Origin of the sequence: Marinibactrum halimedae (assembly GCF_021234875.1) — a bacterium.
In the GTDB taxonomy this organism is placed as follows: Bacteria; Pseudomonadota; Gammaproteobacteria; order Pseudomonadales; family Cellvibrionaceae; genus Marinibactrum; species Marinibactrum halimedae.
Genome location: NZ_JAJQVM010000006.1, coordinates 57,672 through 115,342 on the forward strand (window position 1 = coordinate 57,672; position 57,671 = coordinate 115,342).

General features: G+C 44.6%; 52 protein-coding genes (2 of these 52 cut by a window edge). 17 read left to right on the forward strand and 35 right to left on the reverse strand.

All coding sequences use genetic code 11. The annotated features are described in order from the left end of the window. Positions 1-98 carry the 5' end (the start) of a hypothetical protein gene (locus tag LU351_RS05070; RefSeq protein WP_232592974.1) on the reverse strand. The gene continues 127 nt to the left of window position 1, outside the view, so the window shows 98 of its 225 coding nt (coding positions 1-98); the start codon lies at positions 96-98; its stop codon lies off the left edge, out of view. Between the two features lie 267 nt (positions 99-365). Between LU351_RS05070 and LU351_RS05075 the strand changes: the two genes are divergently transcribed. After that, positions 366-635, forward strand: coding sequence for a hypothetical protein (locus tag LU351_RS05075; protein WP_232592975.1), 270 nt, complete (start codon positions 366-368; stop codon positions 633-635). A 123-nt stretch (positions 636-758) separates the two neighbouring features. Here the strand turns inward: LU351_RS05075 and LU351_RS05080 are convergent, their stop codons facing one another. Next, positions 759-1,850: a GGDEF domain-containing protein gene (locus tag LU351_RS05080; protein ID WP_232592976.1), complete on the reverse strand. Its 1,092-nt coding sequence runs from the start codon at positions 1,848-1,850 to the stop codon at positions 759-761. 298 nt (positions 1,851-2,148) lie between these two features. Next, entirely contained in the window at positions 2,149-2,463 is a 315-nt protein-coding gene (locus LU351_RS05085; protein WP_232592977.1) for a hypothetical protein, read from the reverse strand. A gap of 548 nt (positions 2,464-3,011) precedes the next feature. On the opposite strand from LU351_RS05085, the gene LU351_RS05090 reads away from it, so the two are divergent. Next, positions 3,012-3,671 (forward strand): YceI family protein, encoded by a 660-nt coding sequence (locus LU351_RS05090; protein WP_232592978.1) that lies wholly within the window; start codon positions 3,012-3,014, stop codon positions 3,669-3,671. Between the two features lie 195 nt (positions 3,672-3,866). Here LU351_RS05090 and LU351_RS05095 read toward each other — a convergent pair whose 3' ends face one another. From LU351_RS05095 to LU351_RS05190, 20 genes are all read right to left on the reverse strand, one after another. Further along, positions 3,867-5,015, reverse strand: coding sequence for a hypothetical protein (locus LU351_RS05095; RefSeq protein WP_232592979.1), 1,149 nt, complete (start codon positions 5,013-5,015; stop codon positions 3,867-3,869). A 266-nt stretch (positions 5,016-5,281) separates the two neighbouring features. Continuing rightward, on the reverse strand, positions 5,282-5,959 hold the full coding sequence (locus tag LU351_RS05100; RefSeq protein ID WP_232592980.1) for a glycosyltransferase family A protein: 678 nt from the start codon (positions 5,957-5,959) through the stop codon (positions 5,282-5,284). Between the two features lie 96 nt (positions 5,960-6,055). Continuing rightward, positions 6,056-7,426 carry a flagellar hook-associated protein FlgL gene (gene flgL, locus LU351_RS05105; protein WP_232592981.1) on the reverse strand — a complete coding sequence of 457 codons (1,371 nt, stop codon included), beginning with the start codon at positions 7,424-7,426 and terminating at the stop codon, positions 6,056-6,058. A gap of 74 nt (positions 7,427-7,500) precedes the next feature. Beyond that, positions 7,501-9,498: a flagellar hook-associated protein FlgK gene (gene flgK, locus LU351_RS05110; protein WP_232592982.1), complete on the reverse strand. Its 1,998-nt coding sequence runs from the start codon at positions 9,496-9,498 to the stop codon at positions 7,501-7,503. Between the two features lie 2 nt (positions 9,499-9,500). Continuing rightward, positions 9,501-10,574: a flagellar assembly peptidoglycan hydrolase FlgJ gene (gene flgJ / locus LU351_RS05115; protein WP_232592983.1), complete on the reverse strand. Its 1,074-nt coding sequence runs from the start codon at positions 10,572-10,574 to the stop codon at positions 9,501-9,503. 13 nt (positions 10,575-10,587) lie between these two features. Further along, positions 10,588-11,751, reverse strand: coding sequence for a flagellar basal body P-ring protein FlgI (locus LU351_RS05120; protein WP_232592984.1), 1,164 nt, complete (start codon positions 11,749-11,751; stop codon positions 10,588-10,590). A gap of 33 nt (positions 11,752-11,784) precedes the next feature. Then, positions 11,785-12,486 (reverse strand): flagellar basal body L-ring protein FlgH, encoded by a 702-nt coding sequence (flgH, locus tag LU351_RS05125; protein WP_232592985.1) that lies wholly within the window; start codon positions 12,484-12,486, stop codon positions 11,785-11,787. A gap of 43 nt (positions 12,487-12,529) precedes the next feature. Then, on the reverse strand, positions 12,530-13,315 hold the full coding sequence (flgG, locus tag LU351_RS05130; protein WP_232592986.1) for a flagellar basal-body rod protein FlgG: 786 nt from the start codon (positions 13,313-13,315) through the stop codon (positions 12,530-12,532). A gap of 54 nt (positions 13,316-13,369) precedes the next feature. Further along, positions 13,370-14,113: a flagellar basal-body rod protein FlgF gene (flgF, locus tag LU351_RS05135; protein WP_232592987.1), complete on the reverse strand. Its 744-nt coding sequence runs from the start codon at positions 14,111-14,113 to the stop codon at positions 13,370-13,372. Positions 14,114-14,415: 302 nt separating this feature from the next. Further along, complete coding sequence (gene flgE / locus LU351_RS05140; protein ID WP_232592988.1) at positions 14,416-15,675, reverse strand: flagellar hook protein FlgE; 1,260 nt, start codon at positions 15,673-15,675, stop codon at positions 14,416-14,418. 113 nt (positions 15,676-15,788) lie between these two features. Further along, on the reverse strand, positions 15,789-16,496 hold the full coding sequence (locus tag LU351_RS05145; RefSeq protein WP_232592989.1) for a flagellar hook assembly protein FlgD: 708 nt from the start codon (positions 16,494-16,496) through the stop codon (positions 15,789-15,791). Between the two features lie 121 nt (positions 16,497-16,617). Then, positions 16,618-17,058: a flagellar basal body rod protein FlgC gene (gene flgC, locus LU351_RS05150; protein ID WP_232592990.1), complete on the reverse strand. Its 441-nt coding sequence runs from the start codon at positions 17,056-17,058 to the stop codon at positions 16,618-16,620. A gap of 4 nt (positions 17,059-17,062) precedes the next feature. Beyond that, the gene (gene flgB / locus LU351_RS05155) at positions 17,063-17,467 is read right to left on the reverse strand and encodes a flagellar basal body rod protein FlgB (RefSeq protein ID WP_232592991.1); all 405 of its coding nucleotides are present in this window, start codon (positions 17,465-17,467) and stop codon (positions 17,063-17,065) included. 258 nt (positions 17,468-17,725) lie between these two features. Continuing rightward, positions 17,726-18,883, reverse strand: coding sequence for a lipase family protein (locus LU351_RS05160; protein ID WP_232592992.1), 1,158 nt, complete (start codon positions 18,881-18,883; stop codon positions 17,726-17,728). Between the two features lie 8 nt (positions 18,884-18,891). Continuing rightward, entirely contained in the window at positions 18,892-19,407 is a 516-nt protein-coding gene (locus tag LU351_RS05165) for a DUF6795 domain-containing protein (RefSeq protein ID WP_232592993.1), read from the reverse strand. A gap of 354 nt (positions 19,408-19,761) precedes the next feature. Continuing rightward, on the reverse strand, positions 19,762-20,055 hold the full coding sequence (locus LU351_RS05170) for a PAAR domain-containing protein (RefSeq protein WP_232592994.1): 294 nt from the start codon (positions 20,053-20,055) through the stop codon (positions 19,762-19,764). Positions 20,056-20,122: 67 nt separating this feature from the next. After that, positions 20,123-20,695 carry a DUF6931 family protein gene (locus tag LU351_RS05175; RefSeq protein ID WP_232592995.1) on the reverse strand — a complete coding sequence of 191 codons (573 nt, stop codon included), beginning with the start codon at positions 20,693-20,695 and terminating at the stop codon, positions 20,123-20,125. Positions 20,696-20,822: 127 nt separating this feature from the next. Beyond that, entirely contained in the window at positions 20,823-22,709 is a 1,887-nt protein-coding gene (locus tag LU351_RS05180; protein WP_232592996.1) for a type VI secretion system Vgr family protein, read from the reverse strand. A 316-nt stretch (positions 22,710-23,025) separates the two neighbouring features. Continuing rightward, entirely contained in the window at positions 23,026-23,514 is a 489-nt protein-coding gene (locus LU351_RS05185) for an Hcp family type VI secretion system effector (protein WP_232592997.1), read from the reverse strand. A gap of 770 nt (positions 23,515-24,284) precedes the next feature. Next, entirely contained in the window at positions 24,285-24,989 is a 705-nt protein-coding gene (locus tag LU351_RS05190) for a transposase (protein WP_232592998.1), read from the reverse strand. Positions 24,990-25,409: 420 nt separating this feature from the next. On the opposite strand from LU351_RS05190, the gene LU351_RS05195 reads away from it, so the two are divergent. Further along, positions 25,410-26,273 carry a Stp1/IreP family PP2C-type Ser/Thr phosphatase gene (locus tag LU351_RS05195; RefSeq protein ID WP_232592999.1) on the forward strand — a complete coding sequence of 288 codons (864 nt, stop codon included), beginning with the start codon at positions 25,410-25,412 and terminating at the stop codon, positions 26,271-26,273. Between the two features lie 161 nt (positions 26,274-26,434). Here the strand turns inward: LU351_RS05195 and LU351_RS05200 are convergent, their stop codons facing one another. Both LU351_RS05200 and LU351_RS05205 read right to left on the reverse strand, forming a co-directional pair. Further along, positions 26,435-27,124: a sensor histidine kinase gene (locus LU351_RS05200; protein ID WP_232593000.1), complete on the reverse strand. Its 690-nt coding sequence runs from the start codon at positions 27,122-27,124 to the stop codon at positions 26,435-26,437. 127 nt (positions 27,125-27,251) lie between these two features. Continuing rightward, entirely contained in the window at positions 27,252-28,883 is a 1,632-nt protein-coding gene (locus LU351_RS05205; RefSeq protein ID WP_232593001.1) for a tetratricopeptide repeat-containing response regulator, read from the reverse strand. 281 nt (positions 28,884-29,164) lie between these two features. Between LU351_RS05205 and cmoA the strand changes: the two genes are divergently transcribed. Together cmoA and cmoB are read left to right on the forward strand one after the other, a co-directional pair. Next, positions 29,165-29,977, forward strand: a complete 813-nt coding sequence (gene cmoA, locus LU351_RS05210) for a carboxy-S-adenosyl-L-methionine synthase CmoA (RefSeq protein WP_232593002.1) — start codon at positions 29,165-29,167, stop codon at positions 29,975-29,977. A 100-nt stretch (positions 29,978-30,077) separates the two neighbouring features. Then, positions 30,078-31,055, forward strand: a complete 978-nt coding sequence (gene cmoB, locus LU351_RS05215) for a tRNA 5-methoxyuridine(34)/uridine 5-oxyacetic acid(34) synthase CmoB (RefSeq protein ID WP_232593003.1) — start codon at positions 30,078-30,080, stop codon at positions 31,053-31,055. Positions 31,056-31,273: 218 nt separating this feature from the next. Here the strand turns inward: cmoB and LU351_RS05220 are convergent, their stop codons facing one another. Next, complete coding sequence (locus LU351_RS05220) at positions 31,274-31,819, reverse strand: flavodoxin (RefSeq protein WP_232593004.1); 546 nt, start codon at positions 31,817-31,819, stop codon at positions 31,274-31,276. Positions 31,820-32,424: 605 nt separating this feature from the next. Here LU351_RS05220 and LU351_RS05225 point away from each other — a divergent pair. Both LU351_RS05225 and LU351_RS05230 read left to right on the forward strand, forming a co-directional pair. After that, positions 32,425-33,120: a response regulator transcription factor gene (locus tag LU351_RS05225; RefSeq protein WP_232593005.1), complete on the forward strand. Its 696-nt coding sequence runs from the start codon at positions 32,425-32,427 to the stop codon at positions 33,118-33,120. Beyond that, positions 33,121-34,524, forward strand: a complete 1,404-nt coding sequence (locus LU351_RS05230; protein ID WP_232593006.1) for an ATP-binding protein — start codon at positions 33,121-33,123, stop codon at positions 34,522-34,524. A 26-nt stretch (positions 34,525-34,550) separates the two neighbouring features. Here LU351_RS05230 and LU351_RS05235 read toward each other — a convergent pair whose 3' ends face one another. Continuing rightward, positions 34,551-35,222 carry an energy-coupling factor ABC transporter permease gene (locus LU351_RS05235; RefSeq protein ID WP_232593007.1) on the reverse strand — a complete coding sequence of 224 codons (672 nt, stop codon included), beginning with the start codon at positions 35,220-35,222 and terminating at the stop codon, positions 34,551-34,553. Between the two features lie 253 nt (positions 35,223-35,475). Between LU351_RS05235 and LU351_RS05240 the strand changes: the two genes are divergently transcribed. After that, positions 35,476-36,399: a GGDEF domain-containing protein gene (locus LU351_RS05240; RefSeq protein ID WP_232593008.1), complete on the forward strand. Its 924-nt coding sequence runs from the start codon at positions 35,476-35,478 to the stop codon at positions 36,397-36,399. Between the two features lie 82 nt (positions 36,400-36,481). Here the strand turns inward: LU351_RS05240 and rluB are convergent, their stop codons facing one another. From rluB to LU351_RS05265, 5 genes are all read right to left on the reverse strand, one after another. Further along, complete coding sequence (gene rluB / locus LU351_RS05245; RefSeq protein ID WP_232593009.1) at positions 36,482-37,309, reverse strand: 23S rRNA pseudouridine(2605) synthase RluB; 828 nt, start codon at positions 37,307-37,309, stop codon at positions 36,482-36,484. Between the two features lie 118 nt (positions 37,310-37,427). Continuing rightward, positions 37,428-38,648, reverse strand: coding sequence for an SMC-Scp complex subunit ScpB (gene scpB, locus LU351_RS05250; protein WP_232593010.1), 1,221 nt, complete (start codon positions 38,646-38,648; stop codon positions 37,428-37,430). A gap of 15 nt (positions 38,649-38,663) precedes the next feature. Beyond that, positions 38,664-39,578 (reverse strand): segregation and condensation protein A, encoded by a 915-nt coding sequence (locus LU351_RS05255; protein ID WP_269783307.1) that lies wholly within the window; start codon positions 39,576-39,578, stop codon positions 38,664-38,666. 137 nt (positions 39,579-39,715) lie between these two features. Further along, positions 39,716-40,345: an L-threonylcarbamoyladenylate synthase gene (locus tag LU351_RS05260; RefSeq protein ID WP_232593012.1), complete on the reverse strand. Its 630-nt coding sequence runs from the start codon at positions 40,343-40,345 to the stop codon at positions 39,716-39,718. Between the two features lie 171 nt (positions 40,346-40,516). Then, positions 40,517-41,416 (reverse strand): PHP domain-containing protein, encoded by a 900-nt coding sequence (locus tag LU351_RS05265; RefSeq protein ID WP_232593013.1) that lies wholly within the window; start codon positions 41,414-41,416, stop codon positions 40,517-40,519. A 258-nt stretch (positions 41,417-41,674) separates the two neighbouring features. On the opposite strand from LU351_RS05265, the gene LU351_RS05270 reads away from it, so the two are divergent. The 6 genes from LU351_RS05270 to LU351_RS05295 all read left to right on the forward strand — a co-directional run bounded on the left by LU351_RS05270 (position 41,675) and on the right by LU351_RS05295 (position 46,471). Further along, positions 41,675-42,376: a VC0807 family protein gene (locus tag LU351_RS05270; protein WP_232593014.1), complete on the forward strand. Its 702-nt coding sequence runs from the start codon at positions 41,675-41,677 to the stop codon at positions 42,374-42,376. A 159-nt stretch (positions 42,377-42,535) separates the two neighbouring features. Next, complete coding sequence (locus tag LU351_RS05275) at positions 42,536-42,835, forward strand: YciI family protein (protein WP_232593015.1); 300 nt, start codon at positions 42,536-42,538, stop codon at positions 42,833-42,835. Positions 42,836-43,024: 189 nt separating this feature from the next. After that, the gene (locus LU351_RS05280) at positions 43,025-43,699 is read left to right on the forward strand and encodes a TIGR04211 family SH3 domain-containing protein (protein WP_232593016.1); all 675 of its coding nucleotides are present in this window, start codon (positions 43,025-43,027) and stop codon (positions 43,697-43,699) included. Between the two features lie 75 nt (positions 43,700-43,774). After that, positions 43,775-44,383, forward strand: a complete 609-nt coding sequence (locus LU351_RS05285) for a peptidylprolyl isomerase (RefSeq protein ID WP_232593017.1) — start codon at positions 43,775-43,777, stop codon at positions 44,381-44,383. A 28-nt stretch (positions 44,384-44,411) separates the two neighbouring features. Further along, complete coding sequence (locus LU351_RS05290) at positions 44,412-45,257, forward strand: pyridoxine 5'-phosphate synthase (protein ID WP_232593018.1); 846 nt, start codon at positions 44,412-44,414, stop codon at positions 45,255-45,257. 122 nt (positions 45,258-45,379) lie between these two features. Further along, positions 45,380-46,471 (forward strand): XdhC family protein, encoded by a 1,092-nt coding sequence (locus LU351_RS05295; RefSeq protein ID WP_232593019.1) that lies wholly within the window; start codon positions 45,380-45,382, stop codon positions 46,469-46,471. Positions 46,472-46,584: 113 nt separating this feature from the next. Here the strand turns inward: LU351_RS05295 and guaA are convergent, their stop codons facing one another. Beyond that, the gene (gene guaA / locus LU351_RS05300) at positions 46,585-48,162 is read right to left on the reverse strand and encodes a glutamine-hydrolyzing GMP synthase (RefSeq protein WP_232593020.1); all 1,578 of its coding nucleotides are present in this window, start codon (positions 48,160-48,162) and stop codon (positions 46,585-46,587) included. Positions 48,163-48,352: 190 nt separating this feature from the next. Further along, positions 48,353-49,825: an IMP dehydrogenase gene (gene guaB, locus LU351_RS05305; protein ID WP_232593021.1), complete on the reverse strand. Its 1,473-nt coding sequence runs from the start codon at positions 49,823-49,825 to the stop codon at positions 48,353-48,355. A 377-nt stretch (positions 49,826-50,202) separates the two neighbouring features. Between guaB and xseA the strand changes: the two genes are divergently transcribed. The 3 genes from xseA (at position 50,203) to LU351_RS05320 (ending at position 57,186) form a co-directional block, all read left to right on the forward strand. Next, the gene (gene xseA, locus LU351_RS05310) at positions 50,203-51,594 is read left to right on the forward strand and encodes an exodeoxyribonuclease VII large subunit (protein ID WP_416053932.1); all 1,392 of its coding nucleotides are present in this window, start codon (positions 50,203-50,205) and stop codon (positions 51,592-51,594) included. 613 nt (positions 51,595-52,207) lie between these two features. After that, positions 52,208-54,127 carry a methyl-accepting chemotaxis protein gene (locus LU351_RS05315; protein WP_232593023.1) on the forward strand — a complete coding sequence of 640 codons (1,920 nt, stop codon included), beginning with the start codon at positions 52,208-52,210 and terminating at the stop codon, positions 54,125-54,127. Between the two features lie 578 nt (positions 54,128-54,705). Further along, the gene (locus LU351_RS05320; RefSeq protein ID WP_232593024.1) at positions 54,706-57,186 is read left to right on the forward strand and encodes a TonB-dependent receptor; all 2,481 of its coding nucleotides are present in this window, start codon (positions 54,706-54,708) and stop codon (positions 57,184-57,186) included. Positions 57,187-57,306: 120 nt separating this feature from the next. Here LU351_RS05320 and der read toward each other — a convergent pair whose 3' ends face one another. Then, positions 57,307-57,671: the 3' end of a ribosome biogenesis GTPase Der gene (gene der, locus LU351_RS05325; protein WP_232593025.1), read on the reverse strand. Its footprint extends 1,081 nt past the window's final position; only the last 365 of its 1,446 coding nucleotides appear in the window; its start codon lies beyond the right edge, outside the window; it ends in the stop codon at positions 57,307-57,309.

The following is a 57,671-nucleotide window of genomic DNA, read 5'->3' on the forward strand; positions in this document are numbered from 1 at the left end:
TCGTCATCACACTCTTCTTCTGATACAGAGGTTAATGTTCCCTCATACGCTTGAATAGCTGCACGAATATAAGTTAGATCTTTATATGAAAATGGCATTCTAGAACCTCTGCTTCATGTACTTTTTCAAACACTCTAATTTCTCTATAAAACAGCCACCCTAAAATAAAAAAGGCAACTCTAAGATCCATCACACACCACTCTTATACTGATTAAAAAATAAACTAAAACACCATTTAAAAACGATTTGACACTCTATTCATTATATTGCAACTCAACGATAAACAGAGTACTTTCAAACCCACAAAACTCTCCATCAAGAGTATAAACATCATATAGATTATTTTGCATACAAAAGGAAGAGACATGGGACTTCTCGACAAAGCCAAAGAGCTCGGAGACAAAGTCAACGAATCCGTAACCTCATTCAGTAGTGACGAAGTCATTGCCAATACGATTATCAGAGCAGTAGAAAAACAAGAAAAGGTAAATGCATTATTAAAAGCGAAAGGGTGTAATTATCGGGTATCTGATATTGACTTAGGCATGGGAATACCACCTACCGTTACGTTTGGTGTGAGACGAGTGGGTGAAGGTGAAGACGACACAAAAGATGAGTCAAACAACATGCCATAACAAAGGCTATCGCTTATAAAACCTGTACTCGAAACGCGAATACAGGTTTCAAGCACTCTAGCCTTTAAAATAACTGAACTTTTTAATTCGCTAACAGCTCCAAATAATTAGCTATTAAAATACTCAGTTATACATGGCAATGGGCGCCACAGCACTAGATTGAATGGCAGCTCGACTCACACACACACGGTTACGGCCTAGGTGTTTTGCTCGGTAAAGAGACTGGTCGGCACTGAGCATTAAATCTTCCAACGAGTCATCTTCATTATTTACATCCAATAAAGAGACACCAATACTGGTTGAGATTTTCAACTCAACATCTACAGCAGAGATCTTCATCGTTTCAATGACCTGGCGAAGCTTTTCAGCAAACCCCACGCCTTCGGTTAAATCGGTATCTGGAGCGATAAGCAAAAACTCTTCACCGCCGATACGACCAAACACATCACTACTACGGATATTTTTTGATAAAGTTGCCGCAAAGGTTTGTAGCACAACATCACCCACAGCATGGCCATACTGATCGTTAATAGACTTAAAATTATCAATATCCAACATCAGACACACAATAGAAGAACCACTCACTTTGGAGTGCTCCACACATCGATGAGCCAATGACATAATTTTTTGACGAGAGAAGACATTAGTCAGAGGGTCGTAATCTGCCGCTTGCTGAAGTACTCGCTCTTTATGTTTTTGAGCGGTAATGTCGTGCCAAATAATCAAATTGGCAATCACTGAACCATCTTCGCCGTACATCGGAGATGCACTGAGTGCTCCCCACTTATAACAAGATGCGCCCAGGTTGATAACCGCTTCCACACTGCCAATCTGAGCCCCAGAGACCATTTGCTCACCCAGTGAAAAATGTTCAGCTAACAATGTTGAACCAAACTGAGCGGGAGACAAAGTGACTCCACTGGAAGGAGACGGCATTTGCCCACCTTCTAATGCCGTTTGCCAAGCAAACAGATATTCGGTGATTTCCGCATCCGTCAGTTCGTTTGGCACAGAATCAAAAGCCGAATTAGCCACTTTATTAGTAAGACTGGAACAATCTACTTTTCTCTGATCAGAATAAAACTGAAGCGCCGCATCGTTCCGATAGAGAACATCACCCGTAGGCACCCCTATCACCATAACGCAAGCAGAAGACGCATCCATTGCGCGTGCAAGCTGTGTTAATACTTGATTGTCCAATTTGTCGCTGTGCATGTTGATTTCCCTATTTTCGTCGAATCTCTCAACGTTAAGCCGCCAACGTTCTAGTCTATTGTGACTAGGAAGTAGTTATTCACTCTAACCGCCACTCTGTGGCTGAGCATACTGATATACTACTTGGCGATTTAGCATCCATGTCCGAATAAAGTCGCAAACATTGTTCAAACGAACCATTAACTGATCAAACTGCAACCACATTAATAAACGGTATCTTTATTCGGAGACTTGCCATATATTGTGGTCAGTTTAATGACCAAAAGCGATTACACCTTATTACAAGTATCTGAATAGGTTACACCATTTCACCTTGTGAGAGGTGGTAATCTGCGCCGTTATTTGCCCCAGAAACCGCCCGTATGCCCCTGTAAACTGGGCGACTCGCGCAATCCAGTACTTTAGTGTCTTTTGAGTAAAGCCGCTTCGTCACCACCTTTTCATCAATGGCACCTTCATTAACGACACCTTCATTAGCAACACTCTCAATAACAACACCCTCATTAACAAAGCTCTCATTAACAACATTTTGGCAGCGGTTTGGCTGGCACTTTTCTGATTGATATTGGTTTGATTGATAATAGTTTGTGTCTAAAAATAGAGTCAAAATCACGTGAGTCTCTTTATGCATCGAATAAGTTTGTTACACACCGGATTTGTACACGGTGCACCATGTATCAATAGGAGGTTTTTTCAAGTTGAATGAAAGCCAAGCAACATACGAATCAGACTGATGCTAAAGAAACTCGCTCTAGCCGTCATAATCGTTTCGGTCATGTTTACCAAGTGGCTAAGGGCAGCTTTTGAGGTGCCGCCGGAATGTTTTTATGTTTATCACGCTATTTTGATGGGTTCTAGAATAAGTCATAAAGATGTCACTCTCATGACACACAGCACTACTCACACGCGCTACCCAGAAACGTACTACTCACAAACGTACTGCCCAGCAACGCATTCGTCATAGAAAACGACTCATGGTAAAGGCATATTCATTAAAGCACGAATAATTCTCTATTTTCGAAGAACCTAGACATAAAATAGACCGGTATTCCAGTATTTACAAAAAGCAGGTACTCACAATACATTCTATGAGGCGGTGCGTTATTGCCATTGAGTACTCTGATTACCACTCAACCTATATTTATATCGGAGAATTTCAGTATGCATGAAAGGAACGTCGCCCACCGAAAATTAAAGCGTATGGCTTATCTGTTAACACTGCTCGTTGTGGGCTTTTCAATTAGTGCATGCACCAACACCCTCTCTCGACTGCTCACCCCCACCGTTGCCGTAGACGTAGCCAGCTTTAAACCCGGTAGCTACTCCTTAGATACCGCCCATCAATCGGTCTTGTTTAAAGTCAAACACATGGGGTTATCCAATTATGTTGGACGATTTAATACTGTGGAAGCAGAATTGGATTTCGACCCTACCACTCCCTATAACAGCCGGCTGCAAGCAAAAGTCGTCACCAATAGCGTAGATACCGGTGATAATGACATTGACCAAATGCTACGGAGCTCGTCATGGTTCAACAGCCAAACCTATCCAGAAGCGATACTGGAAACTCAATCTTTAGAGACCATAGAAGGGAATCGGTATAACTACCTTGCCAATTTGACCATTAAGAATATAAAAAAAACCATCCCATTAACCGTTGAATTCCACGGCGGAGCTTACAACCAGTTAACACAGCGTTACACCATTGGCTTTACTGCCACAATGGAAATAGATCGACATGCTTTTGATCTCACGGATTACCCTGGGTTGGTAGGAGACAAAGTGACGATAGTGGTTGATGCTGAATTTCAAAAACAATAGCAACCAAGCCGTTAGGCAAAGCAATACCACTACATTGTTTTTATTTTTTGGTGACAATACTAAAGAAGGCGGATTCAACACGAAGCGCATGATTAATCACCCCCTCCAATTTCAGATTAATCATGCACAAGGGTAAACTGCCGATTATAAAACCTTACAAGTTAAACGCACATATTATTCCCATGTCACTTCAATTTATTCCCATGTCACTTCAATCGCGTAAGTGGCGTCTTTCTGTACTTCAATTTCAAACTGACGCTGTGGGCCTATACCGTCAAAATACACATCCCGATCCTCAGAGATAAAAGTATATGTGGTTGGCTGAGCATTATTGCTGGTTGCACGTGTTCCGCCAGACGCAAATAACCAAATTTTACGCGCCCTTCTCTGTTTATACACGGTTGCCACAGTCCAATTTGGACGATCCTCTACATAAGCCAACTGCCTTCCTGTCTTACTAACGCGAGACCAATCCCCTTTATCTGCGCTAGTGCGCCACCACAACCCTCCGATACAGTCGGCATAATTGGCACAAATAATCATCTCCGCCAAACTGTGGTTTTCACTGGCAAAGTAAGGCTTACCTTCTTGTTTGGACTGTTTTAAAAATCGTATGTAATTTTTCATGGTGCCGTTAATGACGTGGGTTGCTGCCCAATCTGTGTTATTTTGAACATAGGGCCACCAGTTATGAACCGCCCCCGCACTCAACGTTGAAGGCCCCACAATAGGGTAATTTGACAGCGTATCATCTTCGTTAAAAACACGATGTATTTTTCTCCAATTCTCTTTGTTTTTATATTTATCACCAAAATCCGTTTCATTACCTGGCTCAATGAACCTTACTGTTAAATTATGGACATCCTCCACATAACGAACATAAGCCTTAAACATATTTCGCCAGCGACCTGTATTGATATTATTGCCATTGGCAGATACATAATAAGGATGCACCTTATCTTTCGCACTGGACGCCATTAACGTAACCGTACGAATCTCTTTATAGTTATCTGGATCATTTTGAAAGTTCAAGCGATTCAATTGATCCAGTTTCTCTACATAGCCATCAATTTCGGCTTTCGCTTCATCAGAAAGCGTTCCATCTGCCTGTAAAGCATATTCTTGTACTGCTCCAAAACGCATTGCATCAATCGTATTACCGACATACTCACTTGACTCTCTAACATTAGACGTCCCCACCGTCCACATCTCACTCTGTTTTACCACGCCTGCATCTCTTGTATTAAAACGGACATCAATCGCTGCAACCTGTGAACTTAACATACTGATTAAAGACGCTACCGCAACTCGCTTCCCGTATTGAACAGAGAATAAACTTTTCACATTGGCACCTTTTCATTATTAATTTTGTTAAAATGGAATACTGTATGAAAAATTAATACTTATATGAATATTGAGCGAACGAATAGAAGACCCAAACACATCGTTCGTCTTTACTCTAACACGTCATCAAAAGGGAAATAGAGAATATAAAAAAGCAACAAACGAAAAAGGCGCCAAAAAAACAGCACCTACAGAGTTACTTAAAAAAACGAAAAAAGAAAGGTGGTAAGCTCAGCATAAATACCGAAACAAAAAAGAGTGCAACATTAAGACAAGGGTATATTAATACCCTCCTTACCGTGTCGATGGTAATGTTGAATAATATGACTGACAGCCCTATTCCACTGCTCCCCGGTTGCAGAACGCGGGCCAGTAGAATGCATTCCTCTGCGGTTAATGAATAAAGGAAGCGGTTGCTTCACAGCCCTATATTGAGCCCACACTTTCAAGTAATAATCAAAATCTTCACCGGTGTCCATGCTCTCATCAAAGGGGTTATCTTTTGCAATTGATGCTTTGACAAAGTGCCCCATTTGTAACGATAGAAACGGATTAATACGAATTAATTGTTCAAACGATTGAATTTCCATTTCTTGCTTAGGTCTCAGTTGCGCAGTTTCACCAGACAATTCAGCAATGGCGCCCCAAATGGCATCGTACTCCTCAATAAGGCCAGTTACCGACTCAAAAGCACTAGCCACCATAAAATCATCCGCATCCAGAAAAAAAATCCAATCAAATCCCTCATTTATTGCCATCTCTACTCCCAAATTTCGAGCATGAGAACGGCCCAACTTGCCTTCAATATCTTCAACTGGGAATGCTTTTATTTCACTAAAAGGGCCTTTACTGTATTCATGAGCGCTTAGAATTGAGGTTAGGCATTCTTCCCAACGCTGTTCATGGCCGGGGCCTATTGGAGTAATAACTGCGCAATTTGTCATGAAAATAGGGTCTCTTTAAAGCAAGTACTATTTAATAACGGGTACTTTTATTCAACATTATCACTCATTGATTCAATGCCTGAGAAGGATGACTCATTACAATAAATCAAATAAACTAATATTAGTTACGGTAACAAAACTGCTTTGGGCAGCTTGTAACACCGTTTCTTGCAATCGTAGTTCACTAAGTGCGGCAACATAATCCAAATCTTCAATATCCGATAATGCCTCAGCATTAAAGAGTTTAGCATCTTCATGCAAAGCGTCTGTCGCTTCCAGTAAATTCATTCGAGCGCCAACATTCGCAGTCACCCTGTCAATACTTTCACCGGCTGCATCAAGTTGATCCAAAATAACACCCAATTGGTCACTCAAATACTGACCATCCGTTGGGGTGTCTGCTGGCTCCGATAACAATTGAGTTAAGGCATAAGCCGTTTCAATCACACCAGATCGCTCTTGCCGATCGATCTGAAAATTCATTTGTTCACCCACGCCTGGCCCAGCGCCATCCGCATCTCCGGCCCCCACTGGAAAACCATCTGTATCGACCGGAACGTAGATATTAAATACCTGCCCCATTTCAGCGGTCATGTCCACTTCGAGTGTAAGAAATCCATCGGCTGAGGCCGTATCTTCATTCAGTACATTAACCGGTGCCGTCACCGCAAACGGGCCAGAACCATCTGGTGCAAGATAGGTCGCGGTGTAATTCACCGGCACATCAGGGAAGTCAGGGTCTGTAGCGTCTCGATTATCCGTCAGCGTAATCGTTGTAGTTTGAGGCTGAGGCACCGCCGTATAAAGATCAAAGTAATTATCAAACGTCAACTCGTCGGCAAGAGCGCCTCCTCCAATACGCGCGTTATTAATGTTCGTTGTACGAGTGTCCACTCGACGCGGGTTATCGGTGTCCATATACACTTCCCACCCACTATCTCGAATATTCACATAACTGCCGCCGGCAATTTCAACTTCTCGCTCAGCCTGATCCCCCACATAAATAAATGTGCCATCCGGTTGAACTTGAAAGGGCTGAATACTCGATTGACTGCCCGCAAAAATATATTCTCCACGAGCATTTTGGCTGTTTGCCAGCCCCAATAATTGTTCATAAATCTCTTGCGACTCTAATGCTAACGCTTCGCGGTCGGCATTGCTTAACACACCATCACCGGCTTGAATAGCCAATTCTTCCAATCGCTGAACACCGACTAATACACCATCCAGAATGGTTTCCTGCTCAGACAGGCTATTCTCCGCAAGCGTAATGTTATCCAGATAACGGTCTAAAATAGCATTATCTTCGTTAATATTTAAAATCCGGCTGGCCGCCACCGGGTCATCAGAAGGCACCAGTACTTCCTGACCGGTGCTGATCTGTTCTTGTTTACGAAGAAGACGGCTGTATACGTCTTGGATATTATTAATACCGCCAGTAAAGGCTTGGTTCGTTGATACTCTCATCACTCACCTACTCAATGATACTCACTTATTATCAATGCTATTCTGCAACGCTTCTCTCAATATCCACAGCACGTTTAAATCTCCAAGATACGATTAAATAAATCGCGTGCTACAGAAATTACTTGCGCAGAAGCATTGTAAGCTTGTTCATATAAAATCAGGTTTGACGCCTCTTCATCCAAATTAACACCGGAAATTTGTTCTCGATTGACAAACGCCTGATCATAAATTTCCTGATTGGCCGCTGCTTCAATTTGTTTTTGTGCCGTCACCACCCCCACGGTTTCGACCAGCTGCCCATACGTATCCACCAAACTTTGATTGGGTCCAGCTACTGCTGATGAACTTCGAATTAAATCGGCAGTTTGCAACTCTACCATGGTCAATACGTTGCGGTTATCTGCAACCCCATTCGTATTAAAACTTACTGAGAATTCATCACCGTTTTCTGGTCGACCTGAAACACTCATTTCTATATCAATGGTATTTCCAGCACCGTCATCTAAAGTAAAAGCGATGGTATTTGTCACTCCGGGGTTAAACGCAATATTGGCGGGCGTCACCGTATACCCAGCAGGTAAATTTGCCACATCCCAGGTACTGGCACCTTCGTTATACACTAAATCAAAAGGGACACCCGGTGTTGCTCCACTGAGCATATTTTGCGTAGCAGCCTGCAAATCTGAGGCAAGCACAGGTTGTGTTATCGACATTTCACCACGATTAAACGTCGCCGTTTCTGCACGCAATGGAGAAGCAAATGCCAACTGCGTCGGCTCATTTAATACCAATTGGATTTCATCTGCACCATTACGCACAGGTGCAATAAAAAAATCATCCCCATTAGCCACAGCCCCAGAAGCCACGTTAATATCAAACCCTTCAGCAGGAAAACTCAGGGTTGCCGGCAGTGGTATGGCACCAGAGGCAATAATGGCTCTGTCGGCTAAACGCACTATTTCATAATTACCACTGTCAACACGCAAAGTGTAATCGCTGGCAGACAATAATGAACTATCGGTAATTTCTATCTCAAATACAGCAGAACCGGTATTGTCCACGTCATAGCTAACTCGATTTTGCATCGCATTGGTGGTATTCACTTCAGTGAAGATATTGACACCAAAATTACCGGCACTGTCTATACCCTGTGCTTGTTGTTGATTAAAAGAATCGGACATCACAATCGCCAAACGCCCTAATTCATTCAACGCAGGAATCACTAAGTCATCCTGATAAGACAACAGACCACCCAATTGACCACCACTGATCACATCGTTTAAAACCACACCGGTATCGGATAGGGCCACGTCCAATTGAAAGCCACTGTCTAAAGAAGGCTCAACTCTTAAAACATTCACATCACTGCTCACTACCAATGGCTGCCCAGTGCCCAAATTAATATTAATGGTGCCATCGTCTTGCTCAACAGGTAATATACCCACCAGCTCACTTAGCTCTCGTATCGCCTGATCTCGCTCATCCAATAAATCATTGGGAGCCCGATTGTTGGCAAATGACAGAGCAACCGCGTCATTTAACGCAGCAATGTTCGCAGCGTATTGATTAATCTCCGCGACTAAAGCTTCTGTTTGGTTATTGATAAAATTATTTTGCTGGCTGATTTCACCATAAAGCAAATTAAATCGATCAGCCAACCCCCCCGCCTCACTGAGCGATAGCTGCCTCCCCGCTACCGAAGCAGGGTCTTCTGATGCCGAAGACAATGAGGCAAAAACACGCTCAAGAGATAAGGTTAAACTGGTGTTTTCAGCCGCCAGCAAGCGATCTAATTGACTGGCCTGATCCAGATAAGACTCAGAAGCAGATAAATTTTGTCCTGCAATACGCAATTCTTCATTAATAAACCGGTTTACCAATCGATCAATATTATCAACCGTAACGCCATTACCTACAAAACCAGAACCTGTAAAATTTGGCTGCTGTGTCGATTGCTCTGTACGTTGACGCGAATACCCTTCCGTCGTTGCGTTAGTAATATTATGACCGGTAGTGGATAACGAAGTTTGAGAGGCTCGCAACCCTGACAGGGCAATACCAATTAATGACATACTTACCCCTCACCAGAATGCAGTAACAATGAAGACCGTGAAAATTCAGGCCGTTCTAAAATGGCAATAATTTTTTCCGCATATTTTGGATCAGTGGCGTAACCCGAACTCTGCAATTGCTTCACATATTGCTCAGGGTCATCACCCTGCTGAAGGGCCATTTGATAACGAGGATTATCTTGTAAAAACTGTGCGTAATCATTAAAACTTTCCTCTACCGTTGTATAAGCACGAAATGCTGCAGAAGTTTTTTTGGCAACACCATCTTGAAACTCGAGTGTATTTACCGTCACACGATCTCCACTCCAACGAGCATCTGCTTTAATATTGAAAAGATTAAAGCTAGATTGCCCATCCCTCTCAATAATATGCTTACCCCAACCGGTTTCTAATGCAGCTTGAGCAACAATAGCGCGACTATCAACACCAATTTGTTTACCCAATTTTTCTGCCAAAGGAAGCAAAGATCGAACAAACGCTTCAGGCGATGATGTGTCCACCTTCCAACCAGAAGGCATATTATTGTTAATTGATTCTGCATCAACATCGAGTATTTCAATTGGTTTTTTTTCTACACTCATCGACCCTGCAAAAATTGATGAAGACGGCTGACGTTTTTGAAACGTCAAGCTTTCTCGAGAAGAATTTATCGCTAGTCCTTCTTTATTTTTCTCTGCATCTTCTGCCCAATCCACGTCAAAGTTCTGCATTAATTGTTTTGCTAGGGTATCCGCAAGTCCCAACCCTTTACCACTAGACAACGACAAAGCCATTTGCTGATCAAACATTTGCTGGTGAAACTGCATTTCACTGCTGTTGAGCGGATTATCCTTCGCCAACACATCCACACTAGCACGCATGGTTTTCATCATTTCCTGCATAAAATACGATTCAAATTGTTGCGCAATACGCTTAAAGGCTTCTGGATTTTTCTCTCGTCCCAACGACTTAATATCTTGCAAAGACGATAAATCCGTAAATGTATCAGCACTATTGGGTTGTGTCGTTTTTCCAGTAGCCCCAATACCTTGTGGCTCTGGCATAGCAAGTTTTTGTGTCGCAACGGTCGATAACATAAAAACTCCTGCATTAGATCACAATCAATTCTGCTTTAAGTGCGCCGGCTTGTTTAAGGGCTTCTAAAATGGCCATCAAATCTCCTGGTGCGGCACCTACAGCATTAACAGCACGTACGATGTCATCCAAGGTAGAACCTGGCGCAAACTTAAACATTGGGTTCTGCTCTTCATCAACAGTAATGTCAGTTTGGGGTACCACTACCGTCTCACCACCACCAAGGGCGTTGGGCTGACTTACCTCCGGCGCCTCTTGAATGGCGACGGTAAGACTGCCATGTGTGATCGCAACCGGATCAACCGTAACATGCTGCCCCACTACAATTGTTCCTGTACGGGAATTAATAACCACACGTGCTGGCGCTTCACCAGGGTCGACTTCTATATTTTCCAACAGAGAAATAAAGTTTACTTTATGCTCTGGTTTCAAAGGTGCTCTTACACGAATAGAAGTAGAATCTTGTGCGGCAGCAGTATCTGGCCCCAACATAAAATTAATGGCATCTGCGATACGCTTTGCTGTTGTAAAATCAGGATGGTGCAAATTTAAAACAACAGGCTCTCCGCCTGCGAATTGTGTCGGCACTTCACGCTCTACCATCGCGCCATCAGGAATACGACCAACACTGGGGACATTAACGGTAACCCTAGAACCATCAGCACCTTCAACACCCAGCCCACCCACGACAAGATTACCTTGGGCAATGGCATACACTTGGCCATCCACACCTTTAAGCGGAGTCATAATTAAACTGCCACCACGAAGACTCTGTGCATTCCCCAAAGACGAAACCGTAATATCAATTTTCTGCCCTGGCTTGGAGAACGCGGGCAGCTCTGCATGAACAGCTACAGCGGCAACATTGTTTAACTGTAAACGCGTGTCTTGTGGTAAAACGATATCAAATCGTTGCAACATAGATAAAAACGTTTGCCCAGTAAATGGTGCTTGGTTAGTTTGATCTCCCGTTCCACTCAATCCGACAACCAGTCCATACCCCACCAACTGATTACTACGCACCCCTTGAATGCTGGTAATATCTTTAATTCGTTCACCATAAGCAACTGAAACGTTACCGAAAAAAAAGCAGGAAAAAGATAATGCAAACAAACCTATCGCAACTGACAAAGAGCGATTAGTTTTATTAAACTGAAAATTATTTCTGTATTTATTCATGGGATCATTTACCACATTTAAAGCCCATACAGTCTAAAACGGCCACACGGGACTATTAAAAAACTTCGACAGCCACCCCATCTCCTGAGAATCCGCTAACTCACCTGTACCACTGTAAGAAATTTTGGCGTTAGCAATACGTGTCGACACAACTGTATTAGTGGTACTCACATCTTCTGGTCGAACAATGCCACTGATGCGTATAAATTCATCACCTCGATTTAAGGTAATCCACTTTTCCCCACGCACAATTAAATTGCCATTTTGTAAAACATCCGCAACCGTTACACTGATTTCCCCCTGCAAACTATTACTTTGGTCTGCATCCGCTTCACCAGAAAAATCTCGGTTTGCATTAATGTCAGTCAATAAACTTAAATTTGATGCACTAAGGCCTGTCCCTAAAATTGGCGCTTCATTAAGTTGAACTTCACTGTCTTTGACAACCGACACTTGCGAAGACTTCGTCGAGACAGTCCGCTCTTGCAATAACACAGTAATCACATCTCCCACACGCCGAGCCCTGGCATCACCATAAAGCATCATGGAGGTATTGGCTGAGAAAAGTGAACCATTCGCCGTCGGTAATGGCATACCCGAGGGTGCCATTATGGGGGCATAAAAAGGGTCTTCGCCTGGGCGCGGTATAGGTTGAGAAGCACAACCAACCAACCAAAGACAGCTCCAGAGAAACGCATGTCGACCCACATCATAGTGTAATTTTGATAACCACATAAGCGCTCTTCTCACAGTGAAAAAGACGTTCTTCATTAAGTCATTACAAATTTTGCGAAATATACTGAAGCATTTGATCTGCGGTAGAAACGACTTTTGAATTCATCTCATAAACTCGTTGAGTTGTGATCATATTAACCATCTCTTCCACAATATCGACATTGGAATTCTCCAATGTACCTTGCAGTAAATCCCCTAATCCGGCTTCACCTGGAGTACCGGCAATAGGGTTGCCACTGGCGACGGTTTCATAAAATAAATTGCCACCAATGGATTGAAGTCCTGCAGGGTTAATAAAATCCACCGTTTGAATTTGCCCAATTTCCTGGAGATTGGGATCACCTAATACGGATGCAGAGACAACACCATCAGATCCAATAGTGAGTACATTCGTGTCTTCCGGTACAGTAATGACGGGTTCAAGCAATAAGCCATTGGCATTGACTAACTGGCCTTGTGAATCCAAATGAAATTCACCGTTACGGGTATAAGAGGTAGTTCCATCTGGCATAGAAATTTGAAAAAAACCACGCCCACTGATCGCCACATCCAATGCTTGATCTGTCACTTGCAAACTGCCTTCGGTAAACTGCTTTTGCGTGCTGACAACTCTTACCCCTGTACCTAACTGTAAACCAGAAGGCAGTACGGTATCTTGTGTCGACTGAGCACCCGGCTGTCTGGTTACTTGATATAATAAATCTTCAAATACCGCTCTATCGCGTTTAAAACCCACGGTTGAGGCATTCGCCAGGTTATTGGAAATTGTAGTTAATTGGGTATCTTGCGCACTTAAACCGGTTTTACTGACATATAACGCTGAATGCATACTGCCACCTCTTGTCTTTCAACCTAAAATTCAGAAAATAAAAATCAAAAAAAGTTATGAAATTTGCAATAAACGTCCGGAGGATTCACTCATTTCATCCACCTTACTCATCATTTTCACTTGCATTTCATATTGACGTGACTGACTTAAAATTTTGGTAAATTCATCAATCACATTGACATTACTGCCTTCTAAGAAACCAGAAATTAATTCAACATCTGGGTCTGGTAGAATAGGATCTTCATTTTTTAATCGGAACAAACCATCCGTTCCTTTTTCTAAGTTTTCACTATCTGGGTTTGCCAATTGAATTCGGTTAATAACGGCTAGGGCCTCAGGGCCTTGCCCCTGAATCGCCACGGTAATGGTTCCATCTGCAGCAATTTCTATACTTTCTTGTGGAGGTACGGCAATAATACCGCCGTTACCTAATACCGGTAATCCATTGCCGGTACGTAAAATACCAGCGGCATCCAATTGCATGTTCCCCGCACGAGTTAATGCTTCGGTGCCATCCGGGGCTTGTACAACAATAAAGCCTTCACCACGTATGGCTACATCCAGACTTCGGCCAGTCTCATTCAATGGGCCCTGTTCAAAATTCGTTGCAGGTCGCTCGGTTAATGCATAAGCACGGGTTGGATGCCCTTCACCATAATAAATAGGCATACTGCGGCTTTGTTCGAAGTCTGCTCTAAACCCTGTGGTATTGGCGTTCGCCAAATTATTGGCTCGCGCAGTTTGAGCCATCATATTGTTCTTCGCGCCTGTCATGGAAATATATAATGCTCTGTCCATCGTAAACCTTTTACTTACTGTCAAGTTTTTGCCATTTCAGCCGAAAACGCTGCTCTATTTATAAAAGAGCAAAAACAGTGCCAGAACATCAAATAAATTAAACAGCAACAAAAAACAGTAGAAATTTAAAGACATCAACAAAAAGGAAGGAGGGAGAGAAAAAAGAAAAGACAGACGAACGAAAATCACGTAAAGAAAGAAATAAAAAAGGCGACTCTCGCCGCCCAAAACACAGTCAATTCTATCTACGAATCCAATAACAATAGTGGCTAAACCACACCAATGACAATAAAATTAAACGTTTATCGAATATTAATAATCGTCTGCGTAGTTTGATCTGCTGTTTCAATGGTTTTTGAATTTGCCTGGAAATTACGCTGAGCAATAATAAGCTGCACTAACTGCTCTGTAAGGTCCGTATTGGATTCTTCCAATGCGCCAGAATTGATTAACCCAAGAGATGCCGTACCCGGTGCCCCTACATTCGGTTCACCAGAAGCAAACGTTTCAGCCCAAGAGTTATCACCCACCGGCTCCAAACCCTGATTACTATTAAAAGAAGCCAAAGCAACTTGACCAATGACTTGAGATTGTCCATTGGTAAAACGCGCAAAAATAGTCCCACTCTGGCTGATTTCCAAACCCGATAGCCGTCCTGTGGCATAACCATTTTGACTCACATCGGTAACACCAAATTCTGAACCAAATTGCGTTGTGCCACGATAATCGACGGTAATATCCGGTGTTAAGGGGTCTTCTGCATTATCCGGTGCCCAATCAAGAATAGAAACTTCTGTTGCACCTGCCACACCATCCACGGCAATCAATTGCCCGGAAGAATCAAACGTCATCGTATTAGGAATCGAAACACCGCCACCCGTATCCGTTGGCTGCCCGTCAATAAAAGAATATACCAACCAATCTGTCGTGTTACCCGCTGATGGGGTTTGAACAAAATATTGCGTGAGTGTGTGATTTACCCCTAAGCCATCATAAACAGTAACGGATGTAGCACTGTTGTAAGAGCTGGCATCAGTGGGATCAAAAACGGCCGTTAATGGAATATCATCGGAGGAATCCAAATTTAATTCCCAATCTACCCCGAAGGTTTGCCTGGGAGGAATATTATCGGCATTAATTTGCAATTCCGATAACACCCCGACAATATTACCGTCTTCATCGGCATCATACCCCTGCACAACACCACCATTATTACTGATAATGCGACCATCTTGATCCAACGTAAACGTACCATCTCGAGTGTATTGGGGCTCACCTGCAACACTTAAAATAAAAAAACCTTCGCCACTGATGGCCAAATCTAATTCATTTTCGGTATACAATAAATTACCCTGATCAAACGATTGCGAAATTTCCGTAACGCGCACGCCATCACCTACTTCAAAAGAACCAGACCCAAATAATGAATTAGCATAAATATCACCAAACTCAGCTCGACTTTCTTTAAATCCGATGGTTGACGCATTAGCGATATTATTACCTGTCACTTCAAGGTCTATATTGGCGGCTCGAATGCCACTTAGCGCTACGTTAAAAGTCATAATTCTACTCCAACACTCGTTCTGTACACACTCACTCTCGACACACCCATCTTTTAAAAATGGGATTTATGCACCCTCACCCAAAACTTAGACTTCAAAATCATTCAACTTAATTAATTAAACTGAACCACGTCATTGACGTTGTAGGCACCAATACCGGCAAGGTTTAAAGTTAATTCTCCATCTCCATTAATGGTTACGCTATTAACATTGGCACTTAAGGCAGTATCCAACTGAGAGGCTTCTCCATCAATGGTCGCCGTAACAACAAAGTGATATTCCCCATGAGGGACTTGCTCATTACTCGACTGCCAATCCAATAATTCCCCATTCACTTCTGCAAATTGCCCGTCCCAACGGAAAACCAATTCACCTTGTGATTGTTCACCGGCTGGAATCGTGTCAATTAATGATCCATTCGTGTCATAAACATTAATGGCCAACTCTGACGTTGACGCGGGCAATGTCACACTGCCTGAAATAATGCCATCAGGTGGTAGTAATGTATGGCTCGCCGGTACCGTTACCGATGTGCCCACTAATGAAGACGCTTCCAACGCCTGACTTGACATAAATGCAGAAGTAAAATCATCAAAACTTCCACTCAATTGAGCGAGGCTTTCTACTTGTGTAAATTGCGCCAACTGCGCAACAAATTCGGTATTATCCTGTGGGCTTAATGGATCTTGATTCTGCATTTGCACCGTCAGTAATTCTAAAAAAACATCCCGCCCCATTTCATTGTTTTCTTCGACAGCAGGTTGGCGGTTCGTTTGATATAAATGACCGATCGAAGATTCAACACCCGTTACGTCAGACATAACTTTCCCCTATCAACGGTTCTCTCTGTTGATACCTGTTTCTTTGTTGACCTATATTTCTGTATGAACAAGCCATTTTGTAAATTCACCATAATCAGACTACTGACAAACAAACATAAGATTATTGTCCCAACGTCAGCACTCTTTGCATCATTGTTTTGGCTGAATTCATTACCTCAACGTTCATTTGGTATGCACGCGAGGCAGAAATCATATTCGCCATCTCTTCCACCGGATTTACATTCGGGTAAAAAACATAACCTTCTTCATTCGCCAATGGATGATCGGGCTCATAACGCTGTTGTAATGGCGCCCCCGATTCCACAATACCCAGCACCTGCACACCGGCCACAGGGCCTTTGTCTTCTCCTACCGTATCAAAATTAATCGCCATAGCCTGCTGCGTTGCCGCTGCAAACACAGGGTGACGAGCACGATAAGTTTGATCACTACTGGAGGCCGCCGCTTCTGCATTGGCTAAATTACTGGCCGTTGTATTTAAACGAATACTATTCGCACTCATTGCCGATGCGGCGGTATCAAACACATTACCTAATGCCATGTCATTAATCTCCGCGAAGTGCTGTGATTAAGCCTTTAAAACGGCTATTCAAAAACGTAAATGTCGACTGAAAATCCAATGCATTTTCCATGTACGCCACATGCTCCACATGCTCATCCACCGTATTACCATCAATAGAGGGTTGCAAAGGATTGCGATACAGTAATTCTTCCGTATTGGCCATTTGCGCTCCACCGGGATAATGACGGGTATTGGTATTATTCATATCCAAACCCGTTGACGCGGGCTTCATGGCCTGCTGCATCGCCTTGCCAAAATCAATATCGCGAGCTTTAAACCCAGGTGTTTCGGCATTGGCGATATTATTCGCTAACACATCCGCACGCTGTGCCCGCACTGCAAACGCCCTCTCATGAACACCGAGTGCTTTGTCAAAGCTGATACCCATATTGTGAAACCTCGTACTAATAAGTTGTTGTCGGGAGACTTCGAGATATCACTCACCGACGAGCAATACACAAGACAAAGCACAGTACATGCCAACTTGATTTAGGCAATAAAAACAATGACTTATAGGGAAAGGGAGGAAATAAATAGAAAGGAAAACTCAAAAAACCTACGACAGCGGCAATAAACCGTTAAGATGCGGGAAGCTTATTGCCGCCTATAACTCTACAACTTTCATAAACAATACAGTAATGAACCTCTAAATACTTTTTAACGCTTTCTTTGCATATGAATACGCTTTCTGTGTAATCATCACTAAAATTCGATGTATAAATGATCGGGTCAGATCTTTCTTATCTTCTTTCGGCTCCATGCCCAAAGCCTGCATTAATTTTCGCATCAAACGCTGCACCCAGATACTGATATTCTTTGAAAGATCAATACCCTTAGCCAACATATAAGCAATCTTATCCAGGATGGTATGTGAACCTGAAACCGCACCTTGAATTGAGATAAGAACTGACATTGCTACCTTTTTAAGTACGTAAATTAAAGCAGAATCAATCCACCTCCAGAATGCATGACTATTTGCATCCACTGGCGATTTAGACTTCAGCCACCTTTCAATTTCGGACTCTATTGTGTATGGCTCTTCAGGTACATTTCCCAGTTCTTCCCACGATTTAGACTCCACATTATCAACATACTTCTGCATTGAATGCGCCTCTGCAGTCGCAAGCGGCTCAGATGACGAGATGAAATAACCTTTTCCCGGCGACGGAGCATGTGCATAGGGGTATAACGGAATCATAGGAACAGGGTCCGTTCGATGGTAAATTCTGTGCATATTCTCAGCGTATATTCGAGAGGTTGTTTTTTTAGTAAAAAATCCCAACCCCACCCTAGGCGCACCAAAGGTATACAACTGCACAGTATTCACATAATTTGCACTGATCCAGTCAGCAGCGAGAGACGCAACGGCTCCTCCTAAGCTGTGGCCAACACAATGGATGGTGCCTTTGATTTTCCCTGCATTAATAAAGGTTTCTATGTTTTTTTGCATACTGTTAAAAGTATGGTTAAAACCGATATGCACCGGAGAGCCCGTCTTCGAATAAGTGATACCTATACGAGCATCGGTAACAAAATCTGCTTTATTGTTCGCCGTAGTGGTGCCTCTAAAAATTAAAAACAAGTCGTCTTTATAAATTCCTTCCCCCATAACACACACCCCAAAACCATCAATTGCTGAACGAATAATATGCCCACCAACTGCTGCTTTCAGTACTTTCTGCCTTTCCCCTTGAGCAAAAATTGCCCTACCTAAAAAAATACGAAAAGGAATTTCATTATCGTCATTCACACCATAAATATCTCGAGCCAAAACTGCCGCAGTGTGAGCATCTAGTAAAGCCATATATCCTCCTATTTATTTTCTGGCATATTTTCCCACCTACAAACAGTTACAACAGTAGAACTTTTTAATTCATACCTCTTTTCTTCATTATTAATATCACACACAACTTGACCCACTGATTCACCACCAAATTCTGAGAAAAGCTCAGATTCAAATTTCGTGTTGTACCAAATCATATGCGACTCACCATCAATTTCGACTTCCACAATCGTATTACTGACAAATTGTGCAATTTTAGACATTGAGAGAACTTCTTCATGAATAGGAAGAGAAAAAAATCCTTTTTCATCCGTATAAAAATACTGCTCCTGAAAATCATCAACACCCGTCCACCTCAGGCGCCGAGTTATTTTCATATTCACTAAAGGCTCACCACCTTGATACAAAAAACCTTCCATACCGGAGGTGACAACATAAGTTTTTTCTTCTTTTTTAAACACCATTACCTCATCCTCCACACCACCATCAGACCGAAAACCACAAGCCACGAAAATAAAAGGCAAGAAAACTACAAAAAACTTCATACGCCACACCAAACTCAAAACCAAATACAATAGATACCTACCCCCGATAAAAAACTAAATAAAAAACCTGCTGAATACTCGGCCAATGAATGATAAATATGCGTTTTAGGGTGCGCTTTTAACAACCCCATAAAAAAAGCGATCATTAGAAACAACGTCAATAAACTTTTCGCCAAAATCATTAAATAACCCTTCTATTTGAGCTATTTTTATCACAGAGCTGAAAACAAAGAACGTAAGGCCAAATCGATACAACCCCTGCATATAAAATGCAAAGACACATCTCAACCTAAATTAACCATCAAAGAAAAAACAGAGACAAAAAAGCCCCATGATAATCATGAGGCTTTTTCGCTAACCGCCAACTAATACGGTAGGACATCCGACGACAATCTTGCCGCCGTGAGCTGTAGAATCGCCCATTCGGGCAGCAGGCTTTTTACAAATCATGACAGTGGTACTGCCCATAACGACACTATCCGGTGGACCAACACAAGTACACATGCTTCCTACAGTAGCAGAAGGCATTCCACCAATGATAACAGTAGGCCCCCCGGGACTCACAATTGGTCCACCCACATGGGGAACCGTTCCCGTCACCATAGGGCACACATGCATATCGCCAACTCTTGAGGCTGGTTTTCCCATTCACATCCCTCCTCTTTATGTCAAATTATGCGCTAATCTCATTTCTAGAACCTTCTTACCAAAAGGGCTAAATGAGTCCATTCCCACCTTCTGCAATATTAAATCCACGCATAAGCGCTTCTTCCATTTGCCCCTCTGGATCTTCAGGGTTAACCAAAGATGCCGCCAAAGACACACATCCTGCCACAGCGTGAGCATACAGATATTCAGGAGGCTGAATTTCCGGCTCATCGGGTGCGGCTAAACTACCACTGCACCAGCTCGCCGCCGTCGCCGCCCAGCTGGCAGGCGAATTGTGTTTTGTAACTTCGCCTAGACTACGGCAAACCTCACGATTCTCCTCAGTGGGTTTTTTTGCCCAAGTTTCCGCTGCGATCAACGCTTTCACGTTATTTTCGTCAGTTTGCGGTGTTTGAGCTTGCCTAGCCGCTATACACGACCACCATACCGCTTCCCGCTTAGGAAGCCCATGCGCCAAAAGCTTGATGGCGTCATGGTGACAGCCCGCTTTTATTAACGCCTCTATATTGGCTTTCGTCGTAGCCTCCGGCACGACTACGGCTTCCGCTTCATCGCTGAGCTCAAAATGTTTTAGCAATGGCCCAGCGCTGATGGCTTGAACACGAACCCAATCGCCCATAACGTCCCCTCTCAATTTCTTCTGTCGTATCCATGAAAAAATTTTTCAGCAATAAAGTATTTAATAAATAAACGCTTGGTAAGTTAGTGTGATATTCACAAACCCGTTACCATTACTTGCTTATTCATCAGTTAATCATCGTTATGCCGCCTTTCAACGTTAGCATTCCGCCACCTTTTACTTCCGCCATTGCACTACCATTAATTTTAACCGTCACCGCTTTGATCTCTACCCCTGTTGGAGTCACTTTAATGGAGCTACCGCCAACTTTAAGCTCAATAGACGCTTTAGAGGTGATTTTAATCGCTCCCATAGCATCGGTTGTTTGCTTGCCTTTACTGATTTTAAGCGTGTGGTTACCTTTACTGACGGTAGTGGTCTGATTCCCTTTTCCAATGGTGATACTTTCGTTGCCATCGGTCACTTTTAACGTGCGATTATTTTTAACTTCAATGGTTTGATCGTTTTCCACTTTACCGGATTGATCATTGTGAACCACATAGTTGTGATCTTTACCGGCCTCCATGTAAATTTCTTCCTCTCCACCTTTATCGTCGAATCGAAGCTCATTAAACGCACTGGATTCGTATTGTGTCTTCCAGCCACTTTGAGTTGCCGTATAATTTGGCCCCTCATTGGTTCCGTTATACACAGCACCGGTGACGATAGGGCGATCAATATCCCCATTTACATAATTAATCACAACTTCCTGGCCCACTCGAGGAACAAAGTTCGCCCCCCAACTCCCCCCAGCAAAAGATTGTGCAACACGCACCCAACAGGAGTTCTGAGCCGTATTCCAAGGAAAAACGACTTTGACTTGTGCATAGGGGTCTTTGGAGCTGTCGGAAGTGGTGGCCTTCACTTCTTTTACCGTTGCTAATTGGGGATAATAGATTTTTAGGCGTGACGCCGGAGGGGCAGGCCTTGGGTTGACACCTTTGGGCACGCATTTAAACGAATTTTGATACAGAGAGGAATCGGCATTCGAATCTTTGGCTAACAATTGCAATTCTGTAATGAGGTAAGTGCCTTTTTCAGTCTCAATACCATGATCTAATGGAAATCTTCCGCCAGCAGCAAACTCGACGCAATCACTGGTGCCAAATGCATTATCAAAAGCACCTTCTTCAGACTCCATCATGCGCTGTACTAGCGCCTTGTTATGAGATTCTTGCAGCTTATGCTTATTATCTTGATCTTGTTCAAATTTGAACAAACCGAAATGTCTACGAGTAAACGAGGACACATCATTCAGGCTAGAGCCTGTTGCCAAGTTCGATTTATTGTCTTTTGTTGTAGTAAATTCGTTGTAATCTTTCAGCTCAACATTACCAGTATGATAGGCTGTGCGACGCTCCCAAGAATGGACACTGTTTTCTTTAACGTAACTTGCCCCACCGGTGTAAAGCACATCTTGGGTAGTACTGTCGAAATAATCATTAGCATTATCGATCAGCACCATTTCGAGGGCACCATCAGAATGCTTGAAATAATAACTAATCCCCTCTTCACCCATGATCCGCTCTGCAAAAGCCAAATCAGATTCTTCGTACTGCACGCAGTATTCGCGGGTAATATAATTGCCTGTTAGTTTGAGGCTAAATTTCAGTACTTTCGAGTACTCTCCCAAAACTTCCTGCAAAATATCTTTGGCGCTTTTATTGTGAAAAACTCGGTTATTAGAGCCTAATCCCAAAAACCACAACCCAGGCACGATGCGTACCCTGTAGTTTCTTAGACCGCTATCATCTAAATCATAACCCGTAAATTCATTGACGTAGCCATGAATATAACGCGGCTTTTTAGAGCCAGAGTAATTTATGGTAAAAGTCATTGCCTTACCGACAATATCACTTTGTTTAAGGCCTTGATTATCAGACTGAAGATTAGCCGTGTATTCAAATAAGCGTGAAATCGACTCCGAGCCTTCAAGGTGGGTTGCAATAACCGCATCTTTACCAAAAGGCGTGTTCGCATGTATTAAGCGCCGATCCTGATTAAGTTCGCCCATAACAATCCCTTCATCGAATCATTTAGAATGTCTATACGAATATTATTGTAATCGTCATGTTATTCTTTTTGCGATGTGTTCACAATGCATAAAAACGTACTTGTCATCGAGTACGTCCTCATAAATTCAACAAGCTAAAAAATTAAAAATCGGCCCAATTAGGCAGAATCTAAAACTTACCTTAAATTAGCGTATTGGCTCATAAGAGTGATTCATTAATGAGTCATGAAAAGAAAAACACAGCGCCCAAAACAAAACAAGCCGGAAACAGCGATTCGCATCGCCGCAACCAGCTTGTCTTCCAACACTGAGAAACTTATAAAGGCTTCGCAGTTTCCAAGTCGTAACCGACTTTCATGTTGGCAGTATTTTTGTTTGTCTTATCAGCATGAGTAAGATCCGCTTCAATCTTAGCGAAGCTCAAGCAAAGATTCTCCTGCGGAGCACCGCCAGCGCTGGCACTGATTGAGTAAGAAGAAATCATGCATTGCTCTAACTTGTAAACGGCGTATTTTTCAACTGCTTTGGCGCCAGTTTGAACAACGTGAATCTCAACAGTAACACCTTCGTCACCTGTTACAGAGGCCTTGAACAAACCGCCAGAAGCAGCATCAAGTGCTTTAGTAACAGTCACTTCGCTCAAGCTTGGGCGAGTGGCTTCACGGTTAGACATTGCACCAGCTTCCATGGTAATGCCACGACCAACACCAAAGCTGAAAGAGGCCACTTCAATCCAGTCTTTGTAACCTTCAGCAGTTACGTTACCTTTTGGAGAAAGAGAGTTGAAGTTTAAGTAAACAGCCATAATAGAATTCCTTTTGGTAAAAAAATGTTGACACTGTTTATGATCTGCCGAAGCACAAGACATTAATCAGGGTTTGATTCACCTACATGTTAATGTCGACATCGCTTCCGCAAACCGTGATTTAAAATTGCGACCTGCGATCAGGTGGTTGTATTAAAACACCCCCATTTCCCTTTTAAAACCGGTTTTCAGAAGTTTTTAATTCACTCTGACACCATTAATTTTAGTGGTGTGATAACTCCGTCACACTACCCCCATACAGCATAGGCTCGACAAAAAAACCTAAAAGGTTCATTTTTCATACAAAACATTAAAAACCCTTATTTTATGGGTTAATCGCATCATAGCCCCAAAATCCATGAACAAATTGACTCTGACACCTTTTTTGACTCTGACACGATTTTTTTCTTAGCTAATTCATGCACTTACACAAATTTTGCGAATTTCTAACGTAAAGTTTACACAAGCTCATTTAACCACAGAGAAACACAGTAAGAATGTATAACCTACCATTGCTTTATCTCATGGATTCAAAATAGAAAATTGGTTTCGAAGGAGATTACTTATGTTCATTTCTTATCGCTTTGACCAAACATAATTGCATATTCGGAAAACGGTAAATAAAGAACAGAGGAAAATAAATAGTGAAAAAATGAGAGTATCAATAATGTACAAAAAAAATGTACAATAACTAAAAGAGAAAGAACCGGCCAATACAAACCAGCATCTGATGTAATAGATTCAAAAGCAGAGAATTAAAAAGAAAGAGATTAGGTCGGCTCTTCAATGGTCTTTTTTTTGGGTCGGCCACGTTTGAGTGGTCGAACTCGTTGTTTAGCAATACGCTCAATGCGCTCCTTAAACTGATCTCCACCCAGCACCTGCCCCAGTTTTATCGTCTCAGCAATATACTCTAGAAGGCGAGGGTCAAATTCGTATCGAAACGATGAACGATATGCAGTGGCCCGTTCTTGCGGCGTTTCTCCCATTTCCAAATACAACCGATGATCACGAATAAGTTGGTTTGTTTGCAAACTGGAGTGGTGATCAAAGCTCGACCAAGGGTAGTCACCCGGCTCATCAACAACACCTTCAAACATGGGTTTACATTCAACGTAACGATAACAGCTCAAGAGATAGGCGTCTGAATCTACCAAACTAGACTTATACCGCCCCCCCCATATAGTACCGGAACGACGATATTTATGATTCACATATTGTACGTATCGACGTCCCAGCGATTGCATCATTGACGAAATGCCATTCGGAATTCTAGGTGTGGCAACTATTTGCACCATGCTAGACAAAAGTACATAGGCGTGAACATGCACTTCATATTGGTCAGCGGCAACTTTCAGGCTTTGAAGATAAAACTCGTAGTCATCGTCTTCAAAGAAACAAGGTAGGTTGTTGTGACCAACCTGCACAATGTGTTGGGGAATGTCGATGAGGTTTAGTCTTGGCAGTCTTGGCATGGTGTCGAACGTAAGTCCTTTTTATTTTAAAAGTGTTAATCCGTGCATTAGCGAAATCTTCTAAAATTGGATTATGTCAAACTACTCAAACATAGCACAACCCTATGAATCTCACGAGCCATAGAATGGCGTTTTTAGGTCGACATAATCATTTAGACTAAAGATAATGACGCCAATTTCTAAAAATCCGAAAAGATTGACCCAATACACAAGAGCAAACGCTGACTTACCTCCTACGCTTTCAATTATTTTTAGATCGTTGCACAATTGCACTAAACGACGGTCAAATTGATTTGACCAATAACTTTCAATTATTACTGTACGAATCTACCCTTCAGTTTGTAGGCTGGTAGCAAACGCTGGATCTACTACAAACTGTTCTCGATTCGAAACGTTACACTACGTTTGAAGCGTTACACTATGGATGATGTGAGACTTTCGATACATGGCCGAACCCATATTGGCCAAGTACGCAATGAAAATGAAGACAGCATACGCTGGTATACTGCCCACAATTGCCCTTTTGGCTACATCGTGATTGCCGATGGCATGGGAGGTTATACCGGAGGCGCCCTAGCAAGCACCATTGCTGTGAATACTATTGGAGAAGCATTGGAGGGGTTAATCACACCAACCTTCCTTGCTTTGACACCTCTACAACAACAATTAATGATCAGCTCATGCGCTATTGAATGTATACGCAGTGCTAACCGAGCTATTCTGGAACAAAAGCAGTGGAACTCTCGTTTCGAGCACATGGGCACCACCGTTGTGTTGGTGGTGGTGTGGCAAAATCAAGCGATTGTTGCCCATTTAGGCGATTCCCGCGCTTACCTTTGGGACCAGGATCATTTTATTCAATTAACCAAAGACCACAGCATCGTTCAAGAAATGATCGACGCAGGTAACATGACAGAGGAAGAAGCCCGCACCAGTAATATTCGTAACCAAATTACGCAAGCCTTAGGCATAGAGCAAGACGTTACTCCCACCATGAACTCTTACATCTTGAATCAAAATACATTGATTATGATGTGCTCAGACGGTTTGACCGAATATTTAGGGAATGAAGAACTGGATTTCGTTCTTTCAACACACCGACCTGCCATTGAGTGCTGCGATCGAATGGTCGACGACGCCAATGGTCGAGGAGGAAAAGATAATATCAGTGTGGGCATTATCGAATACACAATGCACACTGACATTGATGAAGGTAACGATACATTGCCACCACGTCATCGAGAAGACGATGATGATGAGGATATTACTGTCAAATTGTACTAAAACTAAGCACGCTCATTAGTACTGATAATATATAATACTCATGAAATATAGCCGAGAAGATATTTTACACACCACCTCTCGTAAGTCTCATCTCGGTTGTATTTTTTTAAATTCTGACTTTTTATTAAGCCTCCTGGATAAATCACTCAGATCCCATAAAACTAAGGAATACGCAAAAGAAACTCTCCCCCACCTAATACACTGTTGTTGGACAACTTCACCTCACCCCCCATCTCCCCCCGAGTATGCATAGTAGCAACTTTGACCGCGAAGAATAAACCAAGGTTTGTACTACCCGACTCAAACCCTGCAGATTGAGACAACGCCGCTGGAGCCTCTAGCATTACATCTGGATACCCAAAGCCATCATCTGATATACGAAGCTCTAAGACTTCATCCACAATTGCTGCATTGACCAGAATTTTTTCTTTGCTATAACGAGCGCAGTTGACCAATATATTATTGATCACGCTTCCCACAAGCTCTCCATCAAAATACCAATTTAAATCAGAGTCACAATCCACTTCGACTTGCACGCCTCGCGTTTCAAACAACATATGATTTCGGGCGACCTGTTCTTCAATCACATCTTCTAAATAACAGTCATCGATGACAATGGGCATACGATTTTCTTGCATGCGATAAATGGATAAAAGTTGAATAAGTTCGCCATTTATTCGAGATGCCTCGTACTGTAACGTGGCAAATTGACGCGCTTGACGCTCACTCTGCACAGGTGTATCCGCAATAGCTTCTTCTAACGAGTGCAGTAACATACCTAACGAATTTTTCATATCATGCACGCTTGAAGCAAGAATGAGCGAAAAATCACTGCTTGCATTATCTACCATTATTTTATCCTACTTGCCGTAATAGCCGTTGCAATCGTTGTCGTTATTGTTCAGCAACCATCACATCGCCCAATAAAACATCAATATTGTTCAACAATGCTTATATTGAAAGAAATTCGATCTTTGCTTACGCGTTACGCAATACCAATGAACGATGAATTTCTTGTAATTGTCGAAACCGTTTAAATTGCGGGTGTTGGGCATCAATACTTTCTGTCACTTTATTTAATGATCCAATCGCCTCATCCATCAACTCCCTTTCACACCCGTATTCTTCCATTTCACCCAATAAAGACTGAACTAAATTTAATCGCACCCCAACATGATTAGGGAATAACGATTTCGCGTGCATAAACGCACTGATGGCTGCTTTAAAGTTCTTCGATTCATAATTCTTAATTCCATCCTTATTAATTTTGGCAACCAATTTGCGATTCATTTTGCTCATGGGCTCATCCAGTAGCTGATCCAGCTTTTTCAAACCTTCTTCATCGTCTTTTAAACGTACGCTTAGCTCATTTAGCCGGTCCTTGACTTCGGCTTTTACGCCCGTCATCCCCAGCGCCTTGACGAAATCTAACTCCACCTCCAAAGGCACGGGTTCTTCTAACTTGTTAAGAGTCTGGCGAAATGAATCTAAAATTTGGTTTGCGGCTTTCGTATTCCCCTGCTGTGAAAGCAGCTGAGCTTGAACCAATTTAGATTGCATATTGTATACTGCGTCATCAGAATTCGTGCTGGCCTCATCCAAAACTCTTAATGCTTCACGGTGTACATCCTTTGCAGCAGAGGGGTCTTGCTCACCCAAGCGAACCAAAGAGTGTGCAAATTCAAGCGCTTGCGAGGATTTTTTATGGATGGATTTGTCGGCTAAACGCACCACTTTACGATAAGCACGAACAGACGTTTCAAAGTCTCCATTTGTAGCAGAGACTTGCGCCAGTTTTTCTTGCCTTAAAAGCGCCAAAGGGGAAACTTTCACCGCCTCCATCAACACATCTTGCATAGCATCCTTGGCTTCGAGAGTTTGATAGACTTCCACAAGGTTGTCATAGGCCTTTAAGCAAAGAGGGTGCTGCTCCACCACTTCTTTAAACCACCGTTCTGCGGTTTCTAAATCGCCTTTTAACTGCTGAACTTTGGCCATACCCAGTTGAGCCCAGTCGAGGGAGCGGATCTCTAATACTGAACGATAAAGCGCCTCTGCTTCATCCAATTGATTGACTTCTAATAACAGCTCCCCAAGAATTTTTTGGCAAAATCCAGAAAGGCGATGCCCGCTGTTAATTTTTTCATAACAATCGTGAATGGCCGTATCGACATCCCCATTATCAAGCGCTTTATACACTTCCTGTAATTGATCCCGTTGTGAAAGAACCCGATCCAATCGCTGCTGCAATGCTCTTGCAGTAATGGGTTTGGATAAATAGGCGTCCGGCTCAGCGTCTGTTGCAGCCAGGACAATCGATTTACTGGTCTCGGCAGAAACCAAAACAAAAACGTCCCGCTTTCTCAAAATACCCCGGTGGCGAAGTTCTTCTAATACTTGTAATCCACTACGGCCAGCCCCCAAATTAAAATCACTTAAAATAAGATCGTAGCTTCCTCCTTGGCACATACGTAATGCCTCTTCGCCACTGCTGGCCGTATCGATAGACTTAACGCCGAATGAATCCAGCATTTTGGCAACGGTCATTCGAAAACTGTCAAAGTCATCAAGCACCAATACTTTTAGTTTGTTATAACCACGAAAAGCCATCTTTTTTATTCCTAAACATCGCCCATACCAGTGGGCGTACTCAATGCTTCAAAATCACGATATCGATAAAGTGAGCACAATACGCGGAAAAACCGAATCAAATGGGTGTTTAAATCACTCTCTTTTCTACAGTGTATCCCAAATCCTGATGTCTGCTATAAAGGCAATAGTTGAGACTGGTTTCCAACAGAAAAACCCGTAAAATTGCCGCCAATAATCTTGTACGGTAAGAAACAGACCGAAAAAATCGAAAACGGCAGACAACTGAAGATCCCATTACAATGACTCAAACACCCCCCTCTACCAGCAGCGCATCTAAACCAAGCTCTGTCATCAGTGACAAAGAAAACGCCAATAGCGCAGAAATAGCCGACACGCTCTTCTCTGAACCTTTAGGTAGTGTGGATGGCTTCCGATTTAATCAAGCGGTAGTGGATGTATTTCCAGACATGATTAAACGCTCGGTGCCTGGGTACGCCACCATCATTAATATGATTGGTCAACTGGCGGAGCGATACGCTCAAGCTGGCAGTGATTGTTATGACTTGGGAAGCTCATTATGTGCCGCCACTTTAGCCATGCGACACCGCATTGCAGCGGCAAATTGTCAAATTGTTGCGGTGGATAACTCAACGGCAATGGTCGAGCGTGCACAACAAATTATCGCAGCAGACAGTGGCGAGGTGACGGTTGAGGTTATTCAATCTGATTTACAAGACATAGACATCCGTAATGCGTCAGTGGTCGTGCTGAATTTTACGCTGCAATTCATTCCCGTCATTGAGCGCGATGCTATTTTACGGAAAATTTTTGAAGGGCTAAATCCTGGCGGTGTTTTAATTTTGTCCGAAAAAGTCGCCTTTGAAGACGAACATCACCACCAATTGATGATTGAGCTGCATCATAATTTCAAACGCGCCAACGGCTACAGCGAACTGGAAATTGCCCAAAAAAGAGAGTCATTAGAAAACGTGCTGATTCCCGAAACTCTGGAAGCCCATCGTCAACGGCTAAAAAAAGCCGGATTTGGCGCCGCAGACGTCTGGTTTCAGTGTTTTAATTTTGCCTCAATGATTGCTCAGAAGACCAACTAATCTATCGCCTGTATTATCTATAACGAAAAATCCATAACGAAAAACCCATAACGAAAAACCCAACATCGACTGCCCCCAATCCACTGAGTGACTTTCCATCATGCTGAACTATTTTGATGACTTTTTATCCTGGCTACCCAACAGTGACCTGAGTGGATGGGAGCATCATTTACCCGATCAAATAAAAAACAGCCTCAATGAACGACGATTTGGGGACTTACCCGGATGGCAACAGGCCCTAGAGGCACTGCCCACCGTTCCCACTTCAGAGATCGACCTAACCACAGGCATTCACGTAGGCACACTTCACGATACCTCCGATGAGGATCGATACCTTATTCGTCAACTATTGCAAGACTTAATCCCTTGGCGCAAAGGGCCCTACAACATCCACGGTACGCATATTGATACCGAATGGCGCTCTGATTGGAAGTGGGATCGTGTTTTGCCACACCTGTCCGATTTAAAAAATAGGTTAATCCTAGACGTTGGTTGCGGTAATGGTTATCACTGCTGGCGTATGCTGGGTGAAGGCGCACAACGGGTTATCGGCATCGACCCTTCACCTCGATTTATTGTCCAATTTTTGATGATTAAACACTTCATGAAACAGTCGCCCGTGGACGTATTGCCTTTAGGTATTGAGGCACTCCCCCCAAAATTGGAAGCCTTTGATACGACTTTCAGCATGGGCGTGCTATATCACCGAAGATCCCCAATAGACCACCTAATCGAATTGAAAGACACCTTGAAACCAGGAGGGGAATTGGTGCTGGAAACACTCGTGATTGAAGGCGGTAACGGCGATGTGCTGGTGCCCCCTGGGCGGTATGCCATGATGAATAACGTCTGGTTTTTACCGTCCTGTGACAGCTTAAAAACATGGATGGAAAAAGTCGGATTTAATGAAGTACAAATGGTGGATCTCAACAAAACCACTTTGGAAGAGCAGCGACAAACCGAATGGATGCGATTTCACTCGCTCGCCCAATTCTTAGACCCGAATGATCACACCAAAACCGCCGAAGGCCACCCCGCTCCCTTAAGAGCCATTATGGTTGCCAAAAAACCGGGATAACAGAAATTCATTGAATGGGCAGTTAATATAAGCCCCAGTCAACACTTAACACCCTGTCAATACTTAACAGAACGGCGTTAAAAAATAACAATCTCACAAAAATTAGGACGGGACACGTTAGAACAAGGCAAAGCGACTTGTTCTAACGTGCTATAAGTTGTTCTAACGTACGGTAAACAGTGGTAATGAATTAAGCTGAAAAGTCACGTTCGAGCAACTCAATCATCCACCTCAAGCAAAGGTGAATCGAGCCCCAACTCTTTATGAATTTGTTGGCACCACTGATTTAAACGGTTTGTGGTGAGGTTTTCTTGTTGATCTTCATCCAAAGCTAAGCCAACAAAATGCTGGTTATCGCCAGGGACCAAAGCTTGAGAGGCTTCAAAGTCGTAACCCTCCACAGACCAATGTCCTACCACTTTCGGACCAGTTTGAATCACCACCTCGTACAACATGCCCATTGCGTCTAAAAAGTAATCGCCATAACCAAATTGATCACCTAAACCAAAAAAGGCGACGACTTTCCCAGCAAAGTCTACTTCACTGATATCATTCCAGAACTCTTCCCAATCTGACTGTAATTGTCCGAAGTCCCAAGTTGGAATACCCAAAATAATTCGATCGTACTCGGCAAAATCCAATTGCGTTACATCTGCTATATCATGCACATCAACAACATCATCCCCTAATCGTTGCTGAATTCGATAAGCAATACTTTCTGTATTACCCTCATCACTGCCGAAAAATAAACCAATTTTTGACACACTTACCTCATAAATTAATCAATGGTGATTCCACCAAGGTGATAGATACTGGAGTGGTACTCATAATCGTAACAACACTGGTGACAAAAGACATATAAATCATTTTATTTTCAATAAAGAAAATTTTAACGACAAATGATGTTTATTTGCCTTTCAAAGATCCTCTTTAACAGTATCATTTTAAAAGGATGCCTTTAAAGCAGTGCTAATATTGCTACGTTTGTGAGCGATACAGCAATGAATGCTTCTCAGGCATCACTCTGCATGGAGCAGTTTTCATTCAGCTCATGTTGCCATCACGGATGAGCACGAGTATACGGCAAAGCTAAATTGACAAACCAGCGACAAAAGTGAATTACTAAGAACCTATGCAATTAATGTCAAATACAATAAATTTGCGCCAAATCTTCATCTAATATTAACAAGGTAACTATCCAAGGCTGACTGAAGACCTACTTTTACACTCCACTTTTCAATGCTTTACGCGCCAAAAAGACATTCGAATCAAATGCCTTTTCCAAAGATTGTGGAGTACACACAGCCTAGGGTTAAAAACGTCTTCTCTGTTATCTACCGCTCATGAAAACTGGGAAAAATATCTGTCAATGAATAATATATTACTGATCGACGACGACCTCGAATTGTGCGATTTGCTCAAAGAATACCTACATGGAGAAGGGTATGACGTCACCTTAGTTCACGACGGTGGGGAAGCTTGCCAAACGGTTCGACGACAAGATTTTGATGCCATTGTATTGGATGTCATGCTCCCTACTCAAAACGGCTTTGAAGTGCTGACAGAAATACGGGAGCAATCCAACATTCCGATTCTAATGCTAACCGCAAAAGGCGATTCCGCTGATCGCATTGTAGGGTTGGAATCGGGTGCTGACGATTATTTACCCAAACCCTGCAACCCACGAGAACTCGTGGCAAGATTAAATGCAATTCAACGGCGAATGGGTGGCCACCCCCCCACCCCAAAAGAAGTGGAAGTCAGCTTAAGCGATATTACTCTTAACCGAGGCAACCGCACCTGCTTTTACAAAGAAGAGCCACTGAGTATTACGGGAGCGGAATTTTCCATCTTGGAAATGTTAATGCAGCATGCTGGCGATATTCTCAGCAAAGAAACACTCACAGAGAAGGCACTCAAGCGTAAGTTGACGCCCTATGATCGCAGTATTGATGTTCATGTCAGCAATATTCGTAAAAAACTCACCAAAATCGGAGCGCCTAAGGATCAAATCATCAATGTACGCGGCGCAGGTTATATGTTCACTTTACCAGCGAATCACTGAATGACGAAAACCTACCTCCGTGTCTTTCTGAGCTTCTGGCTCGTCACTGGGCTCTTGTTAACCTGTGTATTCATTTATGACAGTGCTTATAAGAGGAATCCATTTACGAGCATTGAAAATACACGCGATACCATTACTCCAGCTCAGAAACTCCTGGCGGATTTTCAAATTACCATCGCCAATGAGAGCTTAGAAGGCATTCAGCAAACGCTGGAACTGAACCCCAAACGTATACTCCAGCACTTATACGTGGTGGATGCCAACAATAATGACATTTTAAATCGCCCCTTACCCTCGCAGGTGGAATCCATCAGTGCCGTGCTCAACGACAAAACGCACGACGCCAACCTTGGCAAAAACATCGGCAGAGTTATCACTCTGGTCGACGGTGAGGCCGTAAAAGCCATTACTCATATCAATAGCAACTGGCGAATTTTGTTTAATGTGTATGCGCGTGACAACATCCCCACATTAATTATGTCAGTCATTATCAGCGCCATTGCCTGTTGGATTCTGGCTCATAAACTGTCCAGGGACCTCAACACGTTACGTAATGCCACAAGAGAACTGGCCAGTGGCGATCTCTCTATTCGAATTCTGCCTCAATTTAAAGGTCGCACCCATGAACTGGCCGATCTTGCACGGGATTTCGATAAAATGGCCGCACAGCTTGAGCGATCCATGCTCGAACAAAAACGATTGATTAAAGATGTGTCCCATGAATTGCGCTCACCACTAGCTCGTTTACATGTGGCATTGAGTATTGCCATGCGTAAATCGGACTCACAGCTATCCATGGAGTTGGAAAAAATTGGCGCGGCTGCGGACTACCTCCAAGATATCATTACCCACATATTGTCAATTCCGGTAACGGAAGTAGATCATTTGGATATGGAAGACACGATCGATTTATTTGGCATGATTCAATCGATCATCCAACAATACCGATCAGAAGCATGGTTAAAGCACGTTGATCTCGTCTTAGAAAACCACGCTCAGCACGCACTGGTTCGTACACAAGGCAATGTACTGAGCAGTGTTTTTGAAAACATCATTCGCAACGCGATTCACTACACTCACGAAGTGACCGATATCGTGGTCACCTTTCGCCAAAAGAGCGATCAACTTCTTCATATCAATGTGAGTGACCACGGCAGTGGCGTGCCCGAAGAAGACCTAGACCGGATTTTTCAACCGTTTTATCGCTCCGACAGTGCCCGCTCTCGCACCAGCGGGGGTTATGGACTAGGGCTTGCCATTGCAGAACGTACCGTACGCTTGCACCAAGGCACCATTCAAGCCACCAATCTGCCTGAGGGCGGGTTATCGATTGATGTTTTCCTTCCAATGGCCCTGATTGATGTCACAGAGAATGAGGAGCACGAAAACCTGATTGAGCATTAAGTCACTGAAAAATTCATTGAACAAACTCATTCAGGACGCTCTGATAGATAAACCGCGTCATCATAAGTTCGAACCAAAGACGGCCATAGCACCGTAACCATTGTCACAATCGCGCCGTTAATGAATCCTTCGGGGAATAACATTAACGCCAGCATCCACGCATAATCACTGAGCATGACCGTTAAACTGGTGGCTCCCGTTAAGGAAAACCAGGTGAACGACGCTCCGAGCATGGCCAATACACTGACCATCGCGCCAAAAAAACCACCACCAAGAATAAACACAAATATGTTTTTTTTAGGTATGTTGGCAATTAGCCTTAACACGCCAATACTTGCCAGAGACGGCACCACCACAGACAACCAACCGTCAATCACAAATGTTTCCCACCCTTGCTGACGTATCCAGAAGTTCAATGCCAGAGCAAGCAGACCCGACAGCACTCCGAGTTCCCAACCAAATAGAATCACCGCTGCCATCACCACCAGTGGATGAAAGGCAATAACGTCCACAATATTAACGTTCAATAGCCAAAATACACCGCAAAACCCAATCCAAGCACACCATAAGCGAAAGCGTTCACCAACCCTCCACAACGCCTTCCAAGGGGCATAAGTCACGGCCAACACCACACTGACCGCCAGAGGAATGGCACAGGCCCACCACAAGGTTTGACCGGGATGAATCAATGTATTCAACGTACATACCTATTGAAAAAAGGCTGATATTTCCGAACCCAACGGCAAACTCTTACCGCTTTGTCTTTATCTCGATGGAATATCAAAACAAGACAGACAAAAAACCAGTCGAGATTTTGACAAAGAAACCTCCACCAAAACCAAAACAGCGTTAACCCCTTGTTTTATATTATTTTTTTTAATCTGGCACTGTTTTCGCTTAATGAGCAAACATTGGACACATTGTTTGATTAATAAGGTACACCGGAGTCCCATGAACAACACCAACAGCGCTCAACGATTAAAAAGCATTACGACAACAAGCTCTATTGAACCCATTGCCAAACCTTCCATCATTCCTACGCAAAGAGCAGCATCGTTACTTCAAACGCTCCATCGCAGCTTGGAGATTGATGCCACTCTGAACGCCTTTTACCAAGAGCTGAGCCGAGTGGTTGAAGGCTGTTCGATGACCTTCAACAATAATGAACTCAACCTATGCATTGAGCAGGGCCCCCATAGAGCTCAACATGAATGCACCTATAATTTGCGTGAACATCAGCAAGAATTAGGTCGTATGACACTCCACCGGCATCGGCGTTTCAACGCAGCAGAATTGGCCAATATTGAATTGTACCTAAGTTACCTTTATCAACCCTTACGCAACGCCATTGCTTACCAAAAAGCCCTACGCAGCGCCTTAGTTGACCCGCTCACTAACGTTGGCAATCGTAAATCCTTCTCTGATAATTTAGAGCGTGAGCTTCAACTATCGATTCGATACCAAATCGATCTGTCACTACTGGTGATAGACCTAGATCACTTCAAGCAAATCAATGATCAATACGGTCATTCCCATGGAGATCAAGTGCTTCAAGCAGTTGCCACTGTACTCAAGGAAACCTCCCGACGTACCGATATGGTATTCCGTTATGGCGGTGAGGAGTTCGTGATTCTCTTACCCAAAACCCCCTTAAATGGGGCCATCGTCATTGCCGAACGCATGAGAGGCACCATTAGCCTCCTGCACATTCCTGCAGGCACACAAACCATTCGCCCCACGGCCAGCATTGGTGTCGCCAGTGCTCGAGGGACTGATTCCGCAACGTCATTATTTGATCGCGCCGACGCCAACTTGTATCAAGCAAAAGAAAAGGGAAGAAACTGTGTCATCAGTGCGCCGCAAGAAGCCTGCTAAAGGTTCTTGCGATGCATAACTCTGTTGAATGTTTGGGGTTAAGGAGCGGCGAGACACAAAAAAATAGGCAATAAATAACAGCTTAACGTTTAGGACCTTTTGAGCGTAGTTTACGCTGCTGACGTTCATAGACTTGCTTTTCTGCTGGCTTCATTACTCGCTTGGAGGGCGCTTTTACACCCGCTGTAGCACACAAATCTGAAATTTCTTTCGGTGCCAACTCAATCCATTGCCCCACACGCACATGAGATGGAATAAAAATATTGCCATAACGCACGCGCTTCAAACGGCTGACTCGCACGCCCTGAGACTCCCACAAGCGACGCACTTCTCGATTACGGCCTTCCATCACCACACAGTAATACCACTGATTCTGACCTTCACCTGCTCCTTCAACGATATCCGTAAAGCGTGCTTCGCCATCTTCGAGGGTGACCCCTTTGCGCAAGCGGTCTAACATATCGTCATCCACCTGACCTTGAATTCGTACCAAATACTCACGATCAATAACGGAGGATGGGTGCATTAAGCGGTTAGCCAGTTCTCCGTCGTTGGTGAATAACAATAAACCACTGGTGTTAAAGTCCAGCCGTCCGACAGAAATCCAACGACCACGCTTAAGTTTTGGTAAGCGGTCAAAAACGGTTTTACGGCCTTCCGGGTCAGAGCGAGTACAAATCTCACCCTCCGGTTTGTTGTACAACAAAACTCGTGGAGCTTCGGCTGTAGACTCTACCGTCACCAAACGGCCATCTACTTCGATTTTTTCTTCACCGGTGACACGATCACCCAGAGTCGCAACCGCCCCGTTCACCTTTATACGGCCATCGGCAATGGCTCTCTCCATCTCCCGACGTGATCCAATGCCTGAACGGGCCAATACTTTTTGTAATTTTTCGTCTGTTACCATAAATGTGTATGTCTACCACTTTCGTATTCGAATGCGCTTTCTTTACTGTGGCTTGTGAAAAACAAAGTAAATACTCACATCGTCTGCCGACTTTCATAGGCTTGTCGGCGGGTTTAAGTTATTCGTCTTCTTCCGTTTGAGATTCCACCGAGTCAAATAAAGAACGTCCCGCTAAAGGCGATGCGCTTTTTTCGATGTCGGCTTCGTTATCTTGAGTCTCCTGCTCTTCAACAACAGAAGCGGCGAGAGACTCATGCTCTGAGATTTCTTCTATTACTAACTCTTCTTCTAACTCTTCTGCTATTTCAGATGCCACAGGCAAATCTTCACCAAAGAGGCTTTTCGCTCCTGAACTCACAGCGCCTAATGGTGACTCATCACTTAGCGCTTCTTCGTTATGCTTAACTTCTGCTTGCAGGTGATCTTCTGGCTGTAAATCATCTTCTGGCTGTAGGTCATCCTCGGTCTGCAAGCCTTCATCAAGAACATGCTCTTCTGGTATAGCATCGACCTGCTCTTCTTGATCAAGAGAAGAACTGGCATCACCAACACCAAAATCAGAACCATTACTTTCTACATCAGAGCTTAACTCAGCGTGCACATCCTCAACCAGTGCCTCATCCAGTCTTTCCTCTTCCTCAGTCTCAACGTCCTCTTTCAGTTGATCCTTTTGATCAGAACTGTCCTCAGATGGCTCCTCCTCAGTAGACAGACCATCGGTGTCAGTATTAGGAGAAGGGGAGTCATTCCCAGCCTCTTGGGCACCTTCCAAATTGAGTTCAGGATTCAGCTCATCTAGATCAATTAATTCACCGAGTGTGGGCAAATCTTCCAAGCTTTTTAAATTGAAATAGTCTAAAAAGTCTCGAGTCGTCGCATACAGTGCCGGACGCCCAGGAACGTCTCGATGACCCACCACTTTTACCCATTCTCGCTCGGTGAGAGTCTTGATAATGTGAGAACTCACCGCCACACCACGAATTTCTTCAATATCCCCTCGGGTGATAGGCTGACGATAGGCGATAAGGGCCAAGGTCTCCAGCAAGGCACGAGAATATCGTTGGGGCTTTTCCTCCCACAGTTTGTTCACCCAAGGTGCCGTTTCTTCACGAACCTGAAAACGCCACCCACTGGCCACTTCCTTTAGCGCAAAACCTCGACCTTCACAGAGATCGGCAATACGGGCCAAAACCGCTTCAATGTCTTCAACAGATGGCGCATCACCTTTGCCATTCTCATCCAAAAATAACGCGCGTAATCGTTTTACCGTCAGTGGCTGGCCAGCGGCAAGCAGTGCCCCTTCAAGTATCTGTTGAAGTTGTGCTGAATCAATACTCATGCTTGTTCCAAAAAATCATTGCGACCGGGCGCGAACATGGATCGGCCCGTAAGACTCATTTTGAATGATTTCCACTAGGGACTCTTTCACCAATTCCATCACCGCCAGGAAGGTCACCACCACCCCCAAACGACCCTCACGCACATTAAACAGGCTCACAAAAGGCATAAATTGACCATGATTGAGCCGGTCTAACACCTGCGTCATGCGCTCGCGTGTGGATAGCTTTTCTTTTTCGACTTGGTGGCTGGCAAACATGTCAGCGCGCCGAAGCACCTCAGACAGAGACAACAGCAGCTCCCTCAGATCCACTTCTGGATCAGGGCGTGTCAAAGTGCGATCCGGTGCCTGGGCGGTTGCTGTAAACACATCACGCCCGGTTCTCGGAATTTCATCAAGATCTTCAGCCGCTTTTTTGAAGCGCTCATACTCCTGCAAGCGACGTATCAAATTCGCTCTTGGATCCTCTTCTTCCTCTTCTTCCTCACTGGAACGAGGCAGCAGCATTCGCGACTTGATCTCCGCCAACATTGCGGCCATCACCAAGTATTCCGCCGCCAGTTCAAATTGCATGGCGCTCATCATTTCGACGTAGGTAATGTACTGGCGCGTAATTTCTGCCACATTGATTTCCAGAATGTCGATATTCTGGCGACGAATAAGGTACAGCAGTAAATCCAAAGGGCCTTCAAACGATTCTAGGATCACTTCCAGAGCGTCTGGCGGAATGTACAAATCCTTTGGCAATTGGGTCATGGCCTTGCCGTACACGATGGCAAAAGGCATTTCGGCCTGACTGGGCTCGTGGTGATCGGAAGACTGAACCTCAGGGCTCGCTGCGTCAACCTCTGCTACGTCAGTCTTTGCTTCATCGGACTGTACTGTAGACTGTACTATGCCCGACTCATCAGACGCTGGCTTATCCGTCATCGCCTCTGTTACAGGTTCCGACTCTATATCGTTAATCTCGTTATCGTTAATGTCGTTAATCTGCCCCACTCCCATCAATCATCAAATGCCGCGCATTATAATCGGCTAAAGTCATATTTTTCACTGATGGGAAGGATTCAATCAATGAAGTCAAATGTCGATAAGTCGCCTAATCCTTCACGCACCACTCGCGGCTCATCACCGGTAAAGTCAATAACCGTCGTGGGTTCCATACCGCAGTATCCCCCATCGATGACCAATTCAAGCTGGTGCTCCAGCATCGAGCGAATATCATAAGGGTCTGTTAGAGGAACGGTTTCCCCCGGCAAAATGAGCGTGCTGGTCATTAGAGGTTCACCCAGTTCACTCATCAACGCTAACGCAATGGCATTGTCTGGAACGCGCATACCGATGGTTTTTCGCTTTGGGTGCAACAAACGGCGAGGCACTTCTGAGGTAGCCGGTAAAATAAACGTATACGCCCCCGGCGTGTGGTTTTTCAACACTCGAAAAACCTGATTATCCACTTTAGCGTAAGTCGCTAATTCGGATAAGTCACGACACATCAAAGTGAAGTTATGATCTTTGTCTAACTGGCGAATGGAACGAATACGATCCAACGCCATTTTATCGCCAATATGGCACCCAAGCGCATAGCCTGAATCAGTAGGGTACACTACCAACCCACCACGACGAATAATATCGACCGCTTGTTTCACCAACCTCGATTGAGGGGTCTCTGGGTGAATCTGAAAAAATTGCGCCACGTGTATTTCTCCTATGGCAATGACAGGCCGTTTGGATTTTGCGTTAGTGCGATAAATACAGACGCACCCAATGGAATCACCGCATTAATCAGCAAATACGTGCCTGAAAATTATTCTTATAAAGGTTCTAATACATCCCTATAACTCGTCACATCTCTGTATATCGTCTCCTTAAAGCGGCCATGCCCAGTCACCCCATACGGGAATACACTGGCTGGGTAAAGGAGGCGTGCGTCCTAACTCCTGCCAAGGCGCATTGTCGACATGAAAGTCGCTACCACAAGACCCTTTCAAGTGAAATTCCTGAGCCAGCATGGCGAGTGACTCAATCTCTTGTCGACTTTGATCGCCACTGACTACCTCAATCGCTTCCCCACCCGCATCGGAAAAATCCGAAATGAGCGATTTCAACTTAGTGCGAGTCAAATCATAGGACAAAGGATGAGCCAATACGGCAATACCGCCCGACTTTTTCACACAGTGAATGGCGTCTGCCATTGATGGCCAAGCGGGCTTGATGTCTCCGGCTTTTCCTTTGCCTAAATATTTAGCAAACGCTTTCTGAATGGATTTCACATACCCAGCGTCCACCAAAAATCGCGCAAAATGGGGTCGCGCAACCACCGCACCACCGGCAAAGCGCTTGGCCCCCTCTAGGGCGCCATGAAAGCCCAGCTTTTCCAAGCGCTCGGCAATTTTCTCCGCTCGCTGATCCCGCTCTCGTCCCAACGCGGACAAGGCTTCCGTTAAGGCGGGGTGCTCTGGATCAATATTCAACCCAACGATATGCACACTCCGTCCATTCCACTGCGAAGATAATTCAACACCGGGAATCACTTCCAACCCGTGAGACATTGCTGCCTGTAAAGCTTCGTCAATACCAGTGACGGTATCGTGATCAGTGAGGGCAAGATGCGTCACGCCGTTCTCTGCGGCCCTCGCCACCACCGCCGTTGGTGAGAACTGGCCATCAGACTCCGTACTGTGACTGTGCAGATCAATGGTGGAATACAAATCAACTCCTGGAAATCCGAAAGGAACATTTCTTTGCAAGGTCGAACACGTTACCATACGCTCGCTTGTGTTCGAGATGGCAGGATAAACCTTGCTACTATCGCCCAGTTTTAGCCATTTTCACCCAGCTTTAGCCGTTTTCTATTTTGTTTTGGCCGCTGATAGGTAACTCATTTTAACCACCTACGGTAATATGAGCAGATCAACAAGCACACAGGGAAGAAAACACTAGGCGCCGAACGAGGCGGAATTTATCATAAACCGTGACGATTCACATTCTTCGATTGACCAACTGGCAGGAACCCCATCAATACCATGAGTAATGAAACCCCGAAAAAACGCGAGAATGTCTTTTTTAACCTTGTGTTTAACGTCGTGATCCCGACGGTAATATTGATGAAGTTCTCGAATGAAGAATACCTCGGCAATCAACTGGGATTAGTCGTTGCCCTTTCCTTCCCCTTAACTTACGGCATTGTCGACTTTTTTCGCTCAGGTAAAATCAACTTTTTCTCTGCATTGGGTTTCTTCGGCACACTGCTCACCGGTGGCATCGGCCTACTCCAGCTCGACCCCAAATACATTGCCATCAAAGAAGCCGCTATTCCTGGATTGATCGCGCTAGCCATTCTTGGTTCATTAAAAACGCGCTTTCCATTAGTTAAAACCATTATGTTCAATGAAAATATCATGCAAGTGGATAAAATCCACGAAGCGCTCGAAAAACATGGCAATGAAAACGCTTTCGAACGGGTATTGGTGCGCGCCTCTTACATTCTTAGCGGATCATTCGTTCTTTCCTCTGTCTTAAATTACGTACTGGCTAAAATCATTGTTGTCAGCCCTCCTGGCACCGATGCCTTTAACGAAGAGCTTGGCAAAATGATGGCCTGGAGCTTTCCGGTCATTTCCGTTCCCGCCATGATTGTCATGATGGTGGCCATGTTTTATTTGATTAGCCAATTACAAAAACTGACGCATATGGCATTAGATGATTTAGTGGCCAACGCCTCTTAACACCTTGCTGTTCGGTGGCCGTCATTCTGCCACCCATACCGCCACTCTAACGACCTCTGAACAGTAAACCATCGCGATAAAAAGTCATCACATACACATGCTGTCAAATACACAAATCATCAAAATCTAGCACCGCCGTAACCACCCGAGGAAATTTACATGTTGTACAGTTTTTTCTGTGAAGATGCCCCCAACTCCCTTTCCCTCCGCAAACAACACCGCCCCGCCCACATTGATCGGCTAACCACTTTACTCAACGAAGGTCGACTGATTCTGGCAGGCCCCAACCCCGCTATTGATGCTGAAGCCCCTGCCGAAGCGGGATATACCGGAAGCCTAATCGTGGCTCAGTTTGAAAACCTAAACGCCGCTCAACAATGGGCCGATGAAGAACCCTTTTTAAAAGCAGGCGTCTATCAATCAATCACGGTGAAACCCTTTGTTCAATCCATGCCATAACCCGAGCTAAGAATGCAAAAGAGAGTGCAAAAGAGAGAAAAGAGGTTAAACACCCCCCCACTTCACAAACGGAGACACTTTAGAAAACTCTTGACGAACAACCATTTCGTCACACAATGAATATCATTATCATTCGGTTTTGAAACCCAACATTCACCGATTCAGCATTTGTAACATCCAGGTCTTTTTGTGAAATATTTTATCGCTATCCTTGCCATACTTTCGATGCATCACATCGACACCGCCCACGCAGAAACTCGATACATCACGGACGTACTGTACATTCCCATGCGCAGTGGCGCTGGTAATCAGTACCGTATTCTCCGAAGTGGGCTCAAGAGTGGAACCAAATTGACTGTATTAGAAGAGAGCGAAGACGGTGAATGGACAAAGGTCGCACTGAGCAATGGGCAAGAAGGTTATGTCCGCAATCAATATTTGATCTCTACTCCTACTGCGGCCTCTCGCTTAAATGAAGCCCTTGCCAGTGTCACTCGCCTAGAAAAGGAACGCGGACAATTAAAACAGCAGGTTCAAACACTTCAAACCGAACGATCCACTTTACAAAACACCCTCTCCTCAGAGTCGACCAAAGCCACCAATACGGCAGCCGAATTAGAAGAAATCAAGCGAATTTCCGCCGATACCTTAGCGCTTAATCAACGCCATCAAGATATGCTGCAAAGACACCAATTATTGCAAACCGATTTAGATGTGTTGAAAGCGGAAAACGAACGATTAAAAAACGATAATCGCCAACAGTGGTTTATGTATGGTGTAGGCGCAGTGTTATGTGGGGTTATTCTCACTCTCATCCTTCCACGTTTACCAAGTAAACGTCGTAATTCGGAATGGGCGAATTAACACTCCTTCGAGGCATAAAATCCAATTACGATATAAAGCCCTATCACGATAACAGCCGGTCAATAAGGACAACACATGAAACGCCCCCTGAATGTCAAAGCCGCTCTGTCAACGATCACGGCACTGCTTATTTTTTGCTTTATCTCCAGCAGTGCATTTTCACAACAAGTGGCCATGCGCACCGACCTTGGGAATATTGTGATTGAACTGTACCCCAAAAAAGCCCCCGTTACGGTCAGCAATTTTTTAAAATATGTGGATTCCGGTTTTTATAACGGCACCATTTTCCACCGAGTCATCCCAGGCTTTGTGGTTCAAGGTGGAGGTTTACGATTTGATTTTGGCCGGAAGGAAACTCGTGACCCTATCATCAATGAGTCGAATAACGGTTTACTCAATCTGCGAGGCACACTTTCCATGGCACGATTCAGTGACCCCAACAGTGCCACAAGCCAATTTTTTATCAATTTAAAGCACAATACCCACTTAGACCCGAATCAGTACAACCCCGGTTATACCGTGTTTGCACGGGTAGTCAGTGGTATGGAGATAGTGGAAAAAATCGTGGCAGAGCCTCGCGGTTTATACCGCAAGCATCCCGATGCGCCAAACGCCCCCGTTAGAATATTGGCCGCGAAGCGAGTATCGACACAAAACGACAGCACAACAAAAAAACCAAATTAAACACTAACACATCTAGAGAGAAGCCTCGTTGAAAACAACCAGCACTGCTTTAAGTGTCAACCTGAATAAAATTGCCTTACTGCGAAATTCAAGAGAAGGCAACTACCCCAGCGTGATCGAGCACGCGAAGCGATGTATTGCGCACGGAGCCGATGGCATTACTGTTCACCCTCGGCCCGACCAACGCCATATTCGGCCCGGCGATTGCCATAAGCTGGCATCACTACTCAAAACAATGCCTGATATCGAGTTCAATATTGAAGGCAATCCTTTTGAAGGCCCAGAAGGAAATTACCCGGGCTTTATAGAGATCATTAAATCCACCCTGCCCGATCAAGCCACATTAGTTCCCGATGGCAAAAACCAGCTAACCTCTGATCACGGTTTTGACCTCATTCAAGAGGGCATTCGTGTAGCACCGCTAGTGAAAACACTGAAATCATTGGGGGTGAGAGTAAGTTTGTTTATGGACCCTGACCTCGAACAAATTCGTTTAGCCAAGGAAATCGGTGCCGACCGTATTGAGCTGTACACCGGCCCATACGCCGCTGCTTATGCTCAAGCACAAGAAGCCGGAGCTTTGGCTCACCCTTCTATTGAAGACCTTTTCTCGACAAGCTTTGAGTCAACCTCTCCTTTAGTAACACTACAACGACAGCTTATCGCGCACCAAAAAGCCGCTCAATATGCGAACGAGATTGGCCTTGGCGTCAACGCCGGCCATGATCTTAATTTGGATAACTTGCCCCTCTACTTGTCCATTCAAAACGTACTGGAAGTCTCCATTGGCCATGCACTGACGGTAGACTCCCTATCAATGGGGATGGGCCATGCTGTTGAACAATACAAAACCATTTGCACACCGTCGTCTTAACCCCGCTTTTTCCCTTAACGCCTGTTACTATCAACGTCCCCCCCACCCGAAGAATTGGCGCCATTAGATGGTGGCGTCATCTGAGGAATATGTCAGACTTTCCTCACTAACATTCGCCCCCTTTGGAGAATCTCGTCATTAACTCACCCAGTAACACAGCCCACTCTTCTAGTGACCAGCCGTTTAACGCTCATTTTATTGATGACATTCGGCCAACCATCGCACACTGGTCTTCAGAGGGTGTTCTCTTCGCCATTGTTACCTTGGTGAATATCGAAGGCTCCTCCCCAAGGCCAGTAGGAAGTCAGATGGCTGTGAACCTTAACGGTGAGAGTGTCGGGCTCATTTCAGGGGGGTGCCTAGAAGAGACTATCAAACTGCACGCCATCGAATGCATCCAATCCAATACCTCTCGGTTAATTCGTTACGGCCTTGATTCGGATTATTTCGACATCATTCTGCCTTGCGGCTCTGGGGTAGATATCCTCATCAAGCCCAACCCGTCGAAAGAATGGGTTAACAAACTCAACGACATGTCAGCGTCACGCCGCACATTTCAATGGAGCATTCAAGCTGGCACTGATGTATTTTCTGAAAGCAGCCTCAGTGAAATTTTTCAATCTGAAAGCGTAACAACTGCCCCTAAACAGTTAAATAAAAAGGGGCTGAGACGATCCGAAATAGCGTCGGCAGATTTTTCTTTTGTGAAAGAATACTTTCCTAAAAAACGCTGGGTAGTGGTTGGGCAAGGTGCCGTATTCGATCAATTCATTCGCTTAGCCATGTCATTTGACGTCGAGCTTCTCGCTTACACCAATGATCGACGATACGAATCTCTGAAACACAATCCCCACTCAAACAGTACTTACGCATCACTCCACCAATTTGCACCTGGGTCATTAGATAAGCACAGTGTATTTATATGCCTGTCTCACGATCACGATATCGAAGCGACCATTTTACCTCATGTATTGAATTCACCTGTAGGCTATGTAGCCGCACTGGGCAGCCGAAATACCCATCAACAACGGTTAGAGCGACTACTCGAACTGGGCGTTAATAAAGCGCTATTCAAAAAAATTCATGGCCCGGCAGGATTGGATTTAGGCGGAAAAACACCACCGGAAATAGCACTGTCTATCGTGGCGGAAATTATTGCGTTTGAAAATGGAAGACGTTTTTCCAAAACAATGAATAATGAAATGGAAAAATAATAAGGATCGGGAAGAGGGAAATATTTAAACTTCGGTTACTGTTTATTCCAGTAACCGAGTTGCTTAATAAGCCAAAATGCGGAGCAATACTTTATAGCCCCAACCAATCATTATTACTCCCACTCAATCGTCGCAGGCGGTTTACTAGACACATCGTAAGCCACCCGGCTCACACCCGAAATTTCATTAATAATTCGGTTAGACACCTTCTCTAACAACTCATAAGGCAGGTGCGCCCAACGTGCGGTCATGAAATCTACGGTTTCTACCGCACGGAGGGAAATAACCCATTCATAACGTCGACCATCTCCCACAACCCCGACGGATTTTACCGGCAGGAATACGGCAAACGCTTGGCTAGTTTTGTGGTACCAATCGGCGGCGTGTAATTCTTCTAGAAAAATCGCATCGGCTTCACGAAGAATATCGGCGTATTCTTTTTTCACTTCACCCAAAATACGAACGCCCAAACCAGGCCCTGGGAAAGGGTGGCGATAGACCATGTCGTACGGCAAGCCTAGCTCTAAACCAATCGCACGCACTTCATCTTTGAAAAGCTCACGCAGTGGTTCGACCAACTCAAACGCCATGTCTTCAGGCAGACCACCGACGTTGTGGTGAGACTTAATCACATGGGCTTTGCCAGTTTTCGACGCGGCAGACTCAATCACATCCGGGTAAATGGTGCCTTGTGCTAACCACTTTACGTTTTCTAGCTTGGCGGCTTCTTGGTCGAACACCTCGATGAAAGTGTTACCAATAATTTTACGTTTCGCTTCCGGATCATTGACGCCTTCTAACTTGCCAAGAAAGAGAGACTCCGCATCCGCTCGAATAACCTTTACCCCCATGTTTTTGGCAAACATATCCATGACTTGATCGCCTTCGTTTTTACGAAGAAGGCCATTGTCCACAAAAACACAGGTCAATTGATCGCCAATGGCTTTGTGTAATAACGCTGCAACCACAGAGGAATCCACACCGCCGGATAAACCGAGCAAGACTTTATCTTCGCCCACTTGTTCACGCACCGTTTCAATGGCCGATTCCACAATGTTGGCAGGCGTCCACAGCGGTTCACAGCCACAAATTTGCAGAACAAAATGTTCGAAAATACGCTTGCCTTGAAGGGTATGCGTCACTTCAGGGTGAAACTGCAACCCGTAGAAATCTTTTTCCTCCCAAAACATACCCGCCAATGGGCAGCTTGGTGTAGAGGCCATTAATGAGAATTGCTCTGGCAACGCCACCACTTTGTCACCGTGACTCATCCATACATCCAATAACGAGTTTCCATCATGATCCACGTGATCGGAGATATCTTTTAACAAGGCACTTTGGCCATGGGTTTGAATTTGCGCGTAGCCAAATTCACGTACATCAGAGCCCGCCACCTTACCACCGAATTGTTCCGCCATGGTTTGCATGCCATAGCAAATACCCAATACCGGCACGCCCAATTCAAAAACCAGTTGCGGTGCTCTTGGTGATTCACCCTCCGTCACCGACTCAGGTCCACCGGATAAAATAATACCCCGAGGGTCGAATTCTCGAATTTCTTCCTCGGTCATATCAAAGGCTCGAATTTCCGAAAACACACCCACTTCACGGACACGTCGTGCGATTAATTGGGTGTACTGAGAGCCAAAATCGAGAATCAAAATACGCTGAGCGTGGATATCTTTTGTCATTGTGTGTACCGAAAATTCGTTGAAAATAAGACTGGATAGAATAAAGAAAAATAATTACTGAGATAAAAACAGCAACGGGGCCTTACCAGACCCCGTTACGACACCCTTTCGATGATCTTCGCCGCTAAAAAATGTTAGCAACTAAATATGTTAGCGACTAAATATGTTAGCGACTAACATCAACGACGCGCTAACGACTACCCACTGGGTAATTAGGGGCTTCTTTCGTAATTTGTACGTCGTGAACATGGCTTTCGCTCATCCCTGCCGAAGTCACCCGAACGAACTGAGGTTGAGTACGCATTGCGTCAACGGTTGCAGAGCCCGTGTACCCCATCGCCGAGCGTAAACCGCCCATCATTTGATGCACAATCGCCGCCACCGGGCCTTTGTAAGGCACACGCCCCTCAATACCCTCTGGCACCAACTTTTCCACCGCACTGCCTTCTTGGAAATAACGGTCCGATGAGCCTTGGGTTTTGGACATCGCCCCTAACGAACCCATACCACGATAAGATTTATAGGTTCTGCCTTGGAAAAGCTCCACTTCACCCGGCGCTTCTTCTGTACCGGCAAACATAGAGCCCATCATGACACAGTTCGCCCCGGCAACTACTGCCTTAGCAATATCACCAGAAAAACGGATACCGCCATCGGCAATCACCGGAATGTCTAACCCTTCCAGCGCTTCTACCACATTGGCAATCGCTGAAATTTGAGGAACACCCACACCGCTGACAATGCGCGTGGTACAAATAGAACCAGGGCCAATACCCACTTTTACGGCATCCGCACCGGCTTCGGCTAACGCTTTTGCGCCAGCAGCCGTCGCGATGTTACCGCCCACCACTTGTACATCAGGATAAAGTTGTTTGATTTTACGAACGCGTTCGATCACGTTTTTAGAGTGGCCGTGAGCGGTATCCACCACTAACACATCCACACCGGCCTCAACCAATGCCGCCACACGGTCATCGGTATCGGGGCTTGTGCCTACGGAAGCCCCCACCCGCAGGCGACCCTGGGGGTCTTTACAGGCATTGGGATAGGTTTCAGCCTTATTGATGTCTTTAACTGTAATGAGCCCAACCAAATCGAAGCTGTCATTGACCACCAACACTTTTTCAATGCGATGCTTATGCAACAACGCACGCACCTCACTAGGGCTCGTTCCTTCTTTGGCCGTCACCAATTTGTCTTTCGGTGTCATAATTGAAGAGACGGTTGCACTCATGTTGTTTTCAAAGCGCACATCACGGCCAGTGACGATACCCACTAAATCACCGCCATCCAAAACAGGGACGCCGGAAATATTATGCTCACGAGTTAATCGAACCAATTCACTGATGGTGGCATCCGCATTAATGGTAATGGGATCTCGCACCACGCCCGCTTCGAACTTTTTCACAGCGCGTACTTCACGCGCTTGCGCTTCGACAGACATGCTCTTGTGAATAATGCCAATACCACCTTCCTGTGCCAACGCAATCGCCAAACGGGATTCCGTAACGGTATCCATGGCGGCAGAGATGAGTGGAATGTTCAATTGGATGGTTTTAGTGAGTTGTGTTTTGAGCGAAACATCTTTCGCGGTGATTTCAGAATAACCGGGGACGAGTAAAACATCGTCGAAGGTCAAGGCTTCCTGAGCGATTCGTAACATAGAAGCGGGCACCCTAATTTGGAGTTATAACACTCGACGCCAACAACGGCTTCGAGCCAATATAAATAAACGAGAGATTATACCGATTTCATTACATCAGGAAAAGATGAGCATAAGATCAATTGACTTAACTTCCTGATTTTTATAGAAAACTGTCCAGAAAGGCAATTTTTTAAAACTTCGTGACCGACCAACTCCGTGACGGACTAACTCCATTTCCAATATCGCCCCCAGTTTTACGGTGCAACAAAAATAAATGACAACATATAGCCACGAATGACGCCTTTTGCCGTTGGCCTGCGCGATTTAAAACATAAGCAATAACGACGTTGAAAATCACTCGTCATAACATGCCAACATCGCCTACAATGCTGCCCATGACCTATTACACTTCAAATTCCCCACTTTCCCCAAGCTCATCTGAAACATCAACAACGCCTCAACGGAAAATTTTTTCCGTCAGTCAGTTGAACCGCACAGCCAAACTACTGTTAGAACAGCAGCTCCCCTTGATGTGGGTTCAAGGTGAAATCTCCAATATGTCTGTTCCGTCTTCAGGACATTGGTATTTCACCCTCAAAGACAGCAATGCTCAAATACGTTGCGCCATGTTTCGCAATCGTAACCAATCCGTACGATTTCGCCCAAAACACGGGCAAGAGGTACTGATTAGAGGTCGCGTTAGCCTTTACGAAGGGCGAGGTGATTTCCAACTGATTGTCGAGCACATGGAAGAAGCTGGGCTGGGTGATTTACAACAACAGTTTGAACAGTTGAAACAAAAGCTTTCCGATGAGGGCTTATTCGATCCGGCACGAAAACAGGCTTTGCCTTCACTGCCGCTCCACGTCGGGGTCATCACCTCGCCCACCGGCGCCGCCATTCGCGATGTGTTAAGTGTGTTTCAGCGGCGATTTCCTGCCATTCCTATTACCGTTATCCCCGCCTTGGTTCAAGGCAATGAAGCTGCCCATTCTCTTGTTAACGCACTTCATATGGCCATCATGAGCGGGTTATTCGATGTGTTAATTATTGGCCGAGGTGGCGGATCACTGGAAGATCTCTGGCCATTTAATGAAGAAATCGTGGCTCGAGCGATTGCAGAATGCCCAATTCCGATTGTCAGTGCGGTTGGACACGAAGTGGATTTTACCATCGCCGATTTTGTCGCAGATTACCGCGCACCAACACCTTCAGCCGCTGCAGAAGTCTTAAGCCCAGACCAACATACCCTTTCCCAAAGGCTTTTAACTATTCAGCAAAAGTTTATGCAAAGTATGTTGGTTTCAATTAATCAACGAAAACAGGCCACCACGCATTTAAGAAAGCGCTTAAAACATCCACGCGACCAATTACGCCAGCAAGCACAACGAGTTGATCATCTCGAAATACGATTACAACAAATACTGAACACTCGCCTTTCACAACGAGGACAGTATTTACGTTATCAAGCGAACCGTTTATTACAGCAGCATCCGCGAAAACAATTACCCGCGCAGCATGATCAACTGAATCAAGCCACTCAAAGATTGTTCCGATTATCTGAACGACTACACCAAACATTTCAGACGAAGCTCGCCGCCTTGACCCATCGTCTAGACTCCGTCAGCCCATTGAATACGCTGAAACGAGGCTACAGTATTGTCACCGACCAACAGGGCGCCCCCATCGTTGATGTCAATAAGACAAGCGTCGGGGACCAGCTCTCAGCGAAACTTGCCAACGGTACGTTAGAAATTGAAGTGATGAAAATTTCCCCCCTAAAATAAGAGACTCAATCAAAGAGATGGGAGAAAGGTTTTGTTATTTACTAAGCTTTCTTTAGAAAAGAATGCGTTTAAACCCAAACCAACTGATTGGTCACCATCCAAACAGTAATTTTTTAGTTGTAAGGACTTCCCCTTGAGTCATGAATTTGAGTAATATTCCTGTCACAAACGAGTGTGATGAAGGTCACAACTAAAAATCATCATTCACACTCGTATTTTTCCTAGAGAAAGAATAATCACATTCCGTTTCTGGCAACGTGTCAATAGAGTTTTCACTTAGTCTGCTTTTAGCATTCACGGTTAAAAACTTCCGCACTGCCGAATCACGGCCAATCAATGTCAGTCTTAGGGCACTAAATGGCATAGCACAATGCCAAATTCACAATACGTGAAGCAAACAGAAAAGAAAGTTCTCAAGCTCATTCTTTTTTGGACGATGTAAAAAAGAATAAGAACTTTTTTACATGCTCTTTCATCGCTGTCTTTAAAACGATGCAAAAGCAATAGAACACAGTGCCAACTGAATTAGAGTTTAAAAATTACCGTAGGGTGTGACTACCAACCTGGCAGATATCAAACTGGCAGACAATATTTTAAATGTATTAGGAGCAACATGAGCCATTTTGCCCGCATCTCTGTACGGCGCAAATTAATCGCCGCGTTTGTCGCAACGGTTATCATTACCGCCGCGCTTTTGACCACTTTATCGGTCACCACCATTTTTGATTTAACCAAAGAGCGATTGGAACAATCCGAGCTACCAGAACTTATGGGCCGGATTACAGTGGAATTAGAAAAAGAAGTGTTACTTCTGGAAAATGGCGCTCAATCTCTTGCCGAAGATCCATCCATCCTCAATAGCTTGGATACCCTTGAAGCAAATGAATTAGAAGCATTGATTGTTACTAAGCTAAATATATTTCGTCGGCAATACAATGCTTCCACTATGTCTTTTGCAGACCGAAAAAGTGGGCGCTTTTGGAATGAAGATGGCTTTTTACGCGTCCTGGAGCCAGGTGAAGATCAATGGTTTTACGACTACCGCAACAGCGGCAAAGAGAAAAGCAACTCCATTTTCACAGAGCCCAACGGATCAACCACCGCGTACATTAATTTTCAGCAACTTAACGGGCGTGGTCTAGCAGGCTTAGGCAAAGACATTCAAGCATGGGAACACATTCTAAAAAACTATCGCATTCGCGACAGTGGTTATGTTTACGTTACCAACGCCGAAGGCCAGGTCATTTTGCACCCCGATGCCAGCATGGTCGGCAGAGCTTCTCTGGACAGTAAGTATGGCCGAAACAGCGCTCAAGCGTTGATGAACGATGAACCATTCAGCCTCATAGAAACCCATCAAGATAAGGTGGAAGTGATCGCCGCTCGTTACCGTATGGGTGCCACTGGCTGGTTGGTTATTGCGCAAGTCCCCAAGGCAGAAGTGTATGCCGATGCGGTAACCGCCAGAAATCAGCAAATCCTCTTGGCTACAGGCGCCACTCTTTTGGTTTCGATTCTCGCGATGTTTTTCTCACAAACCATCAGCAACCCCATCAGTAACATCGCCCAAATTTTTGAGGATTTAGGCCAAGGCAATGCCTCTCTTTCAAGCCGAGTCCCAGAGGGCAGCCACGCAGAATTATCCGCTCTGGCAAAAGGGTTTAATGCCTTTGTGAGCAAAATTCAAAATACGGTTGTGGCGGTTCGAGACACCTCTGAACAATTACACCAGCAGGTAAACATTTGCACAGATTTGGTCTCTAACACTCATCAACAAGGTCAATTACAACAAGAGCACACCACTCATATCGCAACGGCAATTCACGAAATGGAAGCCACTGTAGAAGACATTGCCGGAAATGCCGCCCGCGCCGCCCAAAGTGCTGATAACGCCAACAGCGATGCACAAGGAGGTTCCCAAGTAGCCAATGCCGCTGTAGAACGCATCACTGAGTTGAAAGGTACCATTTCTGCCGTTGCCGAAGTCATTGAAAGCTTGGTCGAGGACGTTGCCTCTATCAGCGGTATATTGGACGTGATTAACGCGATTTCTGAACAAACCAACCTATTGGCCCTAAACGCAGCTATCGAGGCAGCCCGTGCCGGTGAACATGGGCGTGGCTTTGCGGTGGTTGCCGATGAAGTTCGTCAATTAGCACAAAGAACACGCACTTCCACACAAGACATCGAAGTGCTCATCGACAAGCTGCGTAATCAATCCGAGAAAGCCGTCAGCAGCGTGGAAAATAGCACGTCACAATCCGATGAAAGTGTGCACGCGATGAGCAATACCCACGACAAGCTCGATGCCATTGCCAATTCTATTGAAGATTTGAGGGACGTGAGCAGTCTTGTTGCCGTCGCGACGGAAGAACAAGCCGCCGTCGTTCGTGAAGTCTCTGGCAACATCACTAAGATCCATAATATTTCTGAAGACACATTGGCCACCTCAGAGCAACTTGCCAATGCAAATGATCAGTTAAATGCAGTTGCTAAAGCCCTAGACGACCTCATGCAAGACTTCCACGTATAAAAGCTTTCACTCTTCAAATACACTCATCGGCCTAATCTTAGGCCTTTGAGTGTATTTACCTACCTATCTCTCATCCTTCATGCCAAATCATCTCCTCGTTACGTTCAAAGCACCTTAACCATTTCGCATTACGGGGTTTGATTAGAGCAACCTTGTCAAAAGCCACTATATTTAAGCGATATACATCATTAAATAAAAATTTAGGCGCCAATTTTTCAGATTAACTCAACAATGGTTTTCTCATAAAACAGTAAGCGCTAATATACTCTCGTGTGCACAAGAAATAGCATGGTTACCGTTGAGTAAAACCGTCGAATTGTGCCAAAAAGGAAAGATAATAAACGCTTATTCGGTCTACGACATCGTGGCTATGTTGTGAAGATCATATGTTGTGAGGAACAAAAGGCTGGTTTAGACTCGCTCTCAACAATGTGAGCTAAATAGACACTCAATCTGATCAGAATCGCCACTTACTTTTTGTCTCGATGCTGTACAAAGAAAAAAGCTCAGTTGTTAACCAGTGACGAGTTACAACAAGCAGTACCGAATAATAAGCACAATAAAAACGGAGTATAAGAATGTCACAAACACCCTGGATGAAATCCGCTTTGGCTCTATCCATTGCCTCAACTATCGCTACCACAATCGCCTCTCATTCCTACGCGCAAGATGACCAACCTCACAGAACCCTCGAAGAAGTGGTCGTGACGGCTCAGAAACGTACAGAAAGCTTGCAAGATGTCCCAATCTCAATCAGTGCCGTATCTGGTGAAAAACTCGCCGATGCCGGCATTGAGAAAATTGAAGATATCATTAGCTTCATTCCCAACATTCATATGACTGAATCCGGGCTGAGTACACAGCTGCGTATTCGGGGCATGGGCAGTGGTAATAACCAAGCCTTTGAACAATCCGTTGGGCAATACGTTGATGGCGTCTACTACGGTAGACCTCAACTGCTCCGAGCACCCTTCTTGGATCTTGCCAGTGTAGAAGTGCTCAGAGGCCCACAGAGCGTTCTGTTCGGTAAGAACTCCATCGCGGGTGCCATCAACATGCGCACTGCACGCCCAACCGATGAGTTTGAAGGCTTTATCAGCGCCAATTACGCTCCTGCTCAAAATCAACAAGAGCTGACCGGCGTAGTTTCAGGCCCAATAACCGATACCTTAAGAGCACGTCTAGCCCTTCGTAGCTATACCGAAGATGGCTGGATGGAAAATACCCTTCTAGATAAAGACAGCCCTGCCAGAGATGAGCAATCGGCCCGTTTAACCCTAGATTGGACACCAACCGATTCACTCTCCCTCTCTTTGAAGCTTGAGCAAAATACGTTTGACGGAGAAGGTCGCCAGCTGGAGATTATCGAAGACAACCCAAGCCCACAGTCTCTGTCGCAAATTGCTGGAGTCTCTGATCCCAACACTGCCGCTTTTTTGGATCAATTCCCTTCCACTTACAGCAATATTGCCAGTGTTTTGTTTAATCAGCCCGCCTTTGAGGCAGAACAAAATTTCGAACGACAAGCCAATGTGGATGAGTTCAGTAACAATGACATGTCCAACTATACGTTTAACGCAGAATACCAGTTAGGCGAGAATACCCTTAACTGGGTGACAGGTTGGGTGGAATATGAATACGATGAGCTTTGTGATTGCGACTTCACTTCCGCAGACAGCTTCCAAGTATTCTTAAATGAAGAATTCGAACAATTCAGTCAAGAGATTCGTATTACCTCCCCTACCGGTGGCACAGTGGAGTGGATTGCAGGGGCTTTCTATCAAGAATACGACATGACCTACGACGAAGATTTCATCATCTCCGATGGCGGTCTACTGGCCACGGCGGTGAATGGTAGATATAACAACTTGATTGATCTCGGCAATTTTGGTACACGCCGCTTATACGAGCAAACTTCTGAAGCTTGGTCAGTCTTCGCACAAGCCACTTGGAACATCAGCGATACATTACGATTAACATTGGGGGGGCGTTTTACCGAAGAAGACAAAGAAGGCGCTCGCAGCATGACCATCGTGGATTTCAGCGATGGCAGCATCCCCGCCGCCGTTACTGACAGCGTCAACTGTAGTCCTGGCACTTTCACCAATATCAGCGAAACTTTCTCTATTCCCTGCGTCATCAACAACGTGTTTGGTGTTGACACACAACAGGCCAGTACCGGTAACCGAGGTAACAACTTGGTAGGTGATCGAACCGAGCGCGAATTCACCCCCCTTGTGAACCTCCAATGGGACGCCACCGATGATTTAATGGTCTACGCTGCTTACACCGAAGGCTTTAAGGCCGGTGGCTTTGACACACGATCCAACTCCAACGCCGTCTTCGAGTTTGAAGATGAGGGCGCAACGGCTTACGAAATCGGTTTCAAAAGCTCATTGTTTGGTGGAGAGGCAGAGTTAAACGGTGCATTCTTCTATACCGAGTACGATAACTTACAGGTCAGCCAATTTGATGGCGCTATTGGTTTTAATGTTGTTAACGCAGCAGAATCTGTGATTCAAGGTTTTGAGCTAGATGGCCGATGGGCAGCAACTGACTACCTTACCGTGAGTTATGGACTTGCCTACAACGACTTTGAATACACAAATTTCCCTGTCGGCGGCTGTTACCAGGGCGAAACGCCTAACGGCATTGATATTGATGGCGATGGCACCCTAGACACCTGTGATTACACCGGTCGCTCTGGGACATTTGCACCAAAGAAAACATTTAACTTAGGTGCTGAGTACATTCGCCCCATCACCAGTGATATCAATTTCCGCTCATTGTTTGATGCACAATATGTCGACAATCACGATGTGCACGAAAACCAAGACCCTAAATACGATATCGATCCTTACACAACCGTTAATCTTCGTGTAGGTATCGAATCCGAAAGCTGGGCAGTGGCACTTGTTGGTAAAAACCTTACAGACGAGTCGGTGCTTACCTATGTGAGTAATGCTCCCCTTTCTGACAGTGTTTTTGGTACCAATACTTACTATGGCTTCTTAAGAAGACCACGCAGTGTGGCCGTTGAAGGGACTTATCGTTTCTAAACCCGGCCATATTTCTAATTGTGCTGCAGGCAAAAAAATACCCCGATAAATCGGGGTATTTTTTTTCTGATTGATTACTGCTTAATTTTCGTCACCATTAAAGGCCATGTGGGTTTACCATTACTTTTTCGGTGACTTCGATTTTTGCGAACGACCGCCTAACTTCGCACGATCATTCCTTCCGCGACCATTCTTTTCAATCAATCGCTTTTGTTTTTGCTGATCTTTTGGTGACAGTTTGCTTTTACGACCAGCAAAGGGATTATCGGACGATTTAAACTCAAATCGAATGGGGGTGCCATGTAAGTCTAAAACTCGACGAAAGGTTTTTTCTAAATAACGCTTGTAGTGTTTTGGTAGAGCATCCGTCTGATTACCGTGCACCACAACAATCGGTGGATTACTGCCACCGGCATGAGCATAACGCAGTTTAATCCGTCGCCCATTCACTAATGGTGGCTGGTGGACACTCACCGCATCCTCCA

What these genes read in the sequence shown, in the direction of transcription:
- LU351_RS05075 (WP_232592975.1), top strand. Translation starts at nt 366, where the DNA reads ATGGGACTTCTCGACAAAGCCAAAGAGCTCGGAGACAAAGTCAACGAA.
- LU351_RS05080 (WP_232592976.1), bottom strand. Translation starts at nt 1,850, where the DNA reads ATGCACAGCGACAAATTGGACAATCAAGTATTAACACAGCTTGCACGC.
- LU351_RS05090 (WP_232592978.1), top strand. Translation starts at nt 3,012, where the DNA reads ATGCATGAAAGGAACGTCGCCCACCGAAAATTAAAGCGTATGGCTTAT.
- LU351_RS05100 (WP_232592980.1), bottom strand. Translation starts at nt 5,959, where the DNA reads ATGACAAATTGCGCAGTTATTACTCCAATAGGCCCCGGCCATGAACAG.
- flgL (WP_232592981.1), bottom strand. Translation starts at nt 7,426, where the DNA reads ATGAGAGTATCAACGAACCAAGCCTTTACTGGCGGTATTAATAATATC.
- flgK (WP_232592982.1), bottom strand. Translation starts at nt 9,498, where the DNA reads ATGTCATTAATTGGTATTGCCCTGTCAGGGTTGCGAGCCTCTCAAACT.
- flgJ (WP_232592983.1), bottom strand. Translation starts at nt 10,574, where the DNA reads ATGTTATCGACCGTTGCGACACAAAAACTTGCTATGCCAGAGCCACAA.
- LU351_RS05120 (WP_232592984.1), bottom strand. Translation starts at nt 11,751, where the DNA reads ATGAATAAATACAGAAATAATTTTCAGTTTAATAAAACTAATCGCTCT.
- flgH (WP_232592985.1), bottom strand. Translation starts at nt 12,486, where the DNA reads ATGTGGTTATCAAAATTACACTATGATGTGGGTCGACATGCGTTTCTC.
- flgG (WP_232592986.1), bottom strand. Translation starts at nt 13,315, where the DNA reads ATGCATTCAGCGTTATATGTCAGTAAAACCGGTTTAAGTGCGCAAGAT.
- flgF (WP_232592987.1), bottom strand. Translation starts at nt 14,113, where the DNA reads ATGGACAGAGCATTATATATTTCCATGACAGGCGCGAAGAACAATATG.
- flgE (WP_232592988.1), bottom strand. Translation starts at nt 15,675, where the DNA reads ATGACTTTTAACGTAGCGCTAAGTGGCATTCGAGCCGCCAATATAGAC.
- LU351_RS05145 (WP_232592989.1), bottom strand. Translation starts at nt 16,496, where the DNA reads ATGTCTGACGTAACGGGTGTTGAATCTTCGATCGGTCATTTATATCAA.
- flgC (WP_232592990.1), bottom strand. Translation starts at nt 17,058, where the DNA reads ATGGCATTAGGTAATGTGTTTGATACCGCCGCATCGGCAATGAGTGCG.
- flgB (WP_232592991.1), bottom strand. Translation starts at nt 17,467, where the DNA reads ATGGGTATCAGCTTTGACAAAGCACTCGGTGTTCATGAGAGGGCGTTT.
- LU351_RS05160 (WP_232592992.1), bottom strand. Translation starts at nt 18,883, where the DNA reads ATGGCTTTACTAGATGCTCACACTGCGGCAGTTTTGGCTCGAGATATT.
- LU351_RS05165 (WP_232592993.1), bottom strand. Translation starts at nt 19,407, where the DNA reads ATGAAGTTTTTTGTAGTTTTCTTGCCTTTTATTTTCGTGGCTTGTGGT.
- LU351_RS05170 (WP_232592994.1), bottom strand. Translation starts at nt 20,055, where the DNA reads ATGGGAAAACCAGCCTCAAGAGTTGGCGATATGCATGTGTGCCCTATG.
- LU351_RS05175 (WP_232592995.1), bottom strand. Translation starts at nt 20,695, where the DNA reads ATGGGCGATTGGGTTCGTGTTCAAGCCATCAGCGCTGGGCCATTGCTA.
- LU351_RS05180 (WP_232592996.1), bottom strand. Translation starts at nt 22,709, where the DNA reads ATGGGCGAACTTAATCAGGATCGGCGCTTAATACATGCGAACACGCCT.
- LU351_RS05185 (WP_232592997.1), bottom strand. Translation starts at nt 23,514, where the DNA reads ATGGCTGTTTACTTAAACTTCAACTCTCTTTCTCCAAAAGGTAACGTA.
- LU351_RS05190 (WP_232592998.1), bottom strand. Translation starts at nt 24,989, where the DNA reads ATGCCAAGACTGCCAAGACTAAACCTCATCGACATTCCCCAACACATT.
- LU351_RS05195 (WP_232592999.1), top strand. Translation starts at nt 25,410, where the DNA reads ATGGATGATGTGAGACTTTCGATACATGGCCGAACCCATATTGGCCAA.
- LU351_RS05200 (WP_232593000.1), bottom strand. Translation starts at nt 27,124, where the DNA reads ATGGTAGATAATGCAAGCAGTGATTTTTCGCTCATTCTTGCTTCAAGC.
- LU351_RS05205 (WP_232593001.1), bottom strand. Translation starts at nt 28,883, where the DNA reads ATGGCTTTTCGTGGTTATAACAAACTAAAAGTATTGGTGCTTGATGAC.
- cmoA (WP_232593002.1), top strand. Translation starts at nt 29,165, where the DNA reads ATGACTCAAACACCCCCCTCTACCAGCAGCGCATCTAAACCAAGCTCT.
- cmoB (WP_232593003.1), top strand. Translation starts at nt 30,078, where the DNA reads ATGCTGAACTATTTTGATGACTTTTTATCCTGGCTACCCAACAGTGAC.
- LU351_RS05225 (WP_232593005.1), top strand. Translation starts at nt 32,425, where the DNA reads ATGAATAATATATTACTGATCGACGACGACCTCGAATTGTGCGATTTG.
- LU351_RS05230 (WP_232593006.1), top strand. Translation starts at nt 33,121, where the DNA reads ATGACGAAAACCTACCTCCGTGTCTTTCTGAGCTTCTGGCTCGTCACT.
- LU351_RS05240 (WP_232593008.1), top strand. Translation starts at nt 35,476, where the DNA reads ATGAACAACACCAACAGCGCTCAACGATTAAAAAGCATTACGACAACA.
- rluB (WP_232593009.1), bottom strand. Translation starts at nt 37,309, where the DNA reads ATGGTAACAGACGAAAAATTACAAAAAGTATTGGCCCGTTCAGGCATT.
- scpB (WP_232593010.1), bottom strand. Translation starts at nt 38,648, where the DNA reads ATGAGTATTGATTCAGCACAACTTCAACAGATACTTGAAGGGGCACTG.
- LU351_RS05255 (WP_269783307.1), bottom strand. Translation starts at nt 39,578, where the DNA reads ATGACGGATAAGCCAGCGTCTGATGAGTCGGGCATAGTACAGTCTACA.
- LU351_RS05265 (WP_232593013.1), bottom strand. Translation starts at nt 41,416, where the DNA reads ATGGTAACGTGTTCGACCTTGCAAAGAAATGTTCCTTTCGGATTTCCA.
- LU351_RS05270 (WP_232593014.1), top strand. Translation starts at nt 41,675, where the DNA reads ATGAGTAATGAAACCCCGAAAAAACGCGAGAATGTCTTTTTTAACCTT.
- LU351_RS05275 (WP_232593015.1), top strand. Translation starts at nt 42,536, where the DNA reads ATGTTGTACAGTTTTTTCTGTGAAGATGCCCCCAACTCCCTTTCCCTC.
- LU351_RS05285 (WP_232593017.1), top strand. Translation starts at nt 43,775, where the DNA reads ATGAAACGCCCCCTGAATGTCAAAGCCGCTCTGTCAACGATCACGGCA.
- guaA (WP_232593020.1), bottom strand. Translation starts at nt 48,162, where the DNA reads ATGACAAAAGATATCCACGCTCAGCGTATTTTGATTCTCGATTTTGGC.
- guaB (WP_232593021.1), bottom strand. Translation starts at nt 49,825, where the DNA reads ATGTTACGAATCGCTCAGGAAGCCTTGACCTTCGACGATGTTTTACTC.
- xseA (WP_416053932.1), top strand. Translation starts at nt 50,203, where the DNA reads ATGACCTATTACACTTCAAATTCCCCACTTTCCCCAAGCTCATCTGAA.
- LU351_RS05315 (WP_232593023.1), top strand. Translation starts at nt 52,208, where the DNA reads ATGAGCCATTTTGCCCGCATCTCTGTACGGCGCAAATTAATCGCCGCG.
- LU351_RS05320 (WP_232593024.1), top strand. Translation starts at nt 54,706, where the DNA reads ATGTCACAAACACCCTGGATGAAATCCGCTTTGGCTCTATCCATTGCC.